Here is a 56,022-nt window from a genome sequence, read left to right as displayed (position 1 = left end):
GGCGTCCGAGTTCTCGGGCTTCCAGTCGCCGCGCCTGATCTTCTCGATCAACTCCGGCGTGACCTGGTACCCCTCGATGGATAGCGAGTGATAGGCATCGGCAACGTAGCGCTCGTCGACGTCATCGATGTAGCGCCCGGCATCCTCGACCTGACGCGGTTCCTCGGCGAAGGCTTCCAGCACGCCTGGCCGAAGCGAGGCCCAGAGCGCGGTCACGCGCGCCGCCACCGGCGACACGCGCCGTCGGAACGAGAGACCCGGCGGCACCCTCCGGAGCGGGTTCTCGCGTTCGGACACGCGGTGTCCGCCGGCGGTCATCGCCCCGACGATCTCGTCTGCAACCCCAGTTCTGCCTATGGATCTGAAGGCCGCGGCCAAGCGGCCCGCGACGACCGAGTGCCCGCCCGCGAGAAGCGGCGCGACTACCTCGGACGCCGAGCCGAGCGAGGCCAAGGCGGCGAGGGCGACGGACTGTTCCTGCTCGAAGAAGGCTGGCGCCGCCCTCACGAGCGCTTCGCCCAGGGGCATGACGCGCATCCCGTTTCTCACCTCCGAGGGAGGTAGGTTGGCCCGCATGGTGAACAGCGAAGTCTTGAACGGGAAGTCCTGGGATCGGTTGTTCGCACCGGGACTGATGATCACGACTTGCCGTGGCACAGTGTACTCGCCGGCATGGAGTCGCAACGACGTCTGAGCATCGGCGACCCACCGACCGTCGAAGCGCTCGTCGCAATACATGGACAGGAAGAGCCAGAAATTCGCGTAGTACGGGGTGCTGTCGCCGGCGCGCGCGTTCGGGTCCACGACCATGAGCCACCCGGGCATGATCTGCCGGAGGTAGCCATGCTCGACCAAGCGTTCCTGGTCGGTACGCGACAGGGCCGACGAGCGAAGTACGCACACCCTGTCCGCGCCTGCCGCGCGGAGGCTCTCCAGGGAGGCGGCGATCTTCTCGTTCAAGGTGGGCATCGCAGGCTACCACGTGCGCTGTGCATCCAAACTTATCATCCACTGCGACGCGAAATTTATCAAGCGATGCGATGTCATTTTTATCATCTGAAGCGACGCCGAATCTATCATCCTTTGCTGCGCCGTTCCCATCATCTCGTGTGACACGTGCTCAGCACGTCCCGGCGGCAAGCCTACGAAAAAGGTCGCTTACGTGCCTGCACCTTGGCATGCCGGGGTCGCCAGACCGACCACTCCGTACAGATGACAACCGTCGGCGTCCGAGTGGCCATTCCGGTGGCTTGTTCGAAGGTCCGCTGCTGGCAGCATAGTTCAAGAAACTCAGGATGCGATCGGAGTTGCGCCTCGCACGAGGCTTGTCAGAGGCAACTTCGCTCTTGAACCATCTGGGATGGGGCGGTGGCTGGGGCGGAATGTTTGCCGCGCAAACCAGGTCATGTAGGCCCTGTAGGTGTGGACAAGCCAATCCATCCCCTACCCCTTGTTCTCTTTTCGTTCTAGGAATGCATATCGCCTACGAAGCAGGCGATCTCCTGAAGCCGATGCCTGCCGAGCGCTCCCGTACTGACGAGCCAGCCGCGTCGCCGCCCCCCCATCCAGCACCGACGCAGACGGCCAGCCCTCCCGTGGCTCGGCCGCGGGAGATCTCGCATGCTCGCTCCATCGCCTCTGCTCCCATCCATGGATCCGCATCCGCACGAAGGCGCATTCTCCGACCGACTCCCACGCGCATTCCTGCAACAGCTCGCCCAGGACGAACGCAAGCGCCTCAAGGCTGGCCAACGCTCCGGCGCGTACGGCTTCGGTAACGATCCTCTTCTCGACGAGAACGACGCCGTCGAGCAGATCGTCGTTCAGGACGAAGCCAACCGACCCGAGGCCGCACACGTGCCCGTTCCAGCGGATCTCGCCGCGGTGGCAGTGATGCTCGCCCGCGCCATCGAGGCAGAACCCGGTCTCGTGCGTCGGCTGCGCCGGGAGGCGCCCGTCGTCACGCTCGCGACGCACGTGGCCGATCTTGTCGAGCCTGTCCGCATCGTCGCGGAGAAGTGCCTGTTCCGGCCCGACGCGCAGGTCGTAGAGCTCTCGACGGGGAGAACCCGCGACCTCACACACAGAAACGCCGCCCTTTTCGTCTGCGACGGGGTCGGCCGCGACGCTCGGCCCGAGAAGGGCAACGAGGTGATCGGCACCGCATTGCATGTGCGGGTTCCGATCGTCGGCATCGCTCCGGATCCGAAACGTCAGCTGCCGCGCGACCTCACGCGCTCCGCCGAGCACCGGATCGCGCTGCCGAGCCTGGATCAGACCGGACTCGCACTCGTTGTCGAAGCCGTGGTCGGTAGCCGGCCATCGCGGGGGATCGATCAGGATCTGCTGCGCATGATCGACATCGCCGATCTGCCCGTCGCACTCCGGAGGGCGACGTCCCCCGAGGGATGCATAGAAGCGCTGGAGCGAATCGTTGCTGCCAAGGCTGAATATCTCGGCGAAGGACCTGCGCTGGAGGAGCTCGACGGCTATGGCGAGGCCAAAACCTGGGGTCTTGCCGCTGCAGCCGACTTGCAAGCCTTCCGGAACGGTCGGTTGGGCTGGGCCGAGTTCGACCACCGCGGACTCCTCCTGAGTGGCCCGCCAGGAGTAGGAAAGACTTCCTTTGCCAAAGCCTTGGCGAAGAGCGCACGCGTGCCGCTGGTGGCGACCTCGGTCGCCGAGTGGAACAGCGCCGACTACCTGTCGGGCACGCTCCAGGCGATCCGCAAGATCTTCGCGCAGGCGAAGGCGCAGGCCCCCTGCATACTGTTCATCGACGAGCTCGACGGCATCTCCGACCGCGGGCAGATCCGGGGGGAGTACGTGCAGTACTGGACCCAGATCGTGAACCTGTTCCTCGAGCTGCTCGCCGGCGTGGAGGAGAGGCCCGGCGTGGTGGTGGTGGCTGCCACGAACCACCCGGAGAAGATCGATCCCGCCGTGAAGCGCGCTGGCCGCCTCGATAGGGAGATCGCGATCGCGAAGCCGGACACGACCGCCCTCGCCCAGATCTTCCGTCACCATCTCGGTCGCGGGATCCTGCCGGACGCACCGATGGTGCCGCTGGCGCTGGCGGCGCGCGGCATGACGGGCGCGGACGTGGAAGCCTTCGTACGGCGGGCCAAGGGAAAGGCCCGACGCCACGATCGGGCGTTGACTTCGGATGACCTGCTGGCCGAAATCCGGCAGGGGCGCTGTCCTCTCCCGGTCGGCATACGGCGCCGGGTCGCGATCCACGAAGCCGGGCACGCGGTCGTAAGCCACGCTCTCGGCTTCGGCACCCTCCTGAACCTTTCCTTGCACGATGATGGCGGGCGGGTCTGTATCGAAGTCGCGACGGACGGAGCCGCGACGCTGGCGGATCTGGAAATGGCGATGACGTCGCTCGTGGCCGGCCGGATCGCCGAGGAGATCGAACTCGGAGCCGGCTCGATCGGCGCGGGTTTCGGTCCGGACTCGGATCTCGCCATGGCGACCAGGATCGCGCGCGACATCGAGCTGAGCTATGGCCTCGGGCAGTTCGGGAACGTGTGCTTGGACTCGGCCGCCACCGACATGTTCTTGATCAGCGGTTTGCTGCCGTCCGTTGCCGAGCGTTTGCGGATCGCGAGCGATCGGGCGCGGAGCATCCTTATGGAATACAGGACGGCACTGCAGGCTGTCGCGCACCTGCTCGAGGAAAGCGGCTACCTCTCGCGCGACGAGCTCGACCGAGCGTTGGATGCGAGGATGGGTCCGGAAACCGACAGATGTTTTGCAGGCCGCGAGGAGGTGCGGTGATGTTCGCACCGGCACCCGACGTCCCGGACATGGGCGACCTGCAGCCGCTTTCCGACGCGATCGATGAGCTGTGCGAGATCCTCCACGGCGATCGCGAAGCTGTCATCGAAGGACTGGCCGAAATCGTGCGGAGACGAGCGGAATTCGAGGATCTCAGGACGATATCGATCGATCGCCGGAGCACCTATCGGTAGGTGCGAGTCGTCCAGACGACTGAACGATAAAGCGAGATCTCGCCGCGAGTTCGAGAGACTCCAATCGCGGCGGGAGTGGCCTCAGGAGGGGGTCTGGCCCTCGTCCGCCAAAAACGCATGCTCCCAGCTGCTGACCTGCTGGTTCCGGCGTCCGTCAGAAAATTACTACAAACAACTTATTTCTTGTCGCGAGGCAACACAACGGTAGAAATTTGCACCCTAGGTGGAGACTTCTTCTGAGACGTGTCCGTCGGGAGCTTCCGTCCCCTGATTTTTTGAACGACGTCGATCGTGCTGACCGAGGAGGGGCGCTCTGCAGCACCCGGCCCGGTCTTGCCAGCGCGCTTACTCCTGGTTTCGACCACGACGGTCCTCTGCCTAACGCTCTGTGAGAGTTCGGCAGGCTCCTCCTGCGGAGGCTCGTCACCAGGTGTCGACTTGAATGGCATGTGCGCGGCCCGTCCGACCTTGCTCGCGGAGTACTCGTCCAACTCCTATCGGAAGGGGCTGTACAGGGTGTTACCGTTCCTTCGATTGCTGCGTTTCGACGCGTAGGAAGGTACGGAAAAGCAATGGGTGCCGACGATGCAAATCCGGATCGGAGCCGCAGCGGATGCAGCATCCTGAAGGATGGATCGTTTCGATGACGCCTGCCGAGTTCAAGGCGACGCTGCGCAGGCTTGGCCGAACTCAGATCGGCTTCGCTTCCGAGATCGGCGTCTCCCGCCGCACCATCCATCTTTGGGCCGAGCGGGGCCCTCCGGCCTACGCGGTTTATCTGCTTGGGCTGATCGAGCGGTACGGCGTGCGGGCCGCGCAGGAGGCTTCGACCAAGCCGATCCTCGGAGACGCTGCCGCCGTCTTGGACGATATGTACGCGCGGGCTGCGTCAGAGGGTGTCGGTACGGACTTCGTCGACGTGGTCGAGCATTGGCTCAGGATCCATAGCGGAACCAATATTTAGCCGGCATGACTGCTTATCCGCGCCGTTAAGGCTCGTACTTGGTGTGGATAAGGGTGCGGACCTGCCCTTGATCCTAATCCGATGATTCAAAACCGGAACTCCTCGGATCAGGCCAGGGAAGAGGTGTTGCCAATGCCCGTTATCCACCATGCCTGGCCGGCGAAATCAATCGAGGGCGGTTGCAAAAGGGGCATATTTAGCCCCTTATATCGCTGCGAGCCGACGAGAAGAAGTCTGGCCGCTCCCCTGGGTCGGCGAACGAGACCCTGCAGGAAAGTAAGACCATGACACGGTTAACATCCGTATAGAAGGACGGTGGCGTTGTACTTCCCGTCCATGCGGAAACATTCCAGGACGCAAGGCAATGCTGCAGATCGCATCGAAGGCTCCGCCGCCGACCGGTAATCGCTCGGCCGACGCGCGCTATCCGGGTTTTCGAGGGGGCGTGTGCCGGTCCCCGATCCGCTACCGGCACCGATGGCATCGCGATCTTCTCATCCAGGCTGCTCTCGATCCCGAGATCGATGTGATGGAGCCTGCCGAGACGGACGTTCCCGGTTGCGTCGCGTTCGTCGTTCGCCGGGCCTTCCGCCGAATTCTCGTCGTCGGCGTCCACGACAACTCGCTCCGCCCGGAGATCGTGGCCCAGGAGCCAGCCGTGCTCGTCGTCCGGACGACGGTCCTGATGGAGCCGTTTCTCAGCGCCGCCCGCGCAGTCTGGGCTACTCGGCATTGTCTGATCGCCGCCAGTGACCGCGTCAGGATCCTGGCTCACCTCGATCGAGTCCCGGAGGCTGAGCTGCACGATCTGGCAGCCCTGGTCAGAGCGCCCGCCGATGGTGTCGACACCGTCCTCGGCATGGCGTGTTCGGGCGAACTCTCGATCTCCCTTTCTGACGGGATCTGCCCGCAGACGAAGGTACGGAGGCGGCGGCCCTTGCCGGCTGTGGAGGTGGGCTCCAGCCTCTGAAAGGATGGCGCGACTCCGCGGTTGTCCACAGAAACCAGGCGAGCCGCCGAACGCCATGCCGATTCCCACTTGTCTCGGAAAACCGAGCCTGGCTGATTGATCGACGCGGTTGCTCGTCGTCACTCCTTGGGTAGGGAGTGCGTCCTAAGGGACTCGAGCGACAGTCGGGGATTGCCACCCCTCGGCGATACGCAGTCGCACCCCCGCCCTCGCGGTGTTGCGGCCGGTGACCGACTACCTGCGTAGCCAGACGGCCGCGCCCCGGTCCGGATCAGGGCTCTTAAATCTCAATCTGCATTCATCGCCTCACGGGCCAGTGTATCTGCATAGATACGCTGTGTGCGCGAGCTACGAAAACTTGTCTGTTTTGGAGAACGTGATGACGATCTAGAAAACGAATGGGGGCGCGGTGTCGTCACCGCACCCCTTCAGAAGGAAAGCTGCCGCCTCACGGCCTTGGAACCTCGGCTGCAGCTTCACACACCAGCAGGATCCTACGGATCCGATGGCCCACCCGACCTCGACCCTGACCGGTAGAGGAAGGCGGAGTCGTGCCGTCAAGCACGATTCGAAGGTGTCATCGCCCAAGGGATCCTGCAAGGCCCGCGGCCGCCCTGGTCGGCCGCTGTCCACAGCCGCGATCGTCGGCAGCGTCCGCGCGCCAACAGTCGCCCCATCCATCAACAGCCCGATCCCGGGCCGGTGGACCTCGCGTTCCCGGTCGACGGGACGGCTTTGCCGAAGGCGACCCGATCCATGGATCTCGAAACCTCGATTGCGAACCTGCCGGCGTACATGCCGGCTTTCGCGCCGGCCTTCTGGGACGATCCCGACCCGAGCGACGGATTCCGCCGTCCATCCGCACGCTCGCGCGGCTCGGCCCGCGCCTCTCTGGCCGTCGGCTCCGGCGACGTCTTCCGCGTCCTGCACGTCGAAAGCGGCCTCGAATACGATTGGGCGGTCGTCATCGACGGCCTGATGAATCCGCAGTACTTGGTTGAACAGCCGGAGACCGTGCAGTTCTACGACTTCGACGGAACGCTCCGTGAGCACACCTTCGACTTCTTCCTGCTGACGAGCACTGCACGGCGGATCTACATACAGGTCAAGCCGCTGGAGATCGTCGAACGGTATCTCTGGGAACCGACCATCGAGCTGATCGCGTCGCAGATGTCGGCGGACGACGTCGACGAGGTTCTGCTGCTGACCGACGCAGAACTGCACCCCGACACCATCGCGAATGCGAAGCTGCTACGCCACGTGCGCCGTTGCCCCCCGCACGACGCGGAAAACGTGGTTCTCGAGCTCGCGGAGAAGGCTTCCGGCTTCGCCACGATCGGCGACCTGGTCGCATCGAGCGGTCTCGATGGGATCGCCTTCGTCGCCACCCTGCGCCTGGTCGACCGCGGCCGGCTCGTCGTCCTGGACGAAGGCCGCATCGGATACGGAAGCCGCGTCCGCGTGGCGGAAGCCGCTTCCGGCGAGGCGGAGGCCGACGTCTGATGGCCGCCCCCAATCCGCTCGCGAAGATCACCCGGATCGATCCCGACGCTAGGATCCACGGCTTCGGGGACATCTGGCGCCTGAGGAAATCGACGCCGAATGGTCATTGGCTCTCGCAGGTGTACGATCCTGCGTCGAAAATGTTCGTCTCTCACCTCGACTACAACACGGAGGCGCAGCGCACGGACTTCGTCTACGAGCCCGGTTTCTTCCGCGTCGACTGCGTCCTCGAGCGCAGCAGGAAGCATCATCTCTCGATCGCGCATCTGCCCAAGCAGGACCAGGCCGACGTCGTCTTCAAGGTCAACTGGATCCGAGAATTCTACAAGCTGTACAGAGATGGCACGGTCGATCGAAGCACGAAGGGCTTCGACCTGGCCGTCGAACTCATCGCCGCCAACTTCGGGCTCGCCAAACCCCGCATCAACTGGAACGTCGACGATCCTAATCCGCCACCCAAGAAGCGTGGATGCCGGAACAACGTCAACGCCATTCCGAGCGGATCCTCGCTGCGGCGCTGGATCGAGCGGCTCGAGGAGTGCGACTGGGACCTGACCGAACTCCGGGACGGCAGGCACAACTCCGGCAATACCAAGGGCTGGTTCTCGGACGAGACCTACGATCTGCTGGACAAGTTCGCTCACAAGTTCGCCAGCGCTAAACGCCCCACCCGGTGGGAGATCTACGGGCGCTTCGAGATCGCGTTCAGATGGCAGAACAGGCGGTTCAAGCGCGAGGGGCGCGAGCCCGACCGCAAGCCGAGCTTTTCCCGCTTCTGCCTGGAGGTCGCGAAACTCGATCGCTTCGAGGTCGATCTTGCGCGCCTCGGACGCGACAAGGCCCACCGCAAATGGAAGATTCTCGGCATCGGGCAAGACGTCACGCACGCGCTCGAACGCGTCGAGATGGACTTCTACAAGGTGGATCTGCACGTCGTCTTCGCCGATACGAAGGTCTGGCAAAGCCTGTCGCCGCGGCTGCGCGAGAAGATCGAGCGCGGCTCCTGGTACCTCTGCGTCGCGCTCGATGTCGCGACGCGATGCGTCCTCGCGATGAAGCTGACGCAGCGGGAGGACGCGAGGGTCGCGCTCGAAACGCTGCGCATGATCTATCACGACAAGAGCAGCATCGGCCGTGCCGCCGGTGCTCTCACGCTCTGGGATCAGCACGGGCCGCCTTGGGAGCTGGCGACCGATCAGGGGGCGGCGTTCGTCGATGCCTTCTTCCAGAGCCGCGCCCTGTCGCTGCTCATGGACGTCTTCAATCCCCCCGCGGCGCAGCCGCAGCTCCGCGCCTTCATCGAACGGTTCTTCAGAACGGTGAAGGAGAATCTTCTGAGCCGCTTCGAGGGCAATACCGGCGGAAGCGTTGCGGCACTCGGCGACTACCCAGCCCAGCTGCGGGCCGTGCTGACGGTCGACCAGTTTGCCGATCTGCTCGTGCGCTGGTGCGTCGACATTTACCACAACAGGCGGCATGCGGGCTTGGGCGGCGAGACGCCTCGCGACGCATGGCTCCGTCTCACGAAGCTACTGCCGCCGAGACCGGCACCGGATCGCGAACGGGTGCGGATCAGCTTCGGGATCGACCTGACCAGAACGACGCGGAGGACAGGCGTCCGCGTTCTGGGCCTGGATTACAGCTCGGAGCAATTCCAGGCCCGGTGCCGCAAGCAGGGCGATGCCGAGGTCGAGGTCAAGCTCGATCCCTACAACCTGGGCGCGGTCTCCGTCCGTTTCGATCCGGGGAGCACGGACTGGATGACCGTCCCGTGCCGGACCAGGTTCATGGAGGGGCGCCGTCTCCGCGACTGGCTTTCGGCTTCGGAGGATCTCGCGCGCCGGTTCGATGATGTCGCGCAGATGAGGTGGCCGATCGTCCTCGCGGCGATCGAAGCGATCGAACGTACCCACAAGGATGCCGTCGGGATCGCGCAGATCGGCGACGAGCAGTACGACAGCGATGCGATCGCGTTCCACGAGCGCAAGCTCAGGCTCGGCTTCGCGGTTCCGCCGACCGACGATGGGATCGTACCCGGATCGACGCCGGGCGGAGCAGCGGCATCCGTCGCCCGTACGGGCACGCTGCCGACGAGCTTCGCGCTGCCGGGCAGCCGCAGTTTCGCCGCCGGCGCTCCGCGCGCGACCAGCCCCGTGCACCGGCCTGAACCCCATTCCCCGATCCGGGCGACGCCCGCGGCCGAAGCTCCGGTCTCCGACCGCGCGGCCGCTCCGCCCGTGCAGCCCTGCGGTCCGAACGACCAGACGCCCGGCGAGGACGCCGTACCTCAGCCCGCGCGTCGTTCGGATGCAACCGAGCCCGCCCGGCCGCGCCGGAGGCAGTCCACCTGGAAACTGGAGAAGTAGCATGCTTACCGACGAAAAAGCCCCGGCCGGCGACCGCCGCGCCCCGATGTCCCCTGCCCTGCGCCGCGACCTGATGTCCGGCGTGCGCCGTCAATTCCTGACGACCAGCTCCTTCGAGCATCTATCGATGCAGTTCGACAGGATGCTCGAGCTCCTCGACCCGTCGATCGGCGGGCTCGACGAACTGTCGCCCGACGAGAAGGGCGGCGACATCGCAGCAGGGTGCGTGGGTCCGCTCGCCGCCGACATCGACGTGCAGCCGGTCGACGACATCGACGACGACGCCCTCATGCCGGAGGGCCGGATCCTGGTTCTGACCGGTGAGACCGGTGCTGGCAAGTCGCGTGCGCTCAAGCGACTCTTCCGGAAACGCCACAACGAGCTCGGGGGTCGGCTCCTTTCGATCACCGCACCGTCGCCCTGCACCCTGATGCAGCTGGGGCGTACGCTTCTTCCGGAGTTGGGCTACCCGATCCAGCTCGACAGGAAGGAGCACCTGATCTGGGAGGAGGTCAGGCGCCGCCTCAAAACGGAGGACAAGCGGGTGCTGCACATCGACGAGATGCAGCACGTCACGCAGACCGCGAACGTCGACCAGCAGGAGCGCATCCTCAACACCATCAAGAGCCTGGTGCAGCGTCGCCGCGATCCGATGATCCTCATCCTCTCCGGCACCTGCGACTTGGCGAACTTCCTGCGTACCGACGGGCAGGTGATGAGGAGATGCAGGTTCGTCGAGTTCGGTCGCCTGACGCTTCCCTCGGCAGCCGATCCCATCGCGGAGACGATCGAGAACCTCGTGTCCTTCACGCCTCTGACGATCGAGCCCGAGGTCGCCGACGATCTGGCCGGCCGGCTCGTGCACGCGGCGAACTTCGCGCTGGGCGTCGCAATCGAGCTGATCTGCGAGGCGATCGAGGAGGCGCTGCGCTTCGGAGACACGCGCCTCCTCCCCGACCACTTCGCGACCGTGTTCTGGTTGCGCACCGGTTGCCCGAACACCATGAACCCGTTCCGGGTCCAGAACTGGTCCGACACGGATCCCATGCAGGTCCTGGATCGCCCGCGCACCGACGTCGATCCGCAGAAGCCGGCGCCGATACCGCGCAAGGCGCCGAAACCGCGCAAGGCGGCGACGCCGAAGCGGGGACGGGGCGGCAGGAAGGCCGGAGACTCGAAATGAGACTTCCTTCGGCACGGCTTCGCCCGTCGCTGCCGCATCTGGCGGGGGAGGCTCCGGCCTCCTTCGTCTCGCGGCTGGCACAGCTCCATCTCGTCCGGGACGCGAGCGCCCCGTTCTTCTGTGCGGACATGGGGCTCGATTTCAGGGGCATCGTCGACGGAGACCAGGATGCCTTGGATGCCCTCGCGGGTCTCGCGGGCGCCGATCCGGATCGTCTCGCGGCGGATGCCTTCCGGCGCGTACCCGACGGCCAGACGTTCAGAACCGAGCTCTTCCCCGGCAGGCACCTTCTCAGGACGGCTCTACGCGTGTGCCCGGCCTGCCTTCTCAAGGATTGCGGCCAGGCCTCGAGGCCCGAAACCGCCGCCTACGGGCGGGCGGTCTGGTCGATCATGGCGATCCGGACCTGCCGGGAGCACGGCCTGGGACTGATCGAGCTCGAGCATCAGGAGACGTCGCGCAACCACGACTTCGCGAGGCTTCTGAAGCCGCACCTGCCGGATCTCGGAGCGCTTTCCGAGAGCGCCACCCGCCGTACCGCCTCAGGCCTGGAAACCTACGTGCTCGACCGCCTCGACGACGGACGCGGAAACATTCCCTGGTTGGACACGTTGCCTCTGCATGTCGGCATCGGGGTTTGCGAGACTATCGGCGCCGTGGCACGCTTCGGCCGCGACGTTCGTTTCAACGCCCTCTCGGACGACGACTGGTGCGCAGCCGGAACGACGGGTGTCGCGATCGCGGAACAGGGCGAGGCCGGCATCCGCGAGTTCATGGACGGGCTCGTCCGCTCCTATCCCTACACCCGCGGCGCGACCGAGGGACCGCAGGCTGTTCTCGGGCGGTGGTTCAAGGTTCTGTGTTTCGAGAAGCTGCACCCCGACTTCGACGTGGTCCGGAATTTGGTCGCGGATTTCATCGTCGAGAGGATGCCGTTCGGTCCGGGAGACACGATATTCGGAAAGCCGGTCGAGCGCCGCGTCCTGCACTCCGTGCACACGGCGTCTCAGGAGTTGCGGATACATCCCAAACGTCTGCGCAAGATCCTCCAGGCGACCGGCATCCTGACGAAGGAGCAGGCTGAGCTCCCGAACGGTAGCGCATTGTTCGACGCCGTCGCAGCATCCCCGACTCTCGCGGACGCCGCCGACGGCTTGTTCATGACGGAGGTCGAGGAGTACCTCGGCGCAGGCCGCGTCCAGACGAAGCTGCTCGTCGACGGCGGGTTCATCAAGCCCATGTTCCCGAAGCGCCCGGAACTCGATCACCTGTTCAGGCGCCGCGACCTCGACGCGTTCCTGACGCGCCTGTTCGCCGATGCCGTTCCTGTCGCAGAGCCCGACGAGGACATGGTCGACGTTCAGAGAGCGGTGAAAAAGGTCTGCTGCAGCACCGTCGAGATCCTCGATCTCGTCCTCGGGCGGAAGCTCGCCTGGGTCGGTCGACGGAGCGACGCTCACGGCTTCTCGGCTCTGCTCGTCCGGGTGTCCGAGGTTCGTGACCGGACGCGGGGCTCCATGGACGGCTTTACGACAGCCCGAGCGGTCGAGAAGGTGATGCGCACGAGCTCCGCGGTCGTCCGCAAGCTCATCGATCTGGGCTTTCTTGAGACGACGACGATCGTCAGTCCTTTGAACCGGTGCCCCGTGAACGTGATCAGGGAAGCCGACCTCGAGGCATTCCGGGCGGAGCACGTCACCCTGTTCGAAGCGATGGCGACGACGGGAGTTCACTTCCGGCAACTCCAAAAGCGACTGACCGAACTCGGCATCGAGCCACGGATCCGGCGCGAGGAGGTAGGGGCCGCGTTCTATCGACGATCGGACCTGGCGCGCATCTGAAGCGCTCGCGTGAACGAGCTTCCGAGCCCCCGCAGAGAAATCTGCGGGGGCTTTTTCGTCGCTTCAATCGTGCTTCTTGCGGCGTACCGGCGATTCAATGGCGGGCCTGCAGAGCATCTTATTGTGCCGGAATGAGCATCTTTCGTTGTTTCTCTGAACCGAGAGACAAAATAGATACGCAAAATCAATGGCTTAGTAGCTACGTAGAATCCATGTTTTGCCTGAATCTACACTCGGCCGCATCATCCGATCGCCCCTGTCGACGGCCGCCGGCCGTCGACAGGGTGGGCCACTGCCTGGATCACACGCGTCGCCGAGGATGCCGCCGCGGCCGCCCCGAGCGCCATCAGCGAGGTTGCCGCCATCCGCACGTCCGGCCTGCCGGGGCGCGGAGCGCCCGGCCCGATCGTCTCGCCCGCGCCGCTCTCCCGGTGGGCACGGGCCGGGTGCGGACACGGCCTCGCCTCACTCGTTGTCGCCCTGGATCGCGGCGATGACCGCGTCCGTGACCTGGCGCGTGGTGGCTTGGCCGCCGAGGTCGGGCGTGTGGAGGGTCGGGTCGGCCGTGACCCGCTCGATCGCCCGCATCAGCCGGCCGGCCGCCGCCGGCTCGCCGAGATGCTCCAGCATCTGGCAGGCGGTCCAGAAGGTCGCGATCGGGTTGGCGGTGCCCTTGCCGGCGATGTCGAAGGCCGAACCGTGGATCGGCTCGAACATCGACGGGAATTTGCGCTCCGGGTTGATGTTCGCGGTCGGCGCGATGCCGAGGGAGCCCGCGAGCGCGGCGGCGAGGTCCGACAGGATGTCGGCGTGCAGGTTCGTCGCCACGATCGTGTCGAGGGTCTCGGGCTTCATCACCATGCGCATGGTCATGGCATCGACCAGCATCTTGTCCCAGGTCACGTCCGGGAAGTCCTTGGCCACCTCGGCGGCGATCTCGTCCCACATCACCATGGCGTGGCGCTGGGCGTTCGACTTGGTGACGACGGTGAGCAGCTTGCGCGGCCGGCTCCGCGCCAGCGCGAAGGCGTAGCGGATGATGCGGTCGACGCCCGTGCGCGTCATCATCGAGACGTCGGTGGCGACCTCCTCCGGCAGCCCGCGATGGACCCGGCCGCCGACGCCCGCGTACTCGCCCTCCGAGTTCTCGCGCACGATCACCCAGTCGAGCTCGGGGCCGGTGACGTGCCGCAGCGGGCTCACGATGCCCGGCAGGATCCGGGTCGGGCGCACGTTGGCGTACTGGTCGAAGGGCTGGCAGATCGCGAGGCGCAGGCCCCACAGGGTGATGTGGTCCGGCACGTCCGGCGCGCCGACCGCGCCGAAGAAGATCGCGTCGTGATCCTTGATCTGCTCGCGCCCGTCCTCGGGCATCATCACGCCGTGCGCCTTGTAGTAGTCCGAGCCCCAGTCGAAGTGATCGAACCGGAACCGGAAGCCGCCGGACTTTTCGGCGAGGGCGTTCAGCACCTCGATGCCGGCGGCGATGACCTCGATGCCGATGCCGTCGGCGGGGATCGCGGCGATGGCGTAGGTCTTCATGACGGGTCTCCGTGAGGACGGGGGATGAGGGCCGGCGCGCCGCCCCGGGCGGGCGACCGCGGGGGCGACGGCCGCGGCCGCGACGATCGGGCCGCCGGTGACGCGGCCCGTGCGGTCCTTGAGCCGGCCGTGCAGGCCCGGGATGCCCTCCATCGCGAGGAGGCCTGCCTGCGCGCCAGCTTCCATGCAAGCTGGCATCGGTTAGGCTGCCGGGACCGGGCCGTCAAGCCTTCCATTGCAGCTTGCATGGAAGATGCTATCTCAATCCGAGAGGCGTGAGGGGGGAGCACGATGGCGCGGGCCGGGCCGGCACGAGGCGGGGACGGCGAGAAGCGCCCCTCGCTGGTCGACGACGCCTATGCGGCGATGAAGCGGGCGATCCGGAACTCGGATTTCGCGCCCGGCTACCAAGCCTCCGAGCAGGAGATCGCGCTCCGGCTCGGCATGAGCCGCACGCCGGTGCACGAGGCGGCGATCCGCCTGCAGGAGGAGGGGCTCGTGCGGGTGCTGCCGCGCCGGGGCATCCTGATCTGCGCGATCGCGCCGGAGGACATGCGCGAGATCTACGACGTGATCATCGCGCTCGAAGGCCAGGCGGCGGAACGCGTCGCCGGACTGCCCGAGGCGGAGCGGGCACGCATCGGCGCCGCGCTGGCGGCGCACACCGAGGCGATGGCCGAGGCGCAGGCCCGGGGCGACCTCCCGGCCTGGGGCGAGGCGGACGAGCGTTTCCACCAGACGTTGATCGAGCAGGCTGGCAACGGCCGCATGATCCGGATCATGCAGACCATCACCGACCAGTCCCACCGCGCCCGGATGCTGACGCTCCGGCTGCGGCAGGAGCTCGATGCCTCCGTCGCCGAGCACCGCCGCATCATCGCGGCGATCCGCGATGCGGATCCGGCCGGCGCCCACCGGCAGGCGCGCCAGCACCGCATCCGCGCGCGCGACGCCCTTCTGCCGCTCCTGGAGCGTCTCGGCCTCAGGCACCTGTAGGGCCGGAATCCCCCGCCAGCCCGTCCCGGCGGCCGAAGAAGCTGTTCTCCGGGCGCGGCAGCCCGAGATGCTCGCGCAGCGTCGTGCCGGCATACTCGGTGCGGAACAGGCCGCGGCGCTGCAGCTCCGGCACGACCTTGCCGGTGAAGTCCTCCAGACCCTCGGGCACGTCCGACACCATGATGGTGAAGCCGTCGCAGGCCCCCGCCTCCGCCCAGGCCTGCATCTCGTCGGCGATGCGCCGCGGCGTTCCCACCATGGCGAGGCCCGCATAGCCGCCGAGCCGCTGCGCCAGCTGGCGGACGGTGAGGCCCTCGCGCCGGGCGAGCGCGATGGCCCGCTCCCGTCCGGTCTTCGACTGGTTGCTCTCCGGGATCTCGGGCAGGGGGCCGTCCGGATCGAAGCGTGCGGCGTCGTGGCCGAGCGCGATCGAGAGCGCCGCGATGGCGCTCGCCTCGTGCACGAGGCCGTCGAGACGCGCCCGCTTCTCGCGCGCCTCCTCGTCCGTGTCGCCCACCACGGCGAAGCAGGCGGGCAGGATCTTCAGGCCGGCCGGGTCGCGGCCGATCCGCTCCATCCGGCCCCGCACGTCCCGGGCGAAGCGCAGCCCGTCCTCCAGGCTGCCGGCGGCCCCGAAGATCACCTCGGCGGTCTCGGCCGCGAGCTGGCGCCCGGCCTCGGAGGCGCCCGCCTGGACGATCACCGGCCAGCCCTGGACCGGGCGGGCGACGTTGAGCGGCCCGCGCACCGAGAAATGCGGCCCCTGGTGGTCGAGGGTGTGAAGGCAGGCGGGATCGAAGAAGATCCCGGTCTCGACGTCGCGCAGGAACGCGTCGTCCGCAAAGGAATCCCACAGGCCCTTCACCACGGAGACGAATTCGTGCGCGCGGTCGTAGCGGTCCGCGTGCTCGGGATGGTGCTCCAGGCCGAAGTTCCGGGCCGCGTCCGGGTTCGAGGTCGTCACCACGTTCCAGCCGGCGCGCCCGCCGCTGAGGTGGTCGAGCGAGGCGAACCGGCGGGCGATGTGGAAGGGCTGCTCGTAGGTGGTCGAGGCCGTGGCGATGAGACCGATGCGCTGCGTCACGACGGCGAGCGCCGGGAGCAGGGTCAGCGGGTCGAACGAGGTCACGGTGGCGGAGCGCTTCAGCGCCTCGATGGGCATGTTCAGCACCGCCAGGTGATCGGCCATGAAGAACGCGTCGAACTTCGCCGCCTCCAGCGTCCGGGCGAAGCGGGCGAGGTGGGCGAAGTTGAAGTTCGCGTCCGGAAAGCCGCCAGGATAGCGCCACCACGCCGTGTGGATGCCGACGGGGCGCATGAAGGCGGCGAGGTGAAACGGGCGGACCTGCGCCACGGGTGACCTCCTGGATATCCGCGGGCTCCGGCCGGACCATGGGGCCCGGCCGCGTCTGCGGGAGGCTGCCAGCGTGAGCCGGCGAGGGCATCCCCGTAAAGCCCTCCCGCCCGGAGCCCAGGCCGGCCGCGGCCTGGTGTCCGTGGGCCGCCGGAAAAGATCTCTGCCGGCGCCATCATCCGAAGATCGTGCGCCTCCCGGAGCAAGAAAAAACGAAAATCGATTTCATTGACCAGCCGGCCCGCTCTCGCTGAGATGTGAACGATCAGGACGGCGTTGCTCGGATCGGAGCGATCGTGCGGCCGCTCCTGCACGCGAAACCTTCGAGGATCTTCTCCATGCCGAGCATCGCGGCCCGCCGCGTTCTGACGCGACGCGGCCTTTTCGAGACGTGGCTGCTGCTGTCGGCCTTCGCCTTCGTGTTCTTCAGCGTGGTCACGGCCCGCGCCGACGAGCGGGTGATCCGGGTCGGCTACCAGAAGTACGGCACGCTGGTGCTGCTGAAGGGCAAAGGCCTGCTGGAGCAGCGGCTGAAGCCGCTCGGCTACCGGGTGACCTGGGCCGAGTTCCCGTCGGGGCCGCCGCTTCTGGAGGCGCTGAACGCGGGCGCGATCGATTTCGGCTCGGCCGGCGAGGCGCCGCCGATCTTCGCGCAGGCGGCGAGCGACACCCTCGTCTACGTGGCGAACGAGCCGCCTGCGCCGAAGGGCGAGGCGATCCTTGTGCCCAAGGACAGCCCGGTGCGGAGCGTCGCCGACCTGCGCGGGCGCACCATCGCGCTCAACAAGGGCTCGAACGTGCATTTCCTGGTGGTGCGGGCGCTGGAGCAGGCCGGCATTCCCACCGATCAGGTGACGTTCGCCTTCCTGGCGCCCGCCGATGCCGGGGCGGCCTTCGCGCGCGGCAGCGTCGATGCCTGGGCGATCTGGGACCCCTTCCTGGCCGCGGGCGAGCAGGCCCATGCGGCCCGCACGCTGACGACCGGCGAGGGGCTGGTGCCGAACCGGCAGTTCTACCTGTCGCGGCGGGGCTTCGTGGACGAGCACGGCCGGGCGATCGACGCCACGCTCGCCGCCATCGCGGAGATCGACGCCTGGGCGAAGGACAACACCGACGCGGTGGCGCGGGAGCTCGCGCCGCTCGTCGGCATTCCGGCGCCGATCCTGACCGTGGCGCTCGCCCGCCAGAGCTACGGCGTCGCGCCGCTCGACGCCGCCGCGGTGGCCGACCAGCAGCGGGTGGCCGACACGTTCCACCGCCTCGGCCTGCTGCCCAAGCCGCTCCGCGTCCTCGACGCGGTGCGCCGCCCCGGCACGTGAGGAGCTGTCTCATGCCGTATCCGACCCGCCGCGCCGTGCTGGGCGGCCTCGCCGCCGGCCTCGCGGCCCCGGCGCTCGCCGGCCCGCAGACGATCCGCTTCGCCTACCAGCGCTCCTCGACGCTGCTGACGATCCTCAAGACCAACGGCACGCTGGAGCAGCGGCTCGGGGCCAAGGGCTTCGGGGTGAGCTGGCACCTGTTCAACAGCGTGATCGAGCCGATGAACGCGGGCAGCACCGACTTCCACGCGGACGTGGCCGATGCGGTGCCGATCTTCACCCAGGCCGCCGGGGCGCCGCTGACCTTCTACGCCAAGGAGGACCCCTCCCCGTCGGCCGAGGCGATCATCGTGCACGCGGATTCGCCGATCCGCACGATCGCCGACCTCAAGGGGAAGACCGTCGGCTTCCAGCGCGGCTCGGGCTGCCACTTCATCCTGACGGCGGCGTTGCGGCGGGCGGGGCTGACGCCCGCCGACATCCGGCCTGCGCATCTCAACGCTCCGGACGGGGCGGCGGCCTTCGAGCGGCGCAGCCTCGATGCCTGGGTGATCTGGGACCCGTTCCTCGCCATCGCGCAGGCGAAGAGCCCGGTGCGGGTGATCGCCGACGCCACCGGCTATTCCAGCTACAACCGGTACTACACGGTCCAGACCGCCTTCGCGCAGGCCCGTCCGGACGTGGTGGGCGTGGTGTTCGACGCGTTGGCGGAGGCGGGGCGCTGGGTGAAGGGCAATCCCCAGCCGGCGGCGGCGCTGCTCGCGCCGCTCTGGGGCGACGTGCCGGTGTCGATCGTCGAGACCGTGAACGCGCGCCGCAGCTACGCGGTGAAGCCGGTCCTCCGCGAGGGCCTCGGCGAGCAGCAGGTGATCGCCGACACCTTCTACGAGGCCGGGCTGATCCCCCGGCGCATCGACGCCACGGCCGTGCCGCTCTGGCATCCGGAGGCACGCGGCTGAGCGTCGGTGTCCAGAGAGGGCTCGAGCCCTCTGGCGGGGTGCAGGGGCGGCGCCCCTGCGAGTGGCGCTAAGCCCCTGTGTAGGATTCGCAGATGACCCTTCCCCGTTTCGGCGTCTGGGCGCCGGTCCACGGCAGCCGGGCGGCGCACCACGACCCGGACGAGCCGGACGACGCCTCCTGGGCGCGCAACCGCGCGCTGGTGCTGGAGGCCGAGGCGCTCGGCTTCGACGCCGTGCTGGTGGCCCAGCACACAGTGAACCCCTACGACGACGCCCGCGATCAGCTGGAGACCTGGACCGCGACGGCTGCGCTCGCCGCGCTGACGCGGCGGATCGAACTCATCGCGGCGATCAAGCCCGGGCTCTTTCACCCGGTGGTGCTCGCCAAGATGGCGCTGCAGATCGAGCACATCAGCGAGGGCCGCTTCGCGCTCAACCTCGTCAACGCCTGGAACGCGACGGAATTCGAGGCGGCGGGCCTGCCCTTCCCGGAGCACGACGCCCGCTACGCCTACGGCGCCGAGTGGATCGGCTTGGTCTCGCGGCTGATGCGGGGCGAGCGCGTGAGCCACGAGGGCCGGCACTTCCGGGTGAGCGGCCTGCAGCTGCGGCCCGCCGATCCCTGGCGCGCCCGCCCGCGGATCTATCTCGGGGGCGAGTCCGAGCCGGCGCGCGCCCTCGTCGCGGCGGAGGGCGACGTGTGGTTCATCAACGGCCAGCCGCTCGACGCCGTGCGCGGGCTGATCGCGGACGCCGCCGCGCGCCCGCGCGGGGATCTGCCGCCGCTGCGCTTCGGCCTCTCGGCCTTCGTGATCGCCCGCGAGACGGACGAGGAGGCCGAGGCCGAGCACGCCCGCCTGCTGGCGCTCGCCGACGGGGATGCCGGCCTGCGCGCGGCGAGCCGCACGCGGGTCGACCCCGCGGTGGTGATGATCCGCACCATGGCGCAGGCGCGGGCGGTGGGCACCAACGGCGGCACCGCGGCGGGGCTGGTGGGCAGCTACGCCACGGTGGCGGCGCGCCTCGCCGCCTTCCACGCCGCGGGCGTCGTGCTGTTCATGCTGCAGTTCCAGCCGTTCGAGGCGGAGATGCGCCGCTGCGCCGAGCGGGTGCGCCCGCTCCTCGGGGCGCGAACGCTCCCGTCCTCGGCAGCCTCCGGCATCGTCTGAACCCTCACGCCTGCCGGTTGCCTGCCGCCGGCTGTGCCTCCGCCGAGCGCCCCAGGTGTTGGGCGGGAATCCGCTCGGCAGGGCGACGGTCCGGCGCTGGGGCATGGCCCGCCGATCCCGCCGGCCCGGCCGCGTCCTCCCGGCGGCCGGTGGCGCCCTCCTCACGAGCCTGGCTCGCGGCATCGCCTCCCGTTCCTCGGAATGTCCGGTAAAGAGAACCGCTTGGCCGAGATCGGGCCTCACCGGAACGCCGGGCTGGCGTCGGCGGCACGCCTGCACCGGACGGCTGGCTGCGGCGGCGAGGGCTGGCGCCGGCCAAGATCCCCATCGACGCTGTCCCCATCAAAGCCGTTCTGTTGTCAGCTCACATCGTTCGGTTTATAGAACGATCGCTCCGGGGTGACCCGGGGAGCGGACCGCGCCTGATCGCGGCGGCTCGGGACAGGAAGGATTGCGCGTGGGACATCGGACGGCCGCCCAGACGATCGCTGCCGCGAACGGCATCGGCACGGATACCGCGTTCGGAGCCGTCAGCCCGCCGCTCTACCTCTCGACGACCTTCGCGTTCGAGGGCTTCGAGCGCCCGCGGGCGCACGATTACTCGCGGCTCGGCAACCCGACCCGCGACCAGCTCGCCGACACCATCGCCAAGCTGGAGGGCGGCGCGCGCGCCGTCGTGGTGGCGAGCGGCATGGCGGCCCTCGATCTCGCCCTCTCGCCGCTGGCGCCGGGCGACCTGCTGGTCGCTCCCCACGATTGCTACGGGGGCACCCACCGGCTGCTGAGCCAGCGCAGCGCCAAGGGGCATTACCGCGTCGCCTTCGTGGACCAGACCGACGACGCCGCGCTCGCCGCCGCGCTGTCCGAGCGGCCGCGCCTCGTGCTCGTCGAGACGCCGAGCAACCCCCTGATGCGGATCGTGGACATCCGCCGCACGGCCGCCCTCGCGGGCGCCGCGGGCGCGCTCCTCGTCGTCGACAACACCTTCCTGTCCCCTGCCCTGCAGCAGCCGATCGCGCTCGGGGCCGACCTCGTCGTCCACTCCACCACCAAGTTCCTCAACGGCCATTCGGACGTGATCGGCGGCGCGGTGGTGGCGGCGGATGCCGGGCTCGGCGCGACCCTGGCCGACTGGGCGAACACGACCGGCGTCACGGGCTCGCCCTTCGACGCCTACCTGACCCTGCGCGGCATCCGCACGCTGTTCGCGCGCGTGGAGCGCCAGCAGCGGAGCGCGGGAGCCATCGCGGCCTTCCTGGCGGCGCACCCGGCGGCGGCGCGCGTGCATTATCCCGGCCTGCCCGATCACCCGGGGCACGCGATCGCCCGGGCGCAGCAGAGCGGCTTCGGCGCCATGCTGAGCGTCGAGCTCGCGGGGGGGCGCGAGGCCGTCCGCGCCGTGGTCGCGCGGCTGCGGGTCTTCACCCTGGCGGAATCCCTCGGCGGGATCGAGAGCCTGGTCGCCCACCCGGTGAGCATGACCCATGCGGCCATGGACCCGGAGGCGCGGCGCACGGCTGGCGTCGGCGACGGCCTGCTGAGGCTGTCGGTGGGGCTTGAGGCCGAGGAGGACCTGCTGGCCGATCTCGCGCAGGCCCTCGACGCCGCGGGCTGAGCGGGGTGGCCGCCCTGCCGGCCGGCCTGGCACGCCACGGCCTCCCCCGCGCCGGGCGGCCCGGTGCGGCGGTCAGGCCGGAAGGCGGTCGGGGGCGGTGAGATCGCGCCGGATCCGCCGGGCCGTCTCCTGCAGGGCCGGGGCCGCCCGGTCGCGCGGGCGCGGCGCCGGTACCGTGTGGGTCGCCACGATCCGCCCGGGCGATCCGGCCAGCACCACGATCCGGTCGGCGAGGTAGACCGCCTCCTCGATGTCGTGGGTGACGAACAGCACGGTCTGCCGCGCGGCGCCGCAGAGGCGGGAGAGTTCGTCCTGCAGGCTCTCGCGGGTCAGCGCGTCGAGGGCCGAGAACGGCTCGTCCATCAGGAGCACGTGCGGCTCCACCGCGAGCGCCCGGGCGAGCGCGACCCGCTGGCGCTGGCCGCCCGAGAGCTGGAACGGCCAGCGCGCGGCCAGCGCCGCAAGCCCGACCCGCGCGAGCGCCTCCCCGGCCCGCCGCCGCCGCTCCGCCCGCGCCAGCCGCAGCTTCTCCAGCCCGAAGGCGACGTTGTCGAGGATCCGCCGCCACGGCAGCAGGCGCGCATCCTGGAACACCAGCGCGACCGCGCGGCGGCCCGGGGCGGGCGGGCTCAGCCGGACGCTGCCGGCGCTCGGGCGCACGAGGTCGGCGATCACCCGCAGGAGCGTCGACTTCCCCACCCCGGACGCGCCCACGATGGCCAGGAACTCGCCGGGCTCGACGTCGAGGTCGAGGTCGGCCAGCACCTCCGTGCGGGCGCCCTCGCGCGTGAAGGCGAGCGCGAGGGCCCGGATCTCGATCAGGCCCGCCATCGCAGCATCCGGCCCTGCAGGGCGGTGAAGGCGGCATCGAGCACGCCGTAGAGGAACGCCATGGTGAGCATGTAGACGACCACGATGTCGGTCGCGAGCAGCGTCGAGGCCTGCATCATCCGCTGCCCGAGGCCGGGCACGCCGAAGATCTCGGCCGCCACCACGGCCATCCAGGCCTGCCCGATGGCGGTGCGCACGCCGACCAGGATGCCCGGCGTCGCGGCGGGCCAGACCACCTTGACCAGGCGCTCGGGGGCGGAGCGGAAGCCGAAGGCGTCCGCCACCTCCAGGAGGTCGCGGTCGACGCCCCGGATCGCCCCGTGGCTGGCGAAGTAGACGATCCAGAACACGCCGACCGCAATGATGAACACCGCCGCGGCCGGGCTCACCCCGAACCAGATGATCGCGAAGGGCACCCAGGCGAGCCCCGGCACCGGGCGCAGCACCCGCACCACCCAGGCGGTCAGGGCCTCGGCGGTGCGGAACAGGCCCGTGACCGTGCCGGCCGCGATGCCCAGCCCGATGCCGAGTCCGAGACCGAGCGCGTAGTGCCCCAGGCTGTTGCCGATGGCGGCGAGCCACTGGCCGGTGCGCAGCTCCCGCAGGAACGCGCCCGGCAGCGCCGAGGGCGGGGGCAGGAAGGCCGGGTTGACGAGGCCCGCCAGCGGCACCGCCTCCCAGAGGGCGAAGAAGGCGACGAGCCCGAGGAGGGGGAGCAGCGGGGCTGCCCGCCGCGCCCTCACCGGCCCGCCACGGCGCGCTCGTAGAGGCGCGGCTCGAACAGGCCGTCGAGGGAGACTTCGCGGTCGAGGGCGCCGAGCCTGACCTGATAGCGCTGCATGGCGGCGGTGGCCTCCACGATGGCGCGCGGATCCGCGGTGAACCGGGTGGCCGGCGAGGCGAGCGCGCGGCGGATCGTGGTGCCGTCGACGAGGCCCTTGCCGAGCGCCGCCTCGATGACCGGCGCGACGCGGTCCGGGTTGCGGCCGATCAGGTCCACGGCCCGCACGATCCCGGTCACGAGCGCCTGGGACGCCTCGGGCTCGCGGTCGAGGAGCGTGCGGGTGAGCGCCACGACGGTGCCGGGCTGGTTCGGGAACATCTCGCCGCCCAGCGCCACGAGCCGGATGCCCGGATCGCGGCCGGTGACGATCGAGACCGCCGGCTCGCGCAGGATGCCGCCCTCGACGGCGCCGGCCAGGACCGCCTGCTGGGTCGCGTCGATCCCCATCGACACGATGCTCACGTCCTTCGGATCGGCCTTCGCCACCTCCCAGAGCCAGTGCTGCAACGTGGTGTTGGGCACCGAGCCGAGGGGCTGGGTGGCGAGCCGGGCGGGCGTGCCGGTCTCGGCGCGGAAGCGCCGGAAGGCCTCGGCGGGGGCGAGGCCAGGGGTGAAATGGCGGGCGAGCTTCGCGCCGGCGACGAAGACGTTCTCCTCGACGGCGGTCGCCGTCACGACCTTGACGTCGATGCCGCGCGAGCGGGCGACGCCGAGCGGCGCCACGCCCGCCACGTAGACGTCGAGGGTGCCCGAGGCCAGCGCCTGGATCATGTTGGGGCCGGATTCGAAGGTGGTGACGCTGAGGGTCAGCCCCGCCTCCTTCAGCCAGCCCTCCTTCTCGGCGACGAAGACAGGGGCCGCGGCGAGGATCGGGATCACGCCGACCCGCAGGGGCACGCCGCGTGCCTGCGCCCGTCCGGCCGTGCCGAGCGCGGCGGCCCCCAGGACCGGGGCTGCCGTAAGGATCGTGCGTCGCGTGAAGGTCATGACAGCCCGGCCGGATCGAGGAACGCGGCCGGCTTAGAACATCGTGCCTCGGCCGCGCAAGAACGCGGCCGCAAGAAGATGATCCTGCCTGATTCCTGCGCTGCGGGAGGGATTTCTTCTCCGTCGGACCGGTGGCGGGCAAGATCGTCCGCGCCCCGGACGATGCGGAAGGGAGCCGGCGTGGGTCCGGCCGGTCCTCAGATGATCTCGTCCCGTCTCAGCGCGGCGATGTCCTGCGGGCCGTAGCCGGCCTCCGCCAGGATCTCGTCCGCCTGGCCGCCGCGCTCGGGGGCCGGGCTCCGGATCGCCCCGGACGAGCGCGACATCCGGATCGGCTGGCCCACCAGCCGGATCGGCCCCAGGCGCGGATGCGCGACCGCCTCGGCCATGCCGAGATGCGCGACCTGCGGGTCGGCGAAGACCTGATCGAGCGCGTAGATCGGCCCGCACGGGATGCCCGCGGCGTTGAACGCCTCCACCCAGGCGGCGGAGGGGCGGGTGCGGGTCACCGCCCCGATCAAGTCCACCAGGACCGCACGATTGCGCCCGCGCCCACGCGCGTCGGCGAAGCGCGGATCCTCGATCCATTCGGGATGGCCCAGCACCTCGCACAGCCGCCGCCACATCGGGGGGCCGAGCGGGGCGATGTTGACGTGCCCGTCGCGCGCCGGGAAGGTGCCCATCGGGCTGATGGTCGGATGGTGGTTGCCGGCCTGGGGCGGCACCTCGCCGTCCATCGTCCAGCGCGCGGCCTGGAAGTCGAGGATCGCGATCTGGGCCTGGAGCAGCGAGGTCTGGACCCACTGCCCCTCCCCGGAGACCTCGCGCTCCAGGAGCGCCGTGAGGATGCCCAGCGCGCAGTAGAGCCCGGCGCTCGTGTCGGCGACCGCGATCCCGGCCCGGACCGGGCCGCCGCCCTCCGGGCCGGTGATCGACATCAGGCCGCCCATGCCCTGGGCGATCTGGTCGACGCCCGGCCGCAGGCGGTAGGGGCCGTCCTGGCCGTAGCCGGAGATGCTGGCATAGACGAGGCGCGGGTTGACCGCCCGCATCGCCTCGTAGCCGATGCCGAGCCGGTCCTTCACGTCGGGACGGTAGTTCTCCACCAGCACGTCGGCCGTTGCGGCGAGGCGCTTGAGCACCGCCACGCCCTCCGGCCGCTTCAGGTCGAGCGTCAGGCTGCGCTTGTTGCGGTGCAGGTTCTGGAAGTCGGAGCCGTCGCGGTCGCCCTCGACCTGATCGCCGTCGCGCGCCTCGATCTTCACGACGTCGGCGCCCCAATCGGCGAGCTGGCGCACGGCGGTCGGGCCGGCGCGCACGCGGGTCAGGTCCAGCACCCGGAAGCGTGCGAGGGCGAGGGGATGGGGCATTCGGCGGACTCCGATCGGCTTGGGCGGGCGCCGTCCGGCGCCCCGCAGCGGTGAGGCTCAGCCCGTGACGACGGGCGGGCGCGACGGCGCCCTCGACCGTCGGGAGGGGGGCGTGCTCTCGCTGGCGTCGCTCGTCATCGGCGGCTCTCCCGGCTGCGCATCACAGCACCGTTCCGGCGCAGGTGCTATGGCACGATCCCGGGCCCGGGCGCAGCCCCGCGGCGCGTCGCCGCCGGCACCCGCGCGGCGGGGCCCGGTCACTTCGGCCGTTCGGGCCCCATCTCCTCCGGCACGATCGCCCGCCGCCCGGAGGCGGGCGTCCACCCGGGAGGATTCCATGAAGGCTGCCGTCCTGGCCGCACCGCGTCACGTCGTCGTCGAGGAGGTCGCCCCGCCCGAGCCCGGCCCGGGCGAGGTGCTGGTGCGGGTGCGGGCCTGCGGCCTCAACCGGGCCGACGTGATCATGGCCTCGGGGGCGATGCACGGCGCCCGCGGCGGGCCGGGGGCGCGGCTGGGCCTCGAATGCGCCGGCGAGGTCGCGGCCCTGGGGGCGGGCGTCACCGGCCTGTCCGTGGGCGACCGGGTCATGGGCGGCACGAGCGGCGCCTTCGCCGAGCAGGTCGTCCTCGCCGCCGCGCAGGCCTGCCCGATCCCGGCCGGCCTCGACTTCGCGACGGCCGCGACCCTGCCGATCGCCCTGCAGACCATGCACGACGCGATCGTCACCAACGGGGGCCTGCAGCCCGGGGAATCGGTGCTGATCCAGGGCGCGAGTTCCGGTGTCGGCCTGATGGGCCTCCAGATCGCCCGGCTCCTCGGCGCCGGCACCGTGATCGGCACCTCGACGCATCCGGACCGGCGCGCCCGCCTCGGCGCGTTCGGGGCCGACCTCGCCCTCGACACCGCCGATCCGGGCTGGGCCGAGGCCGCGCATGCGGCGACGGGCGGCGTCGACCTCATCATCGACCAGGTCTCGGGAGGCGTCTTCGAGGGCTGCATGCGCGCCGCCGCCGTGCGCGGGCGCATCGTCAATGTCGGCCGGCTCGGCGGCCAGACCGGCCCGTTCGACTTCGATCTCCACGCGCTCAAGCGCCTGCGCTACATCGGCGTCACCTTCCGCACGCGCACGCCCGCGGAGGTCGCCGAGATCGTGCGCCGCACCCGGGCCGACCTCTGGCCGGCCCTGGAGGCCGGCCGGCTGCGCCTGCCCGTCGACCGCAGCTTCGCCTTCGCGCAGGTCTCGGACGCGCTCGACCACATGCGCGCCAACCGTCACTTCGGCAAGATCGTCCTCACGCTGTGAGCGCGAGGACGGCGCGTCCCGGCGATGGCGGCGCCCCGGGGGCGGCCGCCGTCACAGGAACCCGATCGAGAACCAGGGCACGAAGGTCAGCACCAGGAGGCCGATGAACAGCGACCCGAGATAGATCCAGATCCGGCGCATCCCGGCTTCCGGCGGGACATCCCCGATGATGCAGGCCGCGTAGTAGCAGAGGCCGAAGGGCGGCGCGAACAGGCCGAGCCCCATCGCGAGGATCACCACGATGGCGTAGTGCACCTCGTGGATGCCGAACTGCTGCGCGATCGGAAAGAGCAGCGGCCCGAACAGGACGATGGCCGGGATGCCCTCCAGCAGGCTGCCGAGCACGATGAAGGCGATCACCGAGATCAGCAGGAAGCCGGTCTTCCCGCCGGGCACCGCCGCCATCGCACGGGCGAGGTCGTGCGAGAAGCCCGACTGCGTCAGCGCCCAGGCCATCGCGCTCGCCGCCCCGACGATGAACAGGATCGCGCCCGAGAGCGAGGCGGTGCGCGCCAGCATCGGCCGCACGGCCGCCCAGGACAGGCCGCCCCGGTAGATCAGGAGCCCGAGCAGCAGCGAGTAGGCGATGCCGATGGTCGAGACCTCGGTCGCCGTCGCCACGCCCTCCACCACCGCGGTGCGGATGAGGAAGGGCAGGAGCAGCGCCGGCAGCGCGACGAGCAGCGTCCGCCCCATCACGGAGACCGGCGCCCGCGGCACCGGGGTCGCGTCCTCCTCCCGGCCGGCCCGGTAGCGGGCGACCACGCCCAGCACCAGCGCCAGCACCAGCGCGGGCAGGATGCCGGCGGTGAACAGGGCCGCGATCGACACGCCGGTGACCGAGGCGATGGCGATGAGCACGATCGAGGGCGGGATCGTCTCGCTCATCGCACCCGACGCGGCGAGCAGCGAGAGCAGCTCGCCGTCCTTCATGCCGCGCCGGCGCATCTCCGGGAACAGCACGGGGGCGACCGCCGCCATGTCGGCCGTCTTCGAGCCGGAGATCCCTGAGACGAGCAGCATGGCGCCCAGCAGCACGTAGGACATGCCGGCCTTCACGTGGCCGAGCAGCGCCGCCAGGAAGGCCACCATCACGCGGGCCATGCCGGTGGCGTCGACGAGCTGGCCGAGCAGGACGAAGAGCGGCACGGCGAGCAGGATCAGGCTGCTCATGCCCTCGTCCATGCGCCCGACCACGATGGTGAGCGGCGTCGAGGTGACGGTGAGCAGGTAGGCCGAGGTGGCGAGCGCGAACGCGAAGGCGATCGGCACGCCCGCCAGGATGCCGAGGCCGAGGAGCCCGACGAAGAAGACGAGGAGCGACCAGTCGCCCATCGCGGTGAGGACCGGTGCGCCGAGCGCGAGCAGCCCGGCGATGGCCGCGAGCACCAGCGTGGCCCCGGCGAGGTCGGCGATCCGGTGGCGGGCGAGACGCAGCGAGCAGCTGAGCAGCGCCGCGACGAAGCCCACCGGGACCGCGAGGGCCCGGACCGTCCCGGACCAGCCGAGCGCCGGCGTCTCCACGAAGGACTGGTCGTCCGTGTAGTCGTAGGCCGCGTGGAGCAGCAGGACCAGGAAGACGAACATCGTCCCGACCGCGAGCGTCTCGCACCACGCCTGGACGCGCGGCGAGAACTGGCCCACCACGAAGGTCAGCCGCATGTGCTCGCCGCGCTGGATGGCGACGACGCTGCCCAGCATGGCGAGCCACAGGAACAGGATCGAGGCGAGTTCGTCGCTCCAGATGATCGGGTGGCCGAGCGCGCGGGCGACGATGCCGACGAACAGGATCACCACCTCGGCGACGACGACGAGGGCCGCCGGCACCTCGACGGCGGCGCGCAGGCCCCGCTCCGCGAGGGCCAGCCAGTCGGAGGCGGGCGCCGGGACCGTCTCGACCCGGCCCGGCAGGTCGGCCGCCGCGCTCACGCGAGCCCTCCCGTGACGGTTTCGAGGGCCTGCCAAGCCTCGGGTCCGAACTTGGTCTTCCATTCGCGGTAGTATCCGGCCTGGGTCAGGCTCCGGCGGAACGCCTCCTTGTCGACGCTCTCGAAGACGAGGCCCCTGGCGGTGAGCTGGGCCTTGAGCGTGCCGGTGAGGCGGACCATGTCCTCGCGCTCCTCCATCGCCGCCCGGTCGAACTCGCGCCGCACGATCTCCTGCAGGGGCTCGGGCAGGCGCCCGAAGGCGCGCCGGTTCGCCACGATCCAGTAGGGATCCCAGATGTGGTTGGTCTCGCAGACGTGTTTCTGCACCTCGAAGAGCTTGCCGGTGTCGATCGTCACGAGGCTGTTCTCCTGGCCGTCGACCAGCCGGGTCTGCAGCGCGGTGTACAGCTCGTTGAAGTTGATCGAGGTCGGGTTCGCCCCGAGCGCGGAGAACAGCGAGGTGAAGATCGGGGAGACCGGCACGCGGATGCGGTACCCCTTCAGGTCCTCGGGCCGCTTGATCGACTTCGAGGCCGAGGTGATCTGGCGGAAGCCGTTGTCCGCGGGCTTGGCCGCGACGATCAGGCCCGCCTTCTCGATCTGGGTGCGCACGTACTGGCCGACCGGGCCGTCCGCCCCGCGCCAGACTTGCTCGTAATCCGCGAAGGCGAAGCCGACATTGGTGATCGCCGCCCCCGCCGCGACGGTGGAGAGGACGGAGCCCGCGATGTTGAGGAACTCGATGCCGCCTGCCCGCACCTGCGTGATCAGGTCGGTGTCTGAACCGAGCTGGCTCGCCGGGAAGAACTTCAGGTCCAGCCGCCCGCCGGACGCCTCGCGGATGCGCTGCGTCGCCTGGTCGAGGCGGGCGTTGATCGGCTGGGCGAGGGACTGGCCGGTCGCGAGCTTGTAGGTGAACTCCGCGGCGAGAGCGGGCCGCGTGCGGATCGCGACCAGCGGGATCGCGGCCGTCAGCAGGCTGCGGCGCGAGAGGCCGCGGCGGGGGCCGGAATCCGGATCGTTCGGCATGGTGTTTCCTCCCGTGCGCCGTCATCCGCCCCGCGGGGCCGGTACGGGCATCGCTTCTGGTCTGGCGGGCCGCGGGCCGGGCGGCAGGAAGGGCCGGCGCAGGGCAGCGCGGCAGGGCGCGGTGGCGCGCGCCCTCATCCTCCCTGTCGGCGCCCCGCGGCGGGGCGTTCTTGTGGTGTCCGGCCGGACTCTACGGAAGGGTGTCCGTGTAGGACCATCCAGATTGTTTGCGCGTTCGTGTAGCGGAGCTAAAGTGTCGCCATGCCGGTCCCCCTGCGCGCCATCACGGTCTTCCACGCGGTCGCCCGCGCCGGGAGCATCACCCGGGCGGCGGAGGAACTCGGGGTGACGCCCTCCGCGGTGAGCCAGCAGATCCAGACCCTGGAGGTGGGCCTGGGGACCGCGCTGATCGGCAAGGTGGGCCGCACCATCGTCCTGACCGAGGCGGGCGAGCGCTACTTCGAGATGATCGGCGGCGGCATCGACCAGATCATGGAGGCGACGCAGCGCATCCAGGGCTTCCGCACGGTCACCACCCTCACCGTGCGGGCGACGCCGAGCCTCTCGACCAAGTGGCTGCTGCCCCGCCTCGCCGGCTTCATCGACGCTCATCCCGACATCGAGCTGCGCCTCGACGGCACCAACGAGCCGACCGCCTTCCAGAAGGAGAGCGTCGATCTCGAGATCCGCCACGGCACGGGCGGCTGGCCGGGCCTCTACGCGGAGGGCTTGGTGGAGGAGAGCTTCCGGCCCGTCTGCGCGCCCGCGCTCGCCGCGTCGGGCAGCCTCGCGCCTGACGACCTTCCCCGGCACCGGCTGATCCACTCGGTGAAGTCGCAGGTGCAGTGGGCGCACTGGTTCAAGCTCGCGGGCGTCACTCCGGCCGCGCGCTGGCGCCGGCTGCTGTTCGATCGCAGCCACATGGCGATCGACGCCGCCGCCCGCGGGTTCGGCATCGCGCTGGAGAGCGACCTGATGATGGGCGGCGACCTGCAGGCGGGGCGCCTCGTCTGCCCGGTGGAGACCCCGCCCCGGGTGACGCTGGTAACGCAATGGGTGACCTGCCCGCCCGACCACCTGCGCCACCGCAAGGTGCGGGTCTTCCTCGACTGGATCCGGCAGGAGCGGGATGCCTGGGCCGGGGAGCGGGCACGAATCGTTTAGCCCTGCTTCAGGATGCGTTCGGAAATCTGGATTGTCCTACACGAAACCCGCTTCTAGCGTCCGCTCGTCACGACCTCGCGGCGCGGCCGATAGAACCGCCCAGGTTGCAGAGAGGACCCTCCCGCCCTGCCCGGCTCGCCGGGCCTGGGGCGGCGACGCATCCGGTCCTCGCGGAGGAGGAAACCCATGAACCTGTCCACCCTGCTGCTGCAGCGCGCCTCCGCCGGGCGGCCGGTCCGCGTCGGCCTGATCGGCGCCGGCAAGTTCGGCTCCATGGTGCTCGCCCAGGCGCAGCGCATCGAGGGCCTGCACGTCGTCGGCATCGCCGACCTGAACGTCGGGCGCACCCGCGACGCGCTCGCGCGCGTCGGCTGGCCGGAGGAGCGCTACGCCGCCCCGTCGCTCGGCGATGCCGTGCGCACGGGCCGGACCTGCGTGCTGGACGATGCGGGCGCGCTCAGCGCCTGCGACGAGATCGAGTGCATCATCGAGGCGACGGGGCATCCCATCGCGGGCATCCGGCACGGGCTGCAGGCGATCGAGGCCGGCAAGCACGTCGTCATGGTCAACGTCGAGGCCGACGTGCTCTGCGGCCCGCTGCTGGCCGAGCGGGCACGCCAGAAGGGCGTGGTCTACAGCATGGCCTACGGCGACCAGCCCGCCATCATCTGCGAACTCGTGGACTGGGCGCGCGCCTGCGGCTTCGAGCTGACCTCGGCCGGCAAGGGCATGAACTTCGAGCCGCGCTACCGCTACTCCACCCCCGACACCGTCTGGGGCTTCTTCGGCTGGTCCGAGGAGGAGGTACGCAAGGGCGATTTCAACCCCAAGATGTACAACTCCTTCACGGACGGCACCAAGGCGGCGATCGAGATGGCGGCGGTCGCCAACGGGACCGGGCTCGACTGCCCGGAGGACGGCCTCGCCTTCCCGCCGGCCGGCCTGCACGACCTCGCCCGCGTGTTCCGCCCGGTGGCGGATGGCGGCCGCCTGCCCCGCAGCGGCCTCGTCGACATCGCGGCGAGCCAGGAGCCGGACGGGCGCGAGGTGTTCAACAACATCCGCTACGGGGTCTTCGTCACCTTCAGGGCGACGAGCGAGTACACCCGGGCCTGCTTCCGCCAGTACGGCCTGCTCACCGACCCGTCCGGCTGGTACGGCTCGATGTGGCGGCCCTTCCACATGATCGGGCTGGAGACGAGCGTGAGCGTGCTCTCGGCGGTGCTGCGCGGCGAGCCCACCGGCTGCTCGAAGGAGTTCCGCGGCGACGCGGTGGCGACGGCCAAGCGCGACCTGAAGCCCGGCGAGATGCTCGACGGCGAGGGCGGCTACGCGGTCTGGGCGAATGCGATCCCGGCCGCCAAGAGCGTGCGCCTCGGTGCGCTGCCGATCGGGCTCGCCCACAACGTCAGGCTCAAGCGGCCGGTCGGCAAGGACGAGGTGGTGCGCGTCGACGACGTGGAACTGGAGAACGACCTCGACGTGGTGGCCCTGCGCCGCCGGATGGAGGAGGCGGTCCGGCAGGATCCCTCGCAGCAGCCCCCGCAGGCCGCCTGAACGGTCCCGCGCGCCCTCCCCGTCTTCCGCCCCGGATCCACGCGAGGCCTCCGCATGTCCGACCCGCGTCCCTTCGTGGTCATCGCCGAGTTCGAGGTCAGGCCCGGCTGCCTCGACGCCTTTCTCGCCCTCGCGCACGAGGATGCCCGCGCCTCGGTCGCGCTCGAGCCGGGCTGCCGCCGCTTCGACGTCGCGGTCGGCACGGACGAGCGGACCGTCGTGTTCTACGAGGTCTACGCCGACCGCGCCGCGTTCGACGCGCATCTCGCCACGCCGCACCTCGCGCGGTTCCGGGATGGGTTCCCGGCCCTGGTCGCGGCGGAGCGTCCGGTGCGGATCCTGAGCCGGACCTGCTCCGGCGAGGACAGCCCCTGATGAGCCCGGCCACGATCGGCTTTCTCGGCACCGGCCTGATGGGCGCGCCGATGGCGCGCCACCTCTGCCGGGCCGGCCATGCGGTCCGGGTCTGGAACCGCACCTCCGGCAAGGCGGCGGCTCTCGCGGCCGAGGGCGCGCGGATCGCAGGCGACCCGCGCGAGGCCGCGCGCGGGGCCGACGCCGTGATCTGCATGGTGAGTTCCGGCCCGGTGAGCGACGAGGTCCTGCTCGGGCCGGAGGGCGCGCTCGCCGCCATGCGGCCCGGCAGCGTGCTCGCGGTGATGAGTTCGATCCCGGTCGGGACGGCGCGGCGGCAGGCGGAGATCGCGGCGGCCTCGGGGGTCGGCTACGTCGATGCCCCGGTCTCGGGCGGCGAGGCCGGCGCGGTCGCCGGGGCGCTCGCCATCATGGCGGGCGGCAGCCCCGAGGCCTTCGCGCAGCTCCGCCCGATCCTCGCCGCGATGGGACGGCCGACCCATGTCGGCCCGGCCGGCAGCGGGCAACTCGCCAAGCTCGCCAACCAGGCCATCGTGGCCTCGACCCTCGTGACGGTGGCCGAGGCGATCACCTTCGTGGCGCGCGGCGGGGCCGACCCGGCGAAGGTGCGCGAGGCCCTCCTCGGCGGCTTCGCCGATTCGACGATCCTGCGGCAGCACGCGCCGCGGATGATCGAGCGCAACTTCACGCCCGGCGGTCCGGCCAAGTACCAGCTCAAGGACACGGGCACGGCCCTCGCGCACGCCGCCGCGCTCGGCCTGACCCTCCCGGTGCTGTCGCTGGTCGACCGCCTGTTCGCGGACCTGATCGAGAGCGGGGACGGCGACCTCGATCACAGCGCGATCATTCGCACGCTCTGGCGCCGCAACGATCCGGCTGCCGGACCGGCGCCGCAGGCGCACGCGGCCTCGGCCGCATCCTGACCGGCGTGGGCCCCGGGGCGGGCGACGACGCGTGCGAAAGCGCACGCCGCACGCCGTCGCAGACCCGGCCACGGCAGTCAGCGCTTGACTGTGCAGCGCGACATTGACCGTCTGTTCATTCGCATGCGCGAAGGTCGCCCGACGACCCCGCGCCGACACACAGGATTGGAGGCCTTCGATGCGGCCTGCACTGCTCATCGCAGCTGCTAGCGTGCTCATGAGCTCCGCAGCGGTTGCACAGGTGCAAACGACGGCAGCTCTCCCTGCGCCGGTATCCCAGTCTCCCGGCCCCCGCGCGGACGGGGAGGAGTTTTACGGGCATCCGTACGACATCCCGGCGGATCCCTACGGGCTTGAGCCGCTGCGGAAGAAGGCGAAGGCGGCCCACAGCTCGTTGCCGTCGGCCCAGCGGCCGGTGGGCAGCCGGTAGCGCCCGGGCGCGATCACCGTCCCGACGCCGACGACGGAGGTCGAGGGTCCAATGCGGAACAAAGATCACGCGGCCCCATGAACCTCCGACCCTCGCCGTTCGTTCGTAGACGGGCGAGCAGGGAGCCGTGCCGATGGGTGTCATGGACAGGACTTGGCGGCCGGGGCGCATCGTCGCGATGGGCACGCACGGACTGGCCCGGTACGCGGTCATGAGCAACGGCGACACGATCTGGTGGGGCTCCGAGGAGGAGGTCCCCGACCAGGTGGCTCTGGCGGCCTGGGCGACGCAGGCCGATGCCGCACGCGTGCGGGCCTCCGGGGCGAAGAAGCCCGAGACGGCCTGATTCCCACGCAAGGACAACTCGGGCCGCCGCCCCGCCGGCAGCGTTCCGGCGGGAGATTCCTGCCGGTCCGCGTTTCGGCCAGGGAGGACACCATGCCGGACATCCACCCATCGTCGGCCGAGCCGTTCGAGCAGGGACGGCACGCGCGCTATCGCGGCGATCCCGAGACCGCCAATCCCCATCCGGCCGGCTCCGAGCAGCATGCCAAGTGGCTGGAGGGATACCGATACCCGGATGGCCGCGGGGCGGAACGGGACGGCGAGGCGATCGGGACCAGGGGCTGAGGATCCGGAGCGGTGCCATCCAGGACGGGCGGCCCGTCCCTCGGGCAGACCCTCCGTACGGGCCGGACACGGGTCGCTTTGCCCGGGGCGTGAGGCCTCCCGAGGAGGATCGGGCCGGTGCCGCTCCGGGCCGATGCGGAGATCCCTGCGCGCGGCCGGGCGCGCCGGCGAGGCCGGCCGCGACAACGGCCGACGACCGGAATGTCCGTGCACGGCAAGTGATTCCACCATCGCCGGCCGGCTTGATGCTCCGGCACGGCCTGTGCCGTGCGCCACCGCTCCGACGAATCAAATGGCAATACTCGTATCCCTGGATGTGATACGGACGATTTTTGGGGGTTCGAGAATGAAGAACGTCGTCAAGACAGAATCGACTTTTGGAACGATTCTGTGTGGGCTGGTTATGGCAGTGGTCTCGTTCGGGTGCGCCGAGGCGCGGCCGCGATCGAGCGGGCCTGACGCCGCCGCCGCGTCCCAGCCGGCGAGCGACGGGAAGGCCTCGCCGGAGGCGCAGGAACGGCGCCGGAAGGCGGCCTTCGAGGCGGAGGCCGCCAAGCGGGAAACGGCCGACAGGATCCGCATGAAGCGCCTGGACCGCCTCTCGAACTCGATCTGCACCGGATGTGGTGGTCCTGCCGTGCCCTTCGATCCGACCGGAGGGAAGCCGTCTCTCCAGAAGCCTCGACCGCCGGCCCAGGCCCGCTGAGGGGCTTCTCGGGGCTGGCCCGGCGACCGGCGCGCCGCAGGCCCTCGGCCAAACGGGGCCGATCGTCGGCGGCAGCCGCAGCGAGGCCCGGGTTGCGCTGGTGGTCCCGGGCGTTCGCCGCGCATCCCGCATACCTGGCCTGGGGCGTGCGGCGGCCGGGTTCTAGCTGCCCGGGGTCCAGTCGATCGCGGGCCGCTGCGACAGCATGCGGTCGAGGTAGTTCGCGACGGCCTGCGCGCCGTCCGCGTGCATCATGGCGATGGGATGCGCCAGATAGGCCCGCGCCAGATCGCGCGGGATCGTTCCCGCCTGGAGCGCGTCCAGCACCTCGTCGATGAAGGCGTCCGTCGCGTCGTTGAAGTCGTTCGAGAGCTTCTTGCGGTCGTTGAGAGCCTTGATCGCCATGACGCCCTTCATCCTCTGCCGGCCCTGGTGAGGCCCTGCGGGTTGCGCGACATGCCGTCGCTCCAAGTCCAACGCCCTCGCCCGTCGACTGCTTCCGAAGGGCCAGAAACGACGAAGCCGCCCGCAGGCGGCTCTCTCGTCAGTCGTTGTGTCTGGTTGGGAAACTGGAGCGGGCGAAGGGATTCGAACCCTCGACCCCAACCTTGGCAAGGTTGTGCTCTACCCCTGAGCTACACCCGCTCTCGTGCCGGGCGATCCACCGTGGCGGCGCCGACGGGCCGGGATAAACACCATTCCGGCGGCGGGCGCAAGGGGTGCGGCGCGGCTTTTTCGGCGGCGGCTACCAATGGGTCGCGGGGGGCAGGCCGCGGGTGATCTCGGCCAGGCGCGCGCGGGTCGCCCGGGTGGTCTCGGGCGGCAGGGCGTCGAGGGGAAAGAAGCCGGCCTCGGCGATCTCCCGGTCGGGGACCTTCGCGGCCCGCACCGTGAAGGTGCGGGCGACGTAGAGCACCACGTGGTCGCGGCGGGAGGCGAGCGTGTTGAAATAGACCCCGTGCAGGCGCGCCGCCCCGGGGTCGATCAGCACCTCGGCCTCCTCCTGGAACTCGCGGGTCAGCGCGTCGAGCGCGGTCTCGCCGGGCTCGACGCCGCCGCCCGGCAGGTGCCAGCCGTCCACGTAGGTGTGGCGGATCAGGCAGACGCGGTTCTGCCCGTCGATCGCCGCGCCGCGCACGCCGAGCGTCATGCCGCGCGTGACGCGCCAGACGAGGTGGGCGCCCCGCATCAGCAGGCGCTGCGCGCGCGTCACGCCACCTCCAGGCGGATCTCGCCCACGCCCTCGATCGCCGCGACCATCGTCTGCCCGCGGGCCACCGCGCCGACGCCCTCGGGCGTGCCGGCGAAGATCACGTCGCCGGGCTCCAGGGCGAAGAAGGCCGACAGGTAGGCGATCTGCTCGGCCACGGACCAGATCATGTCGGAGAGGTCGCCCGACTGGCGCGGCTCGCCGTCCACCGTGAGGGTGATCGCCCCGCGGGACGGATGCCCGATCAGCGCGGCCGGCCGCAGCACGCCCACCGGCCCGGAGGCGTCCGCCGCCTTGCCGAGTTCCCAGGGGCGGCGCAGGCTCTTGGCCTCGTCCTGCAGGTCGCGGCGGGTCATATCGAGGCCGACCGCGTAGCCGTAGACGTGGTCGAGGGCGCTCTCGGCCGGGATGTCGCGCCCGCCGCGGCCCAGCGCCACCACCAGCTCCACCTCGTGGTGGTAGTTCGCGGTCCGGGGCGGATAGGGATGGGTCACGGTCTCGCCGTCCGGCACGATCTGCAGGGCGTCGGCCGGCTTCATGAAGAAGAAGGGCGGCTCGCGGGTCGGGTCGGCGCCCATCTCGCGGGCATGGGCGGCGTAGTTGCGGCCGACGCAGTAGACGCGCCGCACGGGGAACAAGTCCGCGGTGCCCTGGATCGGCAGGGCGATGCGCGGCGGGTTCGGGATCACGGAGAGCATGGATTCTCGGTCTCGGCGGGGCCGCCCGCGCCTTGCACCGAGGGCCTTCGGGGAAGGCGCCTTGGGAAAGCGGAGGCGAATCGCTATCTAGAGGCCGCTTCCCCGGGATGCCATCCTGCCGGATGCCATGCCGGCTCATCCCGCCCCCGGTTCGATGCCCGATCCCGCCCCTGCCCTCCTCGATGCCCTGGCGGCGCGCCTGGGTTCCGCCCATGTGCTGCGCGCCCCCGACGACATGGCGCCCCACCTCGCCGAGACCCGCGGCCTCTACCGGGGCCGGGCGCTGGCGGTGGTGCGCCCGGCCGACACCGCCGAGGTCGCCGCCGTGGTGCGCGCCTGCGCCGAGGCGGGCGTGCCGGTGGTGGCGCAGGGCGGCAACACCGGCCTCGTCGGCGGCGGCGTGCCGTTCGGCGGCCTCGTGCTGTCGCTCGCCCGTCTCGACCGGGTGCGGGCGGTCGATCCGGCAAACGCCACCCTGACGGTGGAGGCGGGCTGCATCCTCGCCCGGGTGCAGGAGGCGGCGGAGGCCGCGGGCCTGCTGTTTCCGCTCTCGCTCGCCTCCGAGGGCTCCTGCCGCATCGGCGGCAACCTCTCGACCAATGCCGGCGGCACCGCGGTGCTCGCCTACGGCAACGCCCGCGACCTCGTGCTCGGGCTGGAGGTGGTGCTGGCCGACGGGCGGGTCTGGAACGGCCTCAAGGCCCTGCGCAAGGACAATGCGGGCTACGACCTCAAGCACCTGTTCATCGGCTCGGAGGGCACGCTCGGCATCATCACGGCGGCAGTGCTGAAGCTCCATCCCCGCCCCGCCTCCACGGCGACCGCCTTCGTGGGGCTCGCCTCCGCGCAGGCCGCGCTCGCCCTGTTCACGCGGCTGCGGGACCGGGCCGGGGGGCGGCTCACCGCCTTCGAGTACATTCCGCCCTTCGGGCTCGACATCGTGCTGCGCCACGCCCCCGGCGCCGTGAGGCCGCTCGACGGCGACCACGGCGCCTATGCGCTCGTCGAGGTCTCGGCCGAGACGCCGGAGGCCGGCCCGGCCCTGGAGGCCCTGCTCGGCGACGCGCTGGAGGACGGGCTCGCCGAGGACGCCGTCGTCGCCCGCAGCGCCGCGCAGGGGCGTGCCCTGTGGCGGCTGCGCGAGAGCCTGTCGGATGTGCAGCGCCGGGAGGGCGCCTCGATCAAGCACGACGTCTCGGTGCCGGTCTCGCGCACCGCCGCCTTCCTGGAGCGCGCGACCGCCGCCTGCGAGGCGGAGCTGCCGGGGGTGCGGGTCTGCGCCTTCGGGCATCTCGGCGACGGCAACATCCACTTCAACCTGAGCCAGCCGGTGGGCATGGAGGCGGCGGCCTTCCTGGCGCTGTGGCCGCGCTTCAACCGCATCGTCCACGACATCGTGCATGCGATGAACGGCTCGATCGCCGCCGAGCACGGGGTCGGGCTGATCAAGCGCGACGAACTCCCGCGCTATGCGGACCCGGTCGCCCTCGACCTGATGCGCCGCCTCAAGCAGGCGCTCGACCCGCAGGGCCTCCTCAACCCCGGCAAGGTGGTGGCCGTGGGCGAGGCTCCGGGAGGGGTCGACGCAGCGGTCGGCCCTTCGTTCGGGTGACGCCCGGGCCCCGGTCCGCGTCAGAAGGCCTTCGGCAATCCGGCATCCGTCCGCGTTCCGAGGGCCGCCGCGGAGGTTCCCGATCCGGGGCGCGGGCGCAACGGGATCCGCGCGAGAGCCCCGAGCCGTGACATCAGGGCCGGGCTGCCCCGCCCCGAACCATCTTGCAGGATTCCGCCCGCTTGCTAGCTCAGGGCATTCCTCCTCGCGGAGAACGGCATGAACGCGCGTCCCGACGCCCGCGACTTCGCGGCCCCTCTGAAGTTCGGCATCGGCCAGCCGGTCCCGCGATCCGAGGATCCGGTGCTGGTGCGGGGCGAAGGCCGCTACACCGACGACCTCGCCCTCGACAACCAAGCCTACGCGGTGTTCGTGCGCAGCCCGGTGGCGCACGGGATCGTGCGCGGCCTCGACGCGGACGCGGCCCGCGCCATGCCGGGCGTGCTCGGGATCTTCTCGGCGCAGGATCTCGACGGCTACGGCGGCATCGGCAACGCGCTGGGCTTCACCAACCAGGACGGCTCGCCGATGCGCAAGCCGCCCCAGCCCTCCTTCGCCACGGCCAAGGTGCGCTACGTCGGCGAACCCGTCGCGGTGGTGGTGGCCGAGACGGCCGCGCTCGCCCGCGACGCAGCGGAAGCCGTCATCCTCGACATCGCGGATCTGCCCGTGGTCACGACCCCCGAGGAGGCGGCCGCCCCCGGGGCGCCGCTCCTCCACGACGACGTGCCGGGCAACCTCGCCCTCGACTACCGCACCGGCGATGCCGCCGCCACCGAGGCCGCCTTCGCGCGGGCCGCGCACGTCACGACGCTGGCCCTCGACAACAACCGCCTCGTCATCAACCCGATGGAGCCGCGCTCCGCCATCGGCGTCTACGAGCCGGAAGGCCAGCGCTACACGCTGCATGTCGGCTCGCAGGGCGTCTTCGGCCTGCGCAACGGGCTGGCGGACGGGGTGCTCAAGGTGCCCCGCGACACCGTGCGGGTGCTCACCGGTAATGTCGGCGGCTCCTTCGGCATGAAGGCGCCGGTCTATCCCGAATACCTGCCGCTCCTGCACGCCGCCAAGGTGCTCGGGCGGCCCGTGAAGTGGACCGATCTGCGCTCAGAGAGCTTCCTGTCCGACCACCACGGGCGCGACGTCGCGGTGACGGCGGACCTCGCGCTCGATGCCGAGGGGCGCTTCCTCGCCTTCCGGGTGCGGGGCCTCGCCAATATGGGCGCCTACCTCAACCCGCTGGCGCCGCTGTTCCAGACCCAGAACATCGCCCGCAACATGGTGGGGGTCTACCGCACCCCGGCCTACGACGTGGCGATGGCCTGCCTGTTCACCAACACCACGCCGATCGGCGCCTACCGGGGGGCGGGCCGGCCCGAGGGCAACTACTTCATCGAGCGCCTGATCGACACCGCCGCCGCCGAGACCGGCCGCGACCGCGTGGCCCTGCGCCGCCTCAACCACATCCGCCCGCAGGACATGCCCTACGCCGCCCCCTCGGGACTGACCTACGACAGCGGCGACTTCCCGGCCGTGCTGGACCGCGCGCTCGCTGCCGCCGACTGGGATGGCTTCCCGGCGCGCCGGGCCGAGAGCGAGGCCCGCGGCCTGCTGCGCGGCATCGGCATCGGCAACTATCTGGAGATCACCGCCCCGCCGCAGAACGAGATGGGCGGCATCCGCTTCGAGGCCGACGGCACGGTCACGATCGTCACCGGCACCCTCGATTACGGCCAGGGCCACGCCACGCCCTTCGCGCAGGTGCTGCACGAGCGGCTCGGCATCCCGCACGACCGCATCCGCCTGCTCCAGGGCGACAGCGACCAGCTCATCGCGGGCGGCGGCACCGGCGGCTCGAAGTCGCTGATGGCGAGCGGTGCCGCCATCGTCGAGGCGGGCGACCTCGTGATCGAGAAGGGGCGGCTCGCCGCCGCCTGCGTGCTGGAGGCCGGGCCCGCCGACATCGCGTTCCAGGACGGGCGCTTCGTCATCGCCGGCACCGACCGGGGCATCGGGCTCCTGGAGCTGGCCGCGCGGGTGCGCGAGGGGCTGCCCGACCCGCAGGCGCCGACGAGCCTCGACGTCGCCCACATCCACAAGGAGTCGCCCTCGGCCTTCCCGAACGGCTGCCACGTCGCCGAGGTCGAGGTCGATCCCGAGACCGGGGTCGCCGCCGTGGTGCGCTACACCACGGTCAATGATTTCGGCACGATCGTGAACCCGCTCCTCGTCGAGGGGCAGCTCCACGGCGGCGTGGTCCAGGGAATCGGGCAGGCCCTGATGGAGCGCACGGCCTACGACGACCAGGGCCAGCTCGTGACCGGCTCCTTCATGGATTACTGCCTGCCGCGGGCCACGGACGCGCCGCCCATGGGCTTCGAGAGCCACCCCGTGCCGGCCACCACCAACCCGCTCGGCGTGAAGGGCTGCGGCGAGGCCGGCTGCGCGGGCTCGCTGCCCTCGGTGATGAACGCGCTCGTCGACGCCCTGCGGTCGCGCGGCGTCACCCACATCAACATGCCGGCGACGCCCCGGGCGATCTGGGCGGCCCTGCGGGAGGCGGCCTCCGAGGAGGCGGCCTCCAAGGAGGCGGACGGGCGATGAGCGGGCCCGTCACCCTCGCGGCCCGCGCCCGCGTCGACACCCCGCAGGCGAGCCGCTACCTCACGCAGCTCTGCAAGCACTGGAGCCACAAGTTCCCGGAGACGCAGTTCGGCCCCGAGCGCGGCGCGGTGCCGTTCGGCGAGGGACGCTCCGCCACCTTCGAGGCGGATGCCGAGGGCCTCACCCTCACGGTCACGGCCCCCGACCTCGCGGCGCTGACGCGGCTCGAAGGCGTGGTGGCCGAGCACCTCGCCCGCTTCGCTGTCCGGGAGAATCTCGGCGGGCTCGCCTGGACGCGGCTGGCGTGACGGGCTGAAGCGCATGGGCGAAGCGTGCTACGCCGTTCCAGAGGAGACATGCCGATGAACGCCCACGCCCCCTTGAGCGCCACCCAGGACGCCCGCCTCGACCGGCTCGCCGAGGTGGCGGTGCGGGTCGGGCTCGGGCTGCAGCCCGGCCAGGAACTGGTGATGACCGCGCCGCTCGAAGCGCTCGGGCTCGCGCGCCGCATCACCGCCAAGGCCTACGCGGCCGGGGCCTCCCTGGTCACCACCCTGTTCTCCGACGATCAGGCGACGCTCGCCCGCTTCGCGCACGCCCCCGACGCGGCCTTCGACCACGCCGCGGGCTGGCTCTACGAGGGCATGGCGAGCGCCTTCCGCAACGGCGCGGCGCGGCTCGCCATCGTGGGCGACGATCCCTCGCTGCTCGCCGGCCAGGACGCCCAGAAGGTGGCGCGCGCCAACCGCGCCCGCTCGAAGGCCTACATGCCGGCCCTCGACCTGATCGCGAACTTCGCCATCAACTGGACCATCGTCTCGGCCGCGACCCCGGCCTGGGCGCGCACCGTCTTCCCGGACCTGCCCGAGGAGGAGGCGGTGGCCCGCCTCTGGGACGCGATCTTCGCCGCCTCCCGGGTCGACGGCGAGGATCCGGTCGCCGCCTGGGCGGCCCACAATGCGGGCTTGCGCCACCGCACGGCCATGCTCAACGCCCGGCGCTTCGCGGCCCTGCGCTTCCGCGGCCCCGGCACCGACCTGACGGTGGGGCTCGCCGACGACCACGAATGGTGCGGCGGCGCGGCGCCGGCCCGCAACGGCATCGTCTGCAACGCCAACATCCCGACCGAGGAGGTCTTCACCACACCCCACCGCCTGCGGGTGGACGGCGTGGTGGCGGCGACCAAGCCCCTCTCCTACCAGGGCACGCTCATCACCGACATCGCGGTGCGCTTCGAGGCCGGCCGCATCGTCGCGGCGAGCGCCCGCACCGGCGAGGACGTGCTCGCCAAGGTGCTCGACACCGACGAAGGCGCGCGCCGCCTCGGCGAGGTCGCGCTGGTGCCCGCCTCCTCGCCCATCTCCGCCTCGGGGCTCCTGTTCTACAACACCCTCTACGACGAGAACGCCGCCAGCCACATCGCGCTCGGCCAAGCCTACAGCAAGTGCTTTCGCGATGGCGGTCGCGACTTCAGCGAGGACGACCTCGCGGCGCGGGGCGCCAACCGCAGCCTGATCCACATCGACTGGATGATCGGCTCGGCCGCGATCGACGTGGACGGCCTGACGGCGGAGGGCGAGGCCGTGCCGGTGATGCGCCGGGGCGAGTGGGTCGACTGAGGCGGCGGGCCTACAACCCGGGTCCCTTGGCGGCCCCCAGGATGCGTCCGGGGCCGCCGTGCTCGGCCTGGAGCACCAGCACGTAGGAATCCGCATCCGCGGCCAGCACGCTGCGGGGCACCTCGAACCGGGCGGCGGATCCGTCCCACGAGCCGACATGGTGCATGCCGCGCACCACGTTGCGATAGGTCACGGTCTTGCCCCGGTTCTCGCCGCGGCCGATCACCACCTCGCGGGCGCGCACCACCGGCAGCAGCCAGAGTTCGGCCTTGCGGCCGTGATCGGACAGCGCCCCGACCTCGATCCGGATGCGGTCGGCCACCACGTCGCTGCGGATCGGCACCGGCAGGCTCTCGGCGGTGCCGGGGTCGCGGATCGAGTGCTCCAGGGCGGCCCGGTCGGAGCCCACCACCGCGGCGGCCCCGTTGACCACCGCCTGCGGGGTGTAGACCTGCCGGTCCCCGCGCTGGCCCGCATAGGCGCGCTGGCGCTCCGTGAAGGCCGCGTGGGCGAGCGTGTCCTTCCAGCCGAGATAGTCCCAGTAGGTCACCGGCAGGCTCAGGGCGATCACGCCCGGATCGCGCGCGAGGTCGCCGATGATGCGGTCGGCGGGCGGGCAGGCCGAGCAGCCCTGGCTGGTGAAGAGCTCCACCACCGCCCGGGGCGCCTCGCCCGCGCGGGCCGTGCAGGCGAGGCCCGGCAGGAGGAGGGCCGCGAGGAGCCGGCGGGACACAGCGCACGTCATGGCGCGCATCAACACCCGCCGGCCGGGCTGACGGAAGTCACGTTAGCTTGAGCCCCGGGGTGCGGCCCGGCGGGCGAAGCCGTCTTCGGCAGCATCGCCGGGCGCCAGCGCCGGTGCATCCACATCCACTGGGCGGGATGCTCGCGCACCCAGGCCTCGATCACCCGGGTCATCGCCTGCATGGCGCCCTGGACGTCGACGGCCCCGGAGGCGTCCCGCGGCAGGTCGAGGGCGGGCGTGAGTTCGAGCCGGAAGCGGTCGCCGGGCAGCCGGATCACCCGCACCCCGTGCACCGGGCACTCGTAGTGCCGGGCGAGCTTGGCCAGCAGCGGATTCACCAGCACCGGCCGGCCGAAGAACTCGACCACCACCCCGCGGGTGAAGTGCTGGTCGACGAGCATCCCGAGATGCCCGCCGCGCTCGATCACGCCCTGCATGGCGAAGGCGGCCCCCGGCCCGGCCGCGGTGAGGCCGCCCATCGTGGCGCGGCGCACCTCCTGCACCAGCCGCTTGGCGGCCGGGTTGTTCGGCGGGCGGAAGACGGCGCTCGCCTGGAGGCCGAAGCGGGCGGCGCAGATCGCCGGCAGCTCCCAGTTGGCGAGGTGCGCCGAGAAGATCAGGCCAGGCTTGCCGTCGTCGCGCAGCCCGAAGAAGTGCTCGATGCCCGAGACCTCGATCCGCCCCGGCACGGTCGCGGCGGGGTCGTAGTCGAAGATCTCGCCGAGATGGGCGTATTCGGCGCCGGTGCGGCCGAGATTTTCCCAGGCGCCGCGCGCGAGGGCGGCGATCGCCTCGGGCGAGCGGTCCGGGAAAGCGTGCCGCAGGTTGTCGAGGGCGGTGCGGTGCGCGGGCAGGCGCGGCCCGAGCGTGCGCCCGAGCCACGCCCCGAACCCGCCCGCGCGGCGCGGCCCGAGCAGGCTCGCGATGCCAAACAGCATGCGCACGAGCAGCACCATCGGGAGTTCGGCGAGGCCGGAGAGGAAACGGTACAGCCTCAGCTTCAGGCGCAGCACGGCGGTCTCGCGGGTGTGGGACGGGGCCGGAAGGCTATTCGCCCGGCAGGCCGGAGGCCCGTCATAGTGTTGCGAGCGGCGCGGCGGAAGCCCGTCCTCACAGGGTGGCGATGATCTTGCCGAACACCTGCCGCGATTCGAGCCGCGCCAGCCCCTCCGCGAAGGCGTGGAGCGGCAGCACGGTGTCGATCACCGGCGACATCCCGGCCGCCATCTTGTCGAGGCTCTGGCGGATGTTCTCGATCCGGCAGCCGAAGGAGCCGGTGATGCGGTACTGCTGCTGGAAGAGCTGCATCAGGTTCATGGTGGCCGACACGCCCGAGGTCGAGCCGCAGGTGACGAGCCGCCCGCCGCGCTTGAGGCAGAGGAGCGAGCCGTTCCAGGTCTCAGGCCCGACATGCTCGAACACCACGTCGACGCCGCGGCGCTTGGTGAGGCGCCGCACCTCGCCCTCGAAGCGCTCGGTGCGGTAGTTGATGACGTGGTCGGCCCCGAGCCGACGGGCCTTCTCGCCCTTGGCGTCGTCGCCCACGGTCGTGAAGACCGTGCACCCGATCGCCTTCGCCATCTTGATCGCCGTGGTGCCGATGCCCGAGCCGCCCGCATGGACCAGCACGGTCTCGCCGGGTTCGAGCCGCGCGTTGTCGAACAGCATGTGCTGCACGGTGCCGAAGGCGACCGGCGCGCAGGCCGCCTGCTCGGGGGCGACGCCCGCCGGCACCCGCACCACGAGGCGGGCCGGCATGGTCACCCGCTCGCGCGCGAAGCCGTCGATGTGGAAGCCCATCACCCCGCCCACTTCCTCGCAGAGGTTGTCGCGGCCCTCGCGGCAGGCGCGGCAGCGCCCGCAGGTCATCGCCCCGTAGAGCGCGACGGGATCGCCGACCGCCAGGCCCTCGACGCCCTCGCCGAGCGCCGCGACCTCGCCCGCCGCCTCGGCGCCGACCGTGAGGGGCAGCTTGCGCTTGGCGAAGGCCATGCCGCGGAAGCCCCAGACGTCGATGAAGTTGAGGCCGACCGCCCGCACCCGCACCTGCACCTCCCCGGGGCCGGGCGGAGGCGGCGGCGCGACCTCGGTCAGGCGCAGGTCGCGGTCGCCGAAGATCTGGAGGGCTTGCATGGACTCGCTCAGGCTCGTGGTGCGGGATCGCCCGCTGGCATCAGAATGTGGCCGAGGCGGGATGCGAGGGCGTCCCGGTCGGTCGCCGCCATCGTGCCGAGCCTCCCGCCGACGACGGAGGCGGGCAGCGTGAACAGCTTCCAGCGGACCACCGAGGGCGTGCGCAGGCCCGCGCGCGCGAGATCCAGAATCGCATGGTCGCTCGGCCACCGGCTCCCGGCCCCGGTCGTGATCATGGCGGCGATCACGTGCCCGTCGTTGAAGGCGCGATCGGACAGAACCAGGACGGGGCGCGGCTTGCGCAGCGGGAGGTCGACGAACGGGAACAGCGCCTTGAGCACGTCCCAACGCTCAAAGCCCGTCATAGGCCTGCGCGTCTTCCGGGCTGTTCCATTCGTCCAGGGTCATCGACAGGGACAGCAGGTACGGATCGACCTGCCCCCGTCCGGGCTCCGCCTCGACCGGCACCTCCTCGCCGCGCCGCCTCCGGCGCAGGGCGGCCCAGGCCGGCGCGTCGGAGGGATCGACCTCGAGGTCGAGCGGCGCGCCTCCCGCCTGATCGGGACGCTTGCGGAACCGGATGGCCTCTCCGGCGACCCTCAGCCGGATCGCCGCGTCGTCCGGAAGGGCGAGGATACGCGCGACGAGAGCGGGGTCGTCGAGCGATCGTCCCGCCAGCAACGCTTCGTCACGGAGGATCATCCGGCCCATCTCTCGTCCCGTGTCGCTCTCGTGCCGTGTCGGGGGCGCCGCCGAGCCGGCCCGCATCCGTTCAGGAGACTCACTCCGGCGCAAGATACCGGCGGCGCGCCCAGCCCACCAGCCGGCCGTACTTGACCCGGCACCATGTCCGCCCGCTCGGGGTCTCGTTGGTGCAGCCGAAGCCGCGCAGGCGCGCGTCCCAGGGCACGCGGCCGACCTGGGGCGACTCGGCATCCGGCAATTCGCGGATGCTGAGCGAATCGCCCGGCGGCACGTCGTCGACCCGGAACGCGGATTGGCCGAGCGCCGGCCCCGCCGCCAGGACCAGCAGGGGGAGCGCACAGCGCGCGGCCGTCACGGGGAGTCTCGTCATGGATCAGCCGCGGTGGACGCCCATCATCGCGGTGAGGCCGCCGTCCACCGGCAGCACCGCGCCCGTGATGTAGGCGGCCCCCGGCCCCATCAGGAAGGCCACCAGCGCCGCCACGTCGCCGGGTGCGGCGAAGCGCCCGGCCGGGATCTGCTTCTCCATCGCGGCGCGATGGGCCGCGTAGGGGGCCATCATGGCGGTGTCGATGAAGCCCGGCGCCACCACGTTGACGGTGACGCCCCGCCGCGCCGATTCGATCGCCAGCGTGCGGCAATAGCTGATCAGCGCGCCCTTGCTGGCCGCGTAGGCCGCGTTGCCGGGATTGGCCCGCAGGGCCGCCACCGAGCCGATCGCCACGATGCGCCCGGCCTTCGCCCGGGTCATCGGCCGCACCAGCGCCTTGGCGAGGCGCGTCAGCGACCAGAAGTTCACCTGCATGGCCGCCTCGGCCCGGTCCTGGTCGAGGATGGCCGCCAGCGTGTCGTAGGACTGGCCGGCATTGTGGACGAGGCCGTAATAGCCCGCCTCGGCGGCGGCCTCGCAGAAGGCATCGAGGGCCGTGCGGTCGGCGAGGTCGAGGGGCAGCGCGCGCACGCGCCGCGCCGGATGCGCCTCGGCACACTCCGCCACCAGCGCCTCCGCCTCCTCGCCGGAGGCGCGGACCGTGAAGTCGACGTCGTGGCCCGCCTGCGCCAGCGCCCGCACGATGGCGGCCCCGAGGCCCCGGGCGCCGCCCGTGACGAGGACGGGGGCGCTCACGCCGGCTCCGCCGCGAAGACCAGGCAGGTGTTCTGCCCGCCGAAGCCGAAGGAGTTCGACAGGACCGTGCGCACCGGCAGGTCGCGGGCCTCCGTCACCACGTCGAGGGGGATCGCCGGGTCCGGCACCGCGTAGTTGAGGGTCGGCGGCACGCGGCCATGCGCGAGCGTGAGGAGCGAGAACGCCGCCTCGACGGCGCCGGCCGCCGTCAGCGTGTGGCCGATCATCGACTTGTTGGAGGAGATCGGCACCGCGCGCATGCGCTCGCCCAGCACCGCGAGGCAGCCCAGCGCCTCCATCTTGTCGTTCTCGGGCGTTCCGGTGCCGTGGGCGTTCACGGTGTCGATCCGGTCGGGGGTGAGCCCGGCATCGTCGAGCGCGCCCTGGATCGCCGCGATGATCGGGGCGCCGTCGGGGCTGGAGCGGGTGCGGTGGAAGCCGTCCCCCTTCTCGCCGCAGCCGAGCACGTAGCCGAGGATCCTCGCCCCGCGGGCCCGGGCGGCCGCGGCATCCTCCAGCACCAGGGCGGCCGCGCCCTCGCCCATCACGAAGCCGTCGCGGTTCTTGGCGAAGGGCTTGGCCGCGGCCTCCGGCGGGTCGTTCTGGGTCGAGAGGGCGGAGAGGAGCGAGAAGCGGATCAGCGATTCCGGGTTCACCGACCCGTCGGTGCCGATGCAGAGCGCGGCGCTCATCTCGCCGCGGCGGATCGCCTCGACGCCGAGCTGGATCGCGGTCGCCCCCGACGAGCAGGCGGTGGAGAGCGAGATCGGCGAGCCGCGGGTGCCGAAGCGGTCGGCGATGCGGTCGGCCACCGTCCCGAAGATGAAGAGGTCGTGCCAGTCGTCGAAGCGCCGGGTCGCGGCGGCGCGCAGGAGATCCGCGTAGGTCACCTCGCCGGCCGTCCCGGCCGCCTCCGCCAGCGCCGCCTCCGCCAGGGCCTGGCGCTGGGGCCACTCCATCTCCACCGGCGGCACCGCGATGAACAGCGCGCCCGGGAAGCCGGACCCGAGCCCCGCCTGCCCCACCGCCTCCTCGGCGGCCGCGGCGGCGAAGCGCTCCGACAGGACCGGCGCCACCATCGGCTCGGCCTTGAGGAAATCGACCGTGCCGGCGATGCGGGTGCGCAGGCCCGTGGTCGGGAAGCGCGTGATCGCGTGGATGCCGGAGCGGCCCGCGGTGAGCGCCGCCCAGTTGTCGGCCGCGCCCTGCCCCAGCGAGGTGACGACGCCGAGGCCGGTGACGGCGACGAGGGGCCGCCCCTTGGCGTCGCGGATGGGGGACGTCATGCGGCCTCCGTGGCGGGCAGGATGCGCAGCACGCCCTCGCCGCGGCGGTGCCCGACCGCCGTCACGGCGACCTCGCGGGCGGCGCCGGCGGCCACCAGGGCGGCCGCGAGCGCGGCGCCGAAGGGCGCTGTCGCCTCCAGCGTGTGGCCGGTGAGGTCGCCGAGCGCACTCCGCCGCGCCCCGGGCGCGAGGCTGTCGAGCGCCTGCGCCTCCTCGGCCGTGATGCCGGCGCAGCCCGTGGCCCCGGAGATCACGGCGTCCGGGGCGGCGAGCCCGGCTTGGCGCCAGAGCGCCGCGAGGCTCTCGCGCGTGCGGCCGGGGGCGCGCGCCGTGCGATCGCTCGCCACGCCCGCGAGGCGGGCGATGGCGGCCGCGCCCCGGGCGCGGGCCTGCTCGGCCGCCTCCAGCACCAGGAAGGCGGCGCCCGAGCCGAGGATGAAGCCGGGCGCGTCCGCGCGCGCGAAGACCGGGGCGTAACCGGGCTTGCGCAGATAGCCGCCCATCTCGTGGACGAGGAGCACGTCCGCCCGCTCGGCATTGTAGGAGCCGCCGACGAGCACGCTGTCGACCTGGCCCGCGGCGATGCGCGCCTGGGCGATGCGCAAGGCGTCGACCCCGCTCGATTCCTCGCCCATGAAGGTGCGCGAGGCCCCCGTCACCCCGTGCACGATGGCGATGTTGCCCGCGAGCAGGTTGGAGAGCTGGGCCAGGAACAGCGTCGGGCGCAGGTCGTTCAGCAGCCGCTCGTTGAGGAAGGCGCCCGGATCCGCCGCCTGCCGCAGGCCGGAGAGGATCTGCCCGTCCACCGCGTAGTCGCGCTCGCCCCCGCCCGCCGCCACGATGAGGTGCATGGCGCCCTTCAGGGCCGCATCGCCCTTGAGGCCCGCCGCGTCGAGGGCGAGGCCCGCCGCGTAGACGCCGAGGCGCTGCCACGGCTCCATCTGGCGCTGGTCGGCCTTCTTGGGGATCTGCCCATCGAGGACGAGGGGCGCCACCGGGTGCACCGGCCAGGGCGCGAAGGTCTCGGCGTCGGTGCGGGGCGGCCCGCCCGCCTCCAGGGCGGCGAGGTGCGCCGCCACGCCCTCGCCCGCGGCCGAGACGAGCCCGAGGCCCGTGATGACCACCGCGCGCGCGCTCACCGTCCCGTCTCCGCCAAGCCCGTCTCCGCCAAGCCCGTCTCCGCCAATCCCGGCTGCGCCAATCCCGGCTGCGCCAAGCCCGCCTCCAAGCCCGCCTGCGGCAGGCCCTCCTCGGTCAGCAGGCCGATCGTGGCCGCGCGCTCGCGCATCGGCCCGTCGAGGCCGGCCGGGAACGGCATGGTCTTGAAGCGCAGCTCCGCGTTGCAGAGCGGCTTGCCCTCGGCCCGGATGGCCGCCTTGGTGACGGCGTAGCCCGAGCCGTCGTGCTCCAGGCTCGCCTCGACGTCGAGTTCCGCGCCCGGCCCCACGAAGGAGCGGAAGCGCGCCTTGTCGACGCCCATCAGGAACGGCATGTGGCTGAAGCCGCAGCGGGCGAGCAGCAGGTAGCCGGAGGCCTGCGCCATCGTCTCGGTGAGGAGCACGCCGGGCACCAGCGGATGGCCGGGGAAGTGTCCCTCGAAGACCGGGCTCTCGCGCGGCACCACGGCGCGCGCGCGCAGGGTGCCGGCCGCGCGGTCGAGGCCCACCACCCGGTCGATCATCTCGAAATATTCGAGGCGCATGGCGGAGTGTGGCCGCCGCCTAGACCTTAGCGGCCTTCTCGGCCACCAGGGCGTCGATGCGGGCGCAGAGGTTCTTCAGGACGAAGTACTCCTCGGCCGGCACCTTGCCCTCGTTGACCTCCTGGGTCCATTGCTCGAGCGGCAGCTTGATGCCGAACGCCTTGTCGATCGCGAAGGCGATGTCGAGGAAGGCGAGGCTGTCGATGCCGAGATCGTCGATCGCGTGGCTCTCCGGCGTGATCGTGTCGCGCGGGATGTCGGCCGTCTCGGCGATGATGTCGGCAACGCGGTCGAAGGTGTCGGACATGGGCGTGCAGCCGCTTTCGTGATGTGGTCAGGCTCGCCCACGCGACCTTACGGACCTCCGCCCGAGCCCCCGGTCGCGGGCCGCCCGCAAGGCGGCTTCGAGCTGTCAGGTTTCCATTCGCCGAATCGGGAGACCCGCTCGCGCGGCATTCCCCCGGTCGAGCGGTCCGCATACACGAGGGGGCATCCGCGGGCAACCGCATCACCCGGGACCGGACTCCATGGACATGACGCGCGACACCCGCCCGGCGGGTCCCCCCGACCGCTCGCACGCCGCGGCCCGGGTGGCGCTGGTGCTGGGGCTCGTCGCCCTCGGGCTCTGGACCCTGCACGGCTTCCTGCCGGCGCTCGCCTGGGGCGCCATCCTGGCGCTCGCGCTCTGGCCGCTCTACGCCCGCTTCGTCCGGCGCGTCCCGCCCGGGCGCCACAACGTCGTGGGGCCGGCCCTGTTCACGCTCGGCGTGGCGCTGGTGGTGCTGGTGCCGCTCGCCCTCGTCGCCGTGCAGGCCGCCCGCGAGGCGCGCGAGGTGCTGCAGTTCTGGCGCGAGATCGAGCAGTCGGGCTGGCCGGTGCCCGAGATCGTGAACCGGCTCCCGTTCGGCGCCGAGGCCGTGGCGGCGTGGTGGCGGGACACCCTCGCCCACCCGGCGGGCGCCTCCGAGTGGCTGCACCACCTCGACAACGGCGCGCTCGTCGGCGTCGGGCGCAGCGTCGGCACGCAGGTGGCGCACCGGGCGATGCTGTTCGGCTTCACCCTGCTGACCCTGTTCTTCCTGTTCCGGGACGGGCCGGCCCTGGCCGCGCAGGGCCTGACGGCCTGCCGCCGGCTTTTTGGCCCGCGCGGCGAGCGCGTGGCGCGCCAGATGGCCGCCTCCGTGCACGGCACCGTGGACGGGCTGGTGCTGGTCGGCCTCGGCGAGGGTGTTCTGCTCGGCCTCGTCTACGTCGTCGCGGGCGTGCCGCACCCGGTGCTGCTCGGCGCCCTGACGGCGTTCGCCGCGATGATTCCCTTCGCGGCCCCCGTCGCCTTCGGGATCGCGGCCCTGCTGGTCGCCCTGAAGGGCAGCCTCGTGGCCGCCGGCGCGGTGGTGGCCGCCGGCCTCCTCGTCACCTTCCTGGCCGACCACCTCGTGCGCCCGGCCCTGATCGGCGGCGCGGCCGGCCTGCCCTTCCTGTGGGTGCTGCTCGGCATCCTCGGCGGGGTGGAGAGCTTCGGGCTCCTCGGTCTCTTCCTGGGGCCGGCCGTGATGGCGGCCCTGGTGCTGCTGTGGCGGGACTACACGCAGGAGGAGCCCGCCCCGGCGCCCGCCCTGGTGGACGGGCACGGCGGCGCCCTCTCCCGCTCGGGTTAGGGCCGCGGGACATCCGGCTCGGCCAAGTCGAGGGCGGTGTCGAGGGCGGTCCTCACCCTGCGGCGGTTACTCCCTCCAGCGCAGGGCCTCGATCAGCGCCCGCAGCGCGGGCGTGGCCTGTCGGCCCGGGTGGTAGAGGTGATAGCCCGGGAAGGGCAGGCACCACTCGTCCAGCACCTGGACGAGGCGCCCCGCCGCCACGTCGGCGGCGACGTCCTCCTCCAGCATGTAGCCGAGCCCGACGCCCGCGCGCACCGCCGCGCCCGCCAGCGCTCCGTCGTTGACGACGAGCTGGCCGCCGGGGCGCACGCGCAGCTCGCGACCGTCCCGCGCAAATTCCCACGGCAGAAGGCCGCCTCCGCCGACGAGGCGATAGGCGACGCAGTTGTGCCCCTCCAGGTCGGCGGGGGTCCTCGGGTGGGGGCGGCGCGCGAAATAGCCTGGTGTCCCGACCACGACCGTGCGCAGATCCGGCCCGACGCGCACCGCCAGCATGTCGCGCTCCACCGCCTCGCCGAAGCGGATACCGGCATCGAAGCCCGCCTCGACGATGTCGACCAGCCGGTCGTCGATGATCACCTCGACCGAGACGGCCGGGTGATCGACGAGGAAGCGCGGGAGCGCCGCGTCCAGGACGCTGCGCGCCGCCGACAGGAAGGTCGTCAGCCGGATCGTGCCGGAGGGCTCTCCGCGCCAGTCGGCGAGCGCCGCAAGCCCGCGCGCGACTTCCGCCAGCGCCGGGTCGAGCGAGCGCAGCAGCCGCTCGCCCGCGGGCGTCAGGGCGACGCTGCGCGTGGTCCGCGCGAGAAGCCGGACGCCGAGCCGCGTCTCCAGGCCGCGCATGGCGTGGCTGAGGGCGGAGGGCGACAGGCCGAGTTCCGCCGCCGCGCGCGTGAAGCTGCGCGCGCGGGCCACCGCTGCGAAGGCCGCGAGATCGTCGAGCGTACCGCGCCGCATTCCTGAGCCTCGCTCACAAGCGCTTACCACCGATCACGGCTAATCCTCGGCGAAGGGTCGCGCTATCCCAAGCCTCCCCCGTGAGGACATGCAAGAATGGATCTGTCGCATTATCGCCCGCTCGGCCGCTCCGGCCTCGGCGTCAGCCCCCTGGCGCTCGGCACCATGACCTTCGGCACGGCGCGCTGGGGCCTGGACGAGGCCGGCAGCCGGGCCGTGTTCGACGCCTATGTCGAGCGGGGCGGCAATTTCGTCGACACGGCGAACCTGTACGCCGACGGGGAGAGCGAGGCGATGATCGGCCGTTTCCTCACGGAGCGGTCCCTGCGCGACCGGATCGTCCTCGCGACCAAGTCGGGCTTCGCGACGGGCACCGGGCCGCACGCGGGCGGCAACGGCGCCAAGCACGTCCATGCCGCGCTCGACGCGTCCCTCCGCCGATTGCGGACCGACACCATCGATCTCTACTGGCTGCACGTCTGGGACGGCATCACGCCGGCCGAAGAACTGCTGGAGACGATGGCCGGGCTCGTGCGGACGGGCAAGATCCGCTACTGGGGCGTGTCGAACACGCCCGCGTGGTACGTCGCCACGCTCGCCGCGCTCGCCGCCGCGCACGGCCTGCCGGGGCCGATCGCCCTCCAGTACTTCTATTCCCTCGTGAGCCGGGAGGTGGAGGACGAGCACGTCCCGCTCGCGGCGGAGTTCCGGCTGGGGATGGTGCCGTGGTCGCCGCTGGCCTACGGGCTGCTCACGGGGAAATACGACCGCGCCGCCGTGGAAGCCGCGCCGCCGCGGCAGGCCGGCCTGCCGAACGATGCGGCGCGGGGGCGCGAGGCGCGGTCGTCCGACGACCGGCGGCTCGACGGCGCCAACCCGTTCGGCGACAGCCTGTTCACCCCGCGCAACTGGGACATCGTCGCGGCGGTGCGCCGGGTGGCGGAGGCGATCGGGCAGCCGCCGGCGCGCGTCGCCCTGGCCTGGGTGGTGGGCCGGCCGGGCGTGGCCTCGACCCTGATGGGCGTCAGCCGCCCGGCGCAGGTCGCCGACAACGTGGCCGCCCTCGATCTCCGGCTCTCGGCCGAGCATCGCGCCGCCCTCGACGCGGCCAGCGCTCCGGCCGAGCCGCGCCTGATCTACGCCCTGACGCGACCGCCGCTGCGCCAGCAGGTCGTGTTCGGCGGCGCCCAGGTTCAGACGCCGCCGCACTGACCAGCAGGTCGGCCGGAGCGCCCCGCCTGTGGCACATTCGGGCTGCGGCGCCCATGACGGCCCCCCGGCCGCGGCGCTGAGCGCCTCATCCCATCCTGGAGACCCCGCTGTGCCCTCCTCCGACCTCCCGCCGGGCGTCGCGTCCCGCCTCGCCGCCCTCGGCCTGACCCTGCCGCCGGTGCCCTCGCCGCGCGGCGCCTTCCTGCCCTTCTCGCGCAGCGGCGCCACGGTCTGGCTCGCCGGCCAGATCTGCGAATGGGACGGCGAGGTGCGCTGTGCCGGCCCGCTCGGGGCGGCGCAGGATCTCGCGGCCGGGCAGCGGGCGGCGGAACTCTGCGCCCTCAACCTTCTGGCCGCGCTCAGCCTCGCCCTCGACGGCGACCTCGACCGGGTGGTGCGCTGCCACCGCCTCGGCGGCTTCGTGCAGGTGGTGCCGGGCTGGCCGGACGTGCCGAAGGTGATCAACGGCGCCTCCGACCTGATGGCGGCCCTGTTCGGCGAGGCCGGCCGCCACGCCCGCACCTCGGTCGGAGTCGCGAGCCTGCCGGCCAATGCCAGCGTCGAGGTGGACGGGATCTTCGAGGTGCGCTGAGGCGCGCCTCACGCGTCCTCGTCGGCCGGCTCCAGCGTCGCCCGGACGGTGGCGAGCACGCGCCGGGCGATCTCGGAATCGGGGTCGTCGCGGGTGAGCGCGTCCTCCAGCATCGCCAGATAGCCCTGCAACTCGTGCCGGTAGTGGTCGGAATCGATCCCGCGCAGGATCCGGGCGAGGAAGCCGATCGCCATCTGCAGCCCGACCTGCTTGGCCGCCACGTCGGCCTGCGCCTCGGAGAGCCGCCCGATCATCTCGCCGTGATTCGCCGACAGGACGGTGAGGCCGTTGATCTTGTCGTCCAGGGTCATGGCGTCCTCACCTGAGCCGGCGCGTGCGGCGGCCCGAAGCAGCGCCGCCACGAGGAAGGGCCTCTCCCCGGCCGGGG

52 protein-coding genes, 1 tRNA gene and 1 pseudogene (1 of these 54 only partly in view) are annotated in these 56,022 nt (G+C 71.4%); 27 read left to right on the top strand and 27 right to left on the bottom strand.

The features are described from left to right. Positions 1–969: the 5' portion of a Fic family protein gene (locus MFF61_RS21525; protein ID WP_238238264.1), read on the bottom strand. The gene continues 621 nt to the left of window position 1, outside the view; 969 of the gene's 1,590 nt are visible here — the first part of the coding sequence; it begins with the start codon at positions 967–969; the stop codon falls past the left edge of the window. A gap of 651 nt (positions 970–1,620) precedes the next feature. Between MFF61_RS21525 and MFF61_RS21520 the strand changes: the two genes are divergently transcribed. From MFF61_RS21520 to MFF61_RS21485, 8 genes are all read left to right on the top strand, one after another. After that, positions 1,621–3,783, top strand: coding sequence for an AAA family ATPase (locus tag MFF61_RS21520; RefSeq protein WP_238238261.1), 2,163 nt, complete (start codon positions 1,621–1,623; stop codon positions 3,781–3,783). Further along, positions 3,783–3,977, top strand: a complete 195-nt coding sequence (locus tag MFF61_RS21515) for a hypothetical protein (RefSeq protein WP_238238260.1) — start codon at positions 3,783–3,785, stop codon at positions 3,975–3,977. Before MFF61_RS21520 ends, MFF61_RS21515 begins: the two co-directional genes overlap by 1 nt. A 613-nt stretch (positions 3,978–4,590) precedes the next feature. Further along, positions 4,591–4,941 (top strand): helix-turn-helix domain-containing protein, encoded by a 351-nt coding sequence (locus tag MFF61_RS21510; protein ID WP_238238258.1) that lies wholly within the window; start codon positions 4,591–4,593, stop codon positions 4,939–4,941. Positions 4,942–5,305: 364 nt separating this feature from the next. Continuing rightward, on the top strand, positions 5,306–5,911 hold the full coding sequence (locus MFF61_RS21505; RefSeq protein ID WP_238238256.1) for a hypothetical protein: 606 nt from the start codon (positions 5,306–5,308) through the stop codon (positions 5,909–5,911). Positions 5,912–6,613: 702 nt separating this feature from the next. Next, positions 6,614–7,414, top strand: a complete 801-nt coding sequence (locus tag MFF61_RS21500; RefSeq protein WP_238238253.1) for a hypothetical protein — start codon at positions 6,614–6,616, stop codon at positions 7,412–7,414. Further along, complete coding sequence (locus tag MFF61_RS21495) at positions 7,414–9,780, top strand: TnsB C-terminal domain-containing protein (protein ID WP_238238251.1); 2,367 nt, start codon at positions 7,414–7,416, stop codon at positions 9,778–9,780. Before MFF61_RS21500 ends, MFF61_RS21495 begins: the two co-directional genes overlap by 1 nt. Position 9,781: 1 nt before the next feature. Further along, on the top strand, positions 9,782–10,963 hold the full coding sequence (locus MFF61_RS21490; RefSeq protein ID WP_238238249.1) for an ATP-binding protein: 1,182 nt from the start codon (positions 9,782–9,784) through the stop codon (positions 10,961–10,963). Further along, positions 10,960–12,804 carry a TniQ family protein gene (locus MFF61_RS21485; RefSeq protein ID WP_238238246.1) on the top strand — a complete coding sequence of 615 codons (1,845 nt, stop codon included), beginning with the start codon at positions 10,960–10,962 and terminating at the stop codon, positions 12,802–12,804. Before MFF61_RS21490 ends, MFF61_RS21485 begins: the two co-directional genes overlap by 4 nt. Before the next feature lie 465 nt (positions 12,805–13,269). Here the strand turns inward: MFF61_RS21485 and MFF61_RS21480 are convergent, their stop codons facing one another. Then, complete coding sequence (locus tag MFF61_RS21480; RefSeq protein ID WP_238238235.1) at positions 13,270–14,346, bottom strand: tartrate dehydrogenase; 1,077 nt, start codon at positions 14,344–14,346, stop codon at positions 13,270–13,272. Between the two features lie 291 nt (positions 14,347–14,637). On the opposite strand from MFF61_RS21480, the gene MFF61_RS21475 reads away from it, so the two are divergent. Continuing rightward, on the top strand, positions 14,638–15,342 hold the full coding sequence (locus tag MFF61_RS21475) for a GntR family transcriptional regulator (protein ID WP_238238232.1): 705 nt from the start codon (positions 14,638–14,640) through the stop codon (positions 15,340–15,342). Here the strand turns inward: MFF61_RS21475 and MFF61_RS21470 are convergent. Next, positions 15,329–16,696, bottom strand: coding sequence for an LLM class flavin-dependent oxidoreductase (locus MFF61_RS21470; RefSeq protein WP_373324777.1), 1,368 nt, complete (start codon positions 16,694–16,696; stop codon positions 15,329–15,331). The genes MFF61_RS21475 and MFF61_RS21470 overlap by 14 nt on opposite strands. Before the next feature lie 338 nt (positions 16,697–17,034). Between MFF61_RS21470 and MFF61_RS21465 the strand changes: the two genes are divergently transcribed. The 4 genes from MFF61_RS21465 (at position 17,035) to metB (ending at position 21,758) form a co-directional block, all read left to right on the top strand. Continuing rightward, on the top strand, positions 17,035–18,015 hold the full coding sequence (locus tag MFF61_RS21465) for a sulfonate ABC transporter substrate-binding protein (RefSeq protein WP_238238221.1): 981 nt from the start codon (positions 17,035–17,037) through the stop codon (positions 18,013–18,015). 11 nt (positions 18,016–18,026) lie between these two features. Continuing rightward, the gene (locus MFF61_RS21460) at positions 18,027–18,974 is read left to right on the top strand and encodes an aliphatic sulfonate ABC transporter substrate-binding protein (protein ID WP_238238219.1); all 948 of its coding nucleotides are present in this window, start codon (positions 18,027–18,029) and stop codon (positions 18,972–18,974) included. 92 nt (positions 18,975–19,066) lie between these two features. After that, positions 19,067–20,143, top strand: a complete 1,077-nt coding sequence (locus MFF61_RS21455; protein WP_238238216.1) for an LLM class flavin-dependent oxidoreductase — start codon at positions 19,067–19,069, stop codon at positions 20,141–20,143. Between the two features lie 457 nt (positions 20,144–20,600). Continuing rightward, positions 20,601–21,758: a cystathionine gamma-synthase gene (gene metB / locus MFF61_RS21450; RefSeq protein WP_238238214.1), complete on the top strand. Its 1,158-nt coding sequence runs from the start codon at positions 20,601–20,603 to the stop codon at positions 21,756–21,758. Positions 21,759–21,830: 72 nt separating this feature from the next. Here the strand turns inward: metB and MFF61_RS21445 are convergent, their stop codons facing one another. The 4 genes from MFF61_RS21445 to MFF61_RS21430 all read right to left on the bottom strand — a co-directional run bounded on the left by MFF61_RS21445 (position 21,831) and on the right by MFF61_RS21430 (position 25,730). Further along, positions 21,831–22,589 carry an ABC transporter ATP-binding protein gene (locus MFF61_RS21445; RefSeq protein WP_238238212.1) on the bottom strand — a complete coding sequence of 253 codons (759 nt, stop codon included), beginning with the start codon at positions 22,587–22,589 and terminating at the stop codon, positions 21,831–21,833. After that, positions 22,577–23,332 carry an ABC transporter permease gene (locus MFF61_RS21440; protein WP_238238209.1) on the bottom strand — a complete coding sequence of 252 codons (756 nt, stop codon included), beginning with the start codon at positions 23,330–23,332 and terminating at the stop codon, positions 22,577–22,579. The genes MFF61_RS21445 and MFF61_RS21440 overlap by 13 nt, the downstream gene beginning before the upstream one ends. Continuing rightward, positions 23,329–24,360, bottom strand: coding sequence for an ABC transporter substrate-binding protein (locus MFF61_RS21435; protein WP_238238207.1), 1,032 nt, complete (start codon positions 24,358–24,360; stop codon positions 23,329–23,331). The genes MFF61_RS21440 and MFF61_RS21435 overlap by 4 nt, the downstream gene beginning before the upstream one ends. 197 nt (positions 24,361–24,557) lie before the next feature. Then, positions 24,558–25,730 carry a CaiB/BaiF CoA transferase family protein gene (locus MFF61_RS21430; RefSeq protein WP_238238205.1) on the bottom strand — a complete coding sequence of 391 codons (1,173 nt, stop codon included), beginning with the start codon at positions 25,728–25,730 and terminating at the stop codon, positions 24,558–24,560. Between the two features lie 337 nt (positions 25,731–26,067). Between MFF61_RS21430 and MFF61_RS21425 the strand changes: the two genes are divergently transcribed. Continuing rightward, positions 26,068–27,033, top strand: coding sequence for a quinone oxidoreductase family protein (locus tag MFF61_RS21425; RefSeq protein ID WP_238238202.1), 966 nt, complete (start codon positions 26,068–26,070; stop codon positions 27,031–27,033). 51 nt (positions 27,034–27,084) lie between these two features. On the opposite strand, the gene MFF61_RS21420 is transcribed toward MFF61_RS21425, so the two are convergent. Together MFF61_RS21420 and MFF61_RS21415 are read right to left on the bottom strand one after the other, a co-directional pair. Continuing rightward, positions 27,085–28,962, bottom strand: coding sequence for a TRAP transporter large permease (locus MFF61_RS21420; protein ID WP_238238200.1), 1,878 nt, complete (start codon positions 28,960–28,962; stop codon positions 27,085–27,087). Then, positions 28,959–29,990: a TRAP transporter substrate-binding protein gene (locus MFF61_RS21415; protein ID WP_238238198.1), complete on the bottom strand. Its 1,032-nt coding sequence runs from the start codon at positions 29,988–29,990 to the stop codon at positions 28,959–28,961. Before MFF61_RS21415 ends, MFF61_RS21420 begins: the two co-directional genes overlap by 4 nt. Before the next feature lie 261 nt (positions 29,991–30,251). On the opposite strand from MFF61_RS21415, the gene MFF61_RS21410 reads away from it, so the two are divergent. The 6 genes from MFF61_RS21410 (at position 30,252) to MFF61_RS21385 (ending at position 35,069) form a co-directional block, all read left to right on the top strand. Then, on the top strand, positions 30,252–31,154 hold the full coding sequence (locus tag MFF61_RS21410) for a LysR substrate-binding domain-containing protein (protein WP_238238196.1): 903 nt from the start codon (positions 30,252–30,254) through the stop codon (positions 31,152–31,154). Positions 31,155–31,340: 186 nt separating this feature from the next. Further along, complete coding sequence (locus MFF61_RS21405) at positions 31,341–32,711, top strand: NAD(P)H-dependent oxidoreductase (protein ID WP_238238194.1); 1,371 nt, start codon at positions 31,341–31,343, stop codon at positions 32,709–32,711. Positions 32,712–32,765: 54 nt separating this feature from the next. After that, positions 32,766–33,086 (top strand): putative quinol monooxygenase, encoded by a 321-nt coding sequence (locus MFF61_RS21400; RefSeq protein ID WP_238238191.1) that lies wholly within the window; start codon positions 32,766–32,768, stop codon positions 33,084–33,086. Further along, entirely contained in the window at positions 33,086–34,009 is a 924-nt protein-coding gene (locus MFF61_RS21395) for an NAD(P)-dependent oxidoreductase (protein WP_238238189.1), read from the top strand. Before MFF61_RS21400 ends, MFF61_RS21395 begins: the two co-directional genes overlap by 1 nt. Before the next feature lie 563 nt (positions 34,010–34,572). After that, positions 34,573–34,785, top strand: a complete 213-nt coding sequence (locus MFF61_RS21390) for a hypothetical protein (protein WP_238238186.1) — start codon at positions 34,573–34,575, stop codon at positions 34,783–34,785. 92 nt (positions 34,786–34,877) lie between these two features. Then, positions 34,878–35,069, top strand: coding sequence for a hypothetical protein (locus tag MFF61_RS21385; RefSeq protein WP_238238183.1), 192 nt, complete (start codon positions 34,878–34,880; stop codon positions 35,067–35,069). Between the two features lie 288 nt (positions 35,070–35,357). Here the strand turns inward: MFF61_RS21385 and MFF61_RS21380 are convergent, their stop codons facing one another. The 5 genes from MFF61_RS21380 to MFF61_RS21360 form a co-directional block, all read right to left on the bottom strand. Next, entirely contained in the window at positions 35,358–35,687 is a 330-nt protein-coding gene (locus MFF61_RS21380; protein ID WP_238238181.1) for a hypothetical protein, read from the bottom strand. Between the two features lie 250 nt (positions 35,688–35,937). Further along, positions 35,938–36,180: a hypothetical protein gene (locus MFF61_RS21375; protein WP_238238170.1), complete on the bottom strand. Its 243-nt coding sequence runs from the start codon at positions 36,178–36,180 to the stop codon at positions 35,938–35,940. Positions 36,181–36,345: 165 nt separating this feature from the next. Continuing rightward, positions 36,346–36,420, bottom strand: a tRNA-Gly gene (locus tag MFF61_RS21370). Between the two features lie 100 nt (positions 36,421–36,520). Next, positions 36,521–36,964, bottom strand: coding sequence for an NUDIX domain-containing protein (locus MFF61_RS21365; protein ID WP_238238270.1), 444 nt, complete (start codon positions 36,962–36,964; stop codon positions 36,521–36,523). Positions 36,965–36,984: 20 nt separating this feature from the next. Then, the gene (locus MFF61_RS21360) at positions 36,985–37,683 is read right to left on the bottom strand and encodes a fumarylacetoacetate hydrolase family protein (protein WP_238238168.1); all 699 of its coding nucleotides are present in this window, start codon (positions 37,681–37,683) and stop codon (positions 36,985–36,987) included. Positions 37,684–37,837: 154 nt separating this feature from the next. Here MFF61_RS21360 and MFF61_RS21355 point away from each other — a divergent pair, with 154 nt between their 5' ends. The 4 genes from MFF61_RS21355 (at position 37,838) to MFF61_RS21340 (ending at position 43,518) form a co-directional block, all read left to right on the top strand. Then, on the top strand, positions 37,838–39,295 hold the full coding sequence (locus MFF61_RS21355) for an FAD-binding oxidoreductase (RefSeq protein WP_238238267.1): 1,458 nt from the start codon (positions 37,838–37,840) through the stop codon (positions 39,293–39,295). A gap of 219 nt (positions 39,296–39,514) precedes the next feature. After that, positions 39,515–41,899 (top strand): xanthine dehydrogenase family protein molybdopterin-binding subunit, encoded by a 2,385-nt coding sequence (locus tag MFF61_RS21350; RefSeq protein WP_238238166.1) that lies wholly within the window; start codon positions 39,515–39,517, stop codon positions 41,897–41,899. After that, positions 41,896–42,207, top strand: a complete 312-nt coding sequence (locus tag MFF61_RS21345; protein ID WP_238238163.1) for a DUF2218 domain-containing protein — start codon at positions 41,896–41,898, stop codon at positions 42,205–42,207. Before MFF61_RS21350 ends, MFF61_RS21345 begins: the two co-directional genes overlap by 4 nt. A gap of 54 nt (positions 42,208–42,261) precedes the next feature. Beyond that, positions 42,262–43,518 (top strand): aminopeptidase, encoded by a 1,257-nt coding sequence (locus MFF61_RS21340; RefSeq protein WP_238238160.1) that lies wholly within the window; start codon positions 42,262–42,264, stop codon positions 43,516–43,518. A 10-nt stretch (positions 43,519–43,528) separates the two neighbouring features. Here MFF61_RS21340 and MFF61_RS21335 read toward each other — a convergent pair whose 3' ends face one another. The 11 genes and pseudogenes from MFF61_RS21335 to MFF61_RS21285 form a co-directional block, all read right to left on the bottom strand. Continuing rightward, a complete protein-coding gene (locus MFF61_RS21335) occupies positions 43,529–44,263 on the bottom strand; it encodes a DUF1223 domain-containing protein (RefSeq protein ID WP_238238157.1) in 735 nt (244 codons plus the stop codon). An 8-nt stretch (positions 44,264–44,271) separates the two neighbouring features. Beyond that, positions 44,272–45,276, bottom strand: coding sequence for a lipid A biosynthesis lauroyl acyltransferase (locus MFF61_RS21330; RefSeq protein WP_238238154.1), 1,005 nt, complete (start codon positions 45,274–45,276; stop codon positions 44,272–44,274). A gap of 97 nt (positions 45,277–45,373) precedes the next feature. Beyond that, entirely contained in the window at positions 45,374–46,396 is a 1,023-nt protein-coding gene (locus tag MFF61_RS21325; RefSeq protein ID WP_238238152.1) for a zinc-binding dehydrogenase, read from the bottom strand. Between the two features lie 8 nt (positions 46,397–46,404). Beyond that, positions 46,405–46,761 (bottom strand): type II toxin-antitoxin system PemK/MazF family toxin, encoded by a 357-nt coding sequence (locus MFF61_RS21320; RefSeq protein ID WP_238238141.1) that lies wholly within the window; start codon positions 46,759–46,761, stop codon positions 46,405–46,407. Continuing rightward, on the bottom strand, positions 46,748–47,107 hold the full coding sequence (locus MFF61_RS21315) for a hypothetical protein (RefSeq protein ID WP_238238139.1): 360 nt from the start codon (positions 47,105–47,107) through the stop codon (positions 46,748–46,750). The genes MFF61_RS21320 and MFF61_RS21315 overlap by 14 nt, the downstream gene beginning before the upstream one ends. 70 nt (positions 47,108–47,177) lie before the next feature. Continuing rightward, positions 47,178–47,471, bottom strand: coding sequence for an SH3 domain-containing protein (locus MFF61_RS21310; RefSeq protein ID WP_238238128.1), 294 nt, complete (start codon positions 47,469–47,471; stop codon positions 47,178–47,180). Positions 47,472–47,474: 3 nt separating this feature from the next. Continuing rightward, entirely contained in the window at positions 47,475–48,227 is a 753-nt protein-coding gene (locus MFF61_RS21305; protein ID WP_238238126.1) for an SDR family oxidoreductase, read from the bottom strand. Continuing rightward, positions 48,224–49,513, bottom strand: a complete 1,290-nt coding sequence (locus tag MFF61_RS21300) for a beta-ketoacyl-ACP synthase (protein WP_238238124.1) — start codon at positions 49,511–49,513, stop codon at positions 48,224–48,226. Before MFF61_RS21300 ends, MFF61_RS21305 begins: the two co-directional genes overlap by 4 nt. Further along, positions 49,510–50,652, bottom strand: a complete 1,143-nt coding sequence (locus MFF61_RS21295) for a beta-ketoacyl-ACP synthase (protein WP_238238113.1) — start codon at positions 50,650–50,652, stop codon at positions 49,510–49,512. The genes MFF61_RS21300 and MFF61_RS21295 overlap by 4 nt, the downstream gene beginning before the upstream one ends. A gap of 116 nt (positions 50,653–50,768) precedes the next feature. Continuing rightward, positions 50,769–51,215, bottom strand: a pseudogene (locus tag MFF61_RS21290) (3-hydroxyacyl-ACP dehydratase FabZ family protein); the annotation flags it as partial. A 19-nt stretch (positions 51,216–51,234) separates the two neighbouring features. Then, entirely contained in the window at positions 51,235–51,522 is a 288-nt protein-coding gene (locus tag MFF61_RS21285) for an acyl carrier protein (RefSeq protein WP_238238112.1), read from the bottom strand. A 220-nt stretch (positions 51,523–51,742) separates the two neighbouring features. Between MFF61_RS21285 and MFF61_RS21280 the strand changes: the two genes are divergently transcribed. Further along, positions 51,743–52,873: an AI-2E family transporter gene (locus MFF61_RS21280; protein WP_373324776.1), complete on the top strand. Its 1,131-nt coding sequence runs from the start codon at positions 51,743–51,745 to the stop codon at positions 52,871–52,873. Between the two features lie 66 nt (positions 52,874–52,939). On the opposite strand, the gene MFF61_RS21275 is transcribed toward MFF61_RS21280, so the two are convergent. Continuing rightward, positions 52,940–53,830, bottom strand: a complete 891-nt coding sequence (locus MFF61_RS21275) for a LysR family transcriptional regulator (RefSeq protein WP_238238104.1) — start codon at positions 53,828–53,830, stop codon at positions 52,940–52,942. Between the two features lie 96 nt (positions 53,831–53,926). Between MFF61_RS21275 and MFF61_RS21270 the strand changes: the two genes are divergently transcribed. Together MFF61_RS21270 and MFF61_RS21265 are read left to right on the top strand one after the other, a co-directional pair. Continuing rightward, positions 53,927–55,042 (top strand): aldo/keto reductase, encoded by a 1,116-nt coding sequence (locus MFF61_RS21270; protein WP_238238102.1) that lies wholly within the window; start codon positions 53,927–53,929, stop codon positions 55,040–55,042. 109 nt (positions 55,043–55,151) lie between these two features. Continuing rightward, positions 55,152–55,634, top strand: a complete 483-nt coding sequence (locus MFF61_RS21265) for a RidA family protein (RefSeq protein ID WP_238238098.1) — start codon at positions 55,152–55,154, stop codon at positions 55,632–55,634. A gap of 8 nt (positions 55,635–55,642) precedes the next feature. Here the strand turns inward: MFF61_RS21265 and MFF61_RS21260 are convergent. Then, positions 55,643–56,022: hypothetical protein (locus tag MFF61_RS21260; RefSeq protein WP_238238086.1), on the bottom strand; the 380-nt coding region annotated here is incomplete at its 5' end.

The sequence above is a fragment of the Methylobacterium isbiliense genome, from assembly GCF_022179325.1.
Lineage (GTDB): Bacteria > Pseudomonadota > Alphaproteobacteria > Rhizobiales > Beijerinckiaceae > Methylobacterium > Methylobacterium isbiliense.
The sequence above is the reverse complement of the archived record's forward strand: the minus strand, read 5'-3'. Positions and strand labels throughout refer to the sequence as shown.

What these genes read in the sequence shown, in the direction of transcription:
- MFF61_RS21455 (WP_238238216.1), top strand. Translation starts at nt 19,067, where the DNA reads ATGACCCTTCCCCGTTTCGGCGTCTGGGCGCCGGTCCACGGCAGCCGG.
- MFF61_RS21445 (WP_238238212.1), bottom strand. Translation starts at nt 22,589, where the DNA reads ATGGCGGGCCTGATCGAGATCCGGGCCCTCGCGCTCGCCTTCACGCGC.
- MFF61_RS21390 (WP_238238186.1), top strand. Translation starts at nt 34,573, where the DNA reads ATGGGTGTCATGGACAGGACTTGGCGGCCGGGGCGCATCGTCGCGATG.
- MFF61_RS21345 (WP_238238163.1), top strand. Translation starts at nt 41,896, where the DNA reads ATGAGCGGGCCCGTCACCCTCGCGGCCCGCGCCCGCGTCGACACCCCG.
- MFF61_RS21375 (WP_238238170.1), bottom strand. Translation starts at nt 36,180, where the DNA reads ATGGCGATCAAGGCTCTCAACGACCGCAAGAAGCTCTCGAACGACTTC.
- MFF61_RS21515 (WP_238238260.1), top strand. Translation starts at nt 3,783, where the DNA reads ATGTTCGCACCGGCACCCGACGTCCCGGACATGGGCGACCTGCAGCCG.
- MFF61_RS21430 (WP_238238205.1), bottom strand. Translation starts at nt 25,730, where the DNA reads ATGCCCCATCCCCTCGCCCTCGCACGCTTCCGGGTGCTGGACCTGACC.
- MFF61_RS21425 (WP_238238202.1), top strand. Translation starts at nt 26,068, where the DNA reads ATGAAGGCTGCCGTCCTGGCCGCACCGCGTCACGTCGTCGTCGAGGAG.
- MFF61_RS21350 (WP_238238166.1), top strand. Translation starts at nt 39,515, where the DNA reads ATGAACGCGCGTCCCGACGCCCGCGACTTCGCGGCCCCTCTGAAGTTC.
- MFF61_RS21325 (WP_238238152.1), bottom strand. Translation starts at nt 46,396, where the DNA reads ATGCAAGCCCTCCAGATCTTCGGCGACCGCGACCTGCGCCTGACCGAG.
- MFF61_RS21280 (WP_373324776.1), top strand. Translation starts at nt 51,743, where the DNA reads ATGGACATGACGCGCGACACCCGCCCGGCGGGTCCCCCCGACCGCTCG.
- MFF61_RS21510 (WP_238238258.1), top strand. Translation starts at nt 4,591, where the DNA reads ATGCAGCATCCTGAAGGATGGATCGTTTCGATGACGCCTGCCGAGTTC.
- MFF61_RS21415 (WP_238238198.1), bottom strand. Translation starts at nt 29,990, where the DNA reads ATGCCGAACGATCCGGATTCCGGCCCCCGCCGCGGCCTCTCGCGCCGC.
- MFF61_RS21495 (WP_238238251.1), top strand. Translation starts at nt 7,414, where the DNA reads ATGGCCGCCCCCAATCCGCTCGCGAAGATCACCCGGATCGATCCCGAC.
- MFF61_RS21485 (WP_238238246.1), top strand. Translation starts at nt 10,960, where the DNA reads ATGAGACTTCCTTCGGCACGGCTTCGCCCGTCGCTGCCGCATCTGGCG.
- MFF61_RS21385 (WP_238238183.1), top strand. Translation starts at nt 34,878, where the DNA reads ATGCCGGACATCCACCCATCGTCGGCCGAGCCGTTCGAGCAGGGACGG.
- MFF61_RS21340 (WP_238238160.1), top strand. Translation starts at nt 42,262, where the DNA reads ATGAACGCCCACGCCCCCTTGAGCGCCACCCAGGACGCCCGCCTCGAC.
- MFF61_RS21335 (WP_238238157.1), bottom strand. Translation starts at nt 44,263, where the DNA reads ATGACGTGCGCTGTGTCCCGCCGGCTCCTCGCGGCCCTCCTCCTGCCG.
- MFF61_RS21320 (WP_238238141.1), bottom strand. Translation starts at nt 46,761, where the DNA reads ATGACGGGCTTTGAGCGTTGGGACGTGCTCAAGGCGCTGTTCCCGTTC.
- MFF61_RS21520 (WP_238238261.1), top strand. Translation starts at nt 1,621, where the DNA reads ATGCTCGCTCCATCGCCTCTGCTCCCATCCATGGATCCGCATCCGCAC.
- MFF61_RS21395 (WP_238238189.1), top strand. Translation starts at nt 33,086, where the DNA reads ATGAGCCCGGCCACGATCGGCTTTCTCGGCACCGGCCTGATGGGCGCG.
- MFF61_RS21285 (WP_238238112.1), bottom strand. Translation starts at nt 51,522, where the DNA reads ATGTCCGACACCTTCGACCGCGTTGCCGACATCATCGCCGAGACGGCC.
- MFF61_RS21505 (WP_238238256.1), top strand. Translation starts at nt 5,306, where the DNA reads ATGCTGCAGATCGCATCGAAGGCTCCGCCGCCGACCGGTAATCGCTCG.
- MFF61_RS21315 (WP_238238139.1), bottom strand. Translation starts at nt 47,107, where the DNA reads ATGGGCCGGATGATCCTCCGTGACGAAGCGTTGCTGGCGGGACGATCG.
- MFF61_RS21405 (WP_238238194.1), top strand. Translation starts at nt 31,341, where the DNA reads ATGAACCTGTCCACCCTGCTGCTGCAGCGCGCCTCCGCCGGGCGGCCG.
- MFF61_RS21410 (WP_238238196.1), top strand. Translation starts at nt 30,252, where the DNA reads ATGCCGGTCCCCCTGCGCGCCATCACGGTCTTCCACGCGGTCGCCCGC.
- MFF61_RS21270 (WP_238238102.1), top strand. Translation starts at nt 53,927, where the DNA reads ATGGATCTGTCGCATTATCGCCCGCTCGGCCGCTCCGGCCTCGGCGTC.
- MFF61_RS21400 (WP_238238191.1), top strand. Translation starts at nt 32,766, where the DNA reads ATGTCCGACCCGCGTCCCTTCGTGGTCATCGCCGAGTTCGAGGTCAGG.
- MFF61_RS21465 (WP_238238221.1), top strand. Translation starts at nt 17,035, where the DNA reads ATGCCGAGCATCGCGGCCCGCCGCGTTCTGACGCGACGCGGCCTTTTC.
- MFF61_RS21360 (WP_238238168.1), bottom strand. Translation starts at nt 37,683, where the DNA reads ATGCTCTCCGTGATCCCGAACCCGCCGCGCATCGCCCTGCCGATCCAG.
- MFF61_RS21275 (WP_238238104.1), bottom strand. Translation starts at nt 53,830, where the DNA reads ATGCGGCGCGGTACGCTCGACGATCTCGCGGCCTTCGCAGCGGTGGCC.
- MFF61_RS21355 (WP_238238267.1), top strand. Translation starts at nt 37,838, where the DNA reads ATGCCCGATCCCGCCCCTGCCCTCCTCGATGCCCTGGCGGCGCGCCTG.
- MFF61_RS21475 (WP_238238232.1), top strand. Translation starts at nt 14,638, where the DNA reads ATGGCGCGGGCCGGGCCGGCACGAGGCGGGGACGGCGAGAAGCGCCCC.
- MFF61_RS21435 (WP_238238207.1), bottom strand. Translation starts at nt 24,360, where the DNA reads ATGACCTTCACGCGACGCACGATCCTTACGGCAGCCCCGGTCCTGGGG.
- MFF61_RS21300 (WP_238238124.1), bottom strand. Translation starts at nt 49,513, where the DNA reads ATGACGTCCCCCATCCGCGACGCCAAGGGGCGGCCCCTCGTCGCCGTC.
- MFF61_RS21365 (WP_238238270.1), bottom strand. Translation starts at nt 36,964, where the DNA reads ATGCGGGGCGCCCACCTCGTCTGGCGCGTCACGCGCGGCATGACGCTC.
- MFF61_RS21460 (WP_238238219.1), top strand. Translation starts at nt 18,027, where the DNA reads ATGCCGTATCCGACCCGCCGCGCCGTGCTGGGCGGCCTCGCCGCCGGC.
- MFF61_RS21310 (WP_238238128.1), bottom strand. Translation starts at nt 47,471, where the DNA reads ATGACGAGACTCCCCGTGACGGCCGCGCGCTGTGCGCTCCCCCTGCTG.
- MFF61_RS21480 (WP_238238235.1), bottom strand. Translation starts at nt 14,346, where the DNA reads ATGAAGACCTACGCCATCGCCGCGATCCCCGCCGACGGCATCGGCATC.
- MFF61_RS21490 (WP_238238249.1), top strand. Translation starts at nt 9,782, where the DNA reads ATGCTTACCGACGAAAAAGCCCCGGCCGGCGACCGCCGCGCCCCGATG.